Origin of the sequence: Bradyrhizobium viridifuturi (assembly GCF_001238275.1) — a bacterium.
Lineage (GTDB): Bacteria > Pseudomonadota > Alphaproteobacteria > Rhizobiales > Xanthobacteraceae > Bradyrhizobium > Bradyrhizobium viridifuturi.
Genome location: NZ_LGTB01000002.1, coordinates 280,863 through 337,283, shown reverse-complemented (window position 1 = coordinate 337,283; position 56,421 = coordinate 280,863). Strand labels below are relative to the sequence as shown.

The window sequence follows — 56,421 nt, the reverse complement described above, 5'->3', positions numbered from 1 at the left end:
AATACGCATTCTGGGACACCGGCGGCAACGGCCATTGGGTGGTCAATGGCGTCGCCCAGGCCGCCAATGTCGAGATCGATGTCTCGGCGGCAAACCTGTCGCAGGTCAGCTACGTGTTCGGTCCCGGCGGCTCGCCGTCGGACACGCTCTACGTGCGGGCCAACGACGGATCGAAGTGGAGCAGCTGGGCTGCATTCACGGCAACACCGGGGCCCGACCATGCTCCGGTCGTGACGGCGGCGAATGTCAGCGGAATTCACGACCATTCGATCGCAGCGACCGGCCTGTTCTCGGTCACCGACGCCGACAGCGATACGATGACCCAGTACGCGTTCTGGGACACCGGCGGCAACGGCCACTTCGTGGTCAACGGCGTCGCCCAGGCCGCCAGCACCGAGATCGATGTCGCGGCGGCGAACCTGTCACAGGTCAGCTACGTGTTCGGTCCCGGCGGCTCGCCGTCGGATACGCTCTACGTGCGGGCCAACGATGGCAGCGAGTGGAGCAGCTGGACGGCCTTCACGGCCACCGCGACGAACCAGGCGCCGACGGTCGCGGTCGCCAACGTCGTGACGGTCTCGGGGCAGACCTTTGCTGCCGCGAACCTCGTCACGGCGACGGACGCCGACGGCGATCCCATCACGAAGTATGCGCTGTGGGATACCAACACGAACGGACGTTGGAACGTCGGCGGCATCAACGAGCCGGCGAATACCGAGATCGACGTCACCGCGGCGCAGCTTTCCCAGGCGACCTATCAGGCCGGCTCGGGCACCGACCAGCTCTGGATCCGGGCCTATGACGGCACGGCGTGGGGGGCCTGGCAGTCCTTCAACGTAACGGGGGAGAGCCCGAGCAGCGCCAGCATCGCAACGGGCGCTACCCTGGAATTGCCGGGGGCTTCGAACGCCGCCGTGTCGTTCCTGGGTTCGACGGGAACGCTGAAGCTCGATAATTCGGCGAGCTTCAACGGCACCGTCGCCGGGATGACGGGTTCGGACGCGATCGATTTCGCGAATATCAGTTTCGCGAACGTTCAAACGCCGAGCTTCAGCGGAACCAGCACGAACGGAACGCTCACGGTGACGGACGGCACCGTCACGGCGAGCATTGCGCTGCTGGGCAACTATATGGCCTCGACCTTCACGACCTCGAGCGACGGCCATGGCGGTACCCTGGTTGTCGATCCGCCGGCGACGCAGGTCAGCCAGCTGGCGCAACCGCAGCACGCGTGAGGCCTGTAGATGAGGCGTGCGGAGCCGCCGAGACAAGGTGGCTTCGCCCATCCAGAGAAACGAAACGGCCCGCCTCTCGGCGGGCCTTTTTGTAACTGCGGCATCTCGGGGTCCTGCCCGTGTCCGGCGCTTCGCCGCTCACCCTCCGATCACGGAGCCGAGCTGTTGCAGGCTGCTTCCGCCGGTACCTCGTCGACATTCGGGTCGGCCGCGGCCGTGGCCCAGGCGAGCTCGACGAGTGTCACGATCCGCCGTCCGGCACCATCAAGCTGGCAGACGATCAGGCCCTGCTCCTCGATGTAGGTCAGAAGATGCCGGGCGCGGCGCAGCGAATGCGTGCCATAGGCGCGGGCGATCGCGGCATCGCTCGGGCAGGGCCAGCCTTCCTTCGCGGCACGGGCGATCATCATGAAGACGCCCTGCATGTCCTCGGGCAGGATCGCGGCGCGCAGCTGCACATCCTGCCAGGCGTCGTCTTCCGCGATCTCGGTGCCGAGCCCGGCGCGGGCGCGCGTCAGCATGCGGCGGAAGTCGGTCAGCTCCGGCACCACGGCGCCGAGCCCCTCGATCCGGCAGCGCACCACGAACTCCTGATAGAGCACGCCGATGGCACGGAAGCCGGCGTCGGGCTCGGCGAGAATGGCGCGCAGGATGCGATCCAGCCGCTCACGCCGCTCGGCCAGTTGCTCGGCGCTCGGCGGCGGTTCCGCAGTCTCGGGATCGATCTCCGGTGTGGTCGACTTGGCAGCCATCAATTGGCTGAGCAGGTCGGGCGCCGGCGCCCGGCGCGGCGGCCTGGCCGCCGTCTCGGGCGGTGGGGCCGCGAGGATGATGGCGCGCGCGTCTTCGAGTGCCGCTTCCGGTAGCGGCATCAGTCGCGGCGCCGCGTTGCGCGGCTGCGTGTCGGTTGGACCGATGCGCAGGCCAAGCGGACGGCGCGAAAGCGCCGGGCCAAGCGCCATAAATTGTCCGCGCTCGAGGTCGCGGAAAGCCTCCGCCTGCCGCCGCTCCATGCCGAGCAGGTCGGCGGCGCGCGCCATGTCGATATCGAGGAAGGTGCGACCCATCAGGAAGTTCGACGCCTCGGCCGCGACATTCTTGGCGAGCTTCGCCAGCCGCTGGGTCGCGATGATCCCCGCAAGGCCGCGCTTGCGGCCGCGGCACATCAAATTGGTCATCGCGCCGAGCGACAGCTTGCGCGCCTCGTCGGAGACTTCGCCTGCGACTGCCGGCGCGAACAGTTGCGCCTCGTCGACCACCACCAGCATCGGATACCAGTGATCGCGGGGAACCTCGAACATTCCGCCCAGGAAGGCGGCAGCGCGCCGCATCTGGTTCTCGGCGTCGAGCCCTTCGAGATTGAGCACGGTGGAGACGCGATGAATGCGCACGCGTTCGCCGGCGACCTGCAAACTGCGCTCGGTGTGGTCTTCGGCGTCGATGACGAGGTGACCGAACCGCTCGGCCAGGGTAACGAAGTCGCCCTCGGGATCGATGATGGTCTGCTGCACCCACGGCGCGCTCTGTTCCAGCAGCCGGCGCAGCAGATGGGATTTGCCGGAACCCGAATTGCCCTGCACCAGGAGACGTGTCGCCAACAGCTCCTCGAGGTCGATGGCCGCCGATGCGCCGGCCGTCGTTTGTCCCATCTCGATCGCTACGGTCATGTCCCCGACTCAAATCGTCCTTGCGGAGACGCGGCTTAACAAGCCGATCGCGCCCCGTCGAGCGAGCCGCACAACATCATCCCCAGGCACGGCCGGGACGTGGATGGCTTGAGGATTGCCCGGTGCAAGACTTGCCGGAGCCGTTCAAACCGCGACTTTGATCCTGCGGTTCTGGCGGCCCTTGTTGTCGATCTTGACGATACGCGCTGGGCGCGATTGCCCGGTCGAGGCCAGATGGGTGCCGCCGCAGGCCTGCCGGTCGAGACCGAGGATCTCGACGATCCGGACCAGCCCGTCCGCCCCGACCGGCGGCGCGACAGCCTTGCTGCGGAACAATCCGGGGATGGCTTGCGCCTCGGTATGCGCCATGAAGACGGCGCTGACGGGGAGGTCCTGCCGGATGATGTCGTTCAGCGGCGCCTCGAGCGCCCGCAGCGCCTCGTTGTCGGCGCCGGGCAGATCGAAATCGACGCGGAAGGTGCCGTCGGCATTGAGCTGCGCGCCGGTCAGAAGCGCGCCGCCGAGTCGCGTATAGACCAGCGCGTTGACGACGTGGGCGAGCGTGTGCAGCTCGCACATCAATGCGCGAAACGCCGGCTCGACTTCGAGCATGACCTTGCCGGAGATCACGCTGTCGCCGGGGATCGTGTGCCAGAGGCCGCGCTCGTCGCGCGCGAGCCCGGTCACCGGCAGCTCGCCGCCGGCCCATCGCAGAAGCCCGCGGTCGGCGAGCTGTCCGCCGCCGCCGGGAAAGAACGGCGAGCGTTCGAGCAGAACTGCTCCGGGCCGCGCGTCGAGCACGTCGGCTTCGAGTTGCAGGATGTCGGGATGGTCATGGGTGAAGGCATGGGACATGCCTTCAATCTAGCGCATGCACATCGCCGCTGACCACCCGCGTCGGCCTCGACGGTCCGCCTGCTATTCCGCCGGCTCCGCAGCAGGCGCCTGCGCAGCCACCGGCTTCTTCGCGGGCGCCTTGTCGACCTTCTTCGACCAGGAGCGGTAATAGGCGAGCACGGTCATCAGCACGATGCCGACAAAGCTCACCACGATCTGCATCCAGAGGCTGCCGGAGACCTCGACCAGCACCACATGCGCGACCACGGCGAGGAAGACGCCCGTGCAGAACACCTCGAGCGACTGCTGACCGCATTTGATGATCGGCTCGAAGATCGGCCATTCGTAGCCAGGCCATTCGCGCGGCAGGAAGCGCGTCACGAAGAAGGCGAGCACCACGAAATGCAGCACGCGATACGGGGCGAGGTTGGTCTTGTCGTTCGGATTGAAGGCGTCATAGAGCCAGGCCGGCATCGCCTGTCCGAGCTCGGGGAAGCGACCCGCCAGCGTCATGACCAGCGCGAACAACAGATAGGCGCCGCCGAGCCACAGGAAGGCGCGTGAGCGGATGAAATTGATCGATTCGCTGGCGCCGCCGAGCGCGAACCAGCCGCCGAACACGAACAGGAACTGCCAGCAGAACGGATTGAAGTACCACGAGCCGGACGGATAAGCCGGCAGGTTCCAGCCGAAATGGCGCGCGGCGAGATAGAGCAGGAACGAGGCCGCCAGCGTCAGATTGAGTTTTCGCAGCATCGCCCACAGCACCACCGGATACACTAACATCAGCGCGATGTAGAGCGGCAGCACGTCCATGTTGACCGGCTTGAATGCCAGGATCAGGCCCTGATAGAGCGTCTCGGCCGGGTTCTGCATGAAGCCCGCGACGTTGAATTCGTTCTGCAGGTTGGGATCGTGGTAGCGCTGCGCGAGATAGCCGATCTCGGCGATATAGATCACGAACAGCAGGACGTGCGCGACATAGATCTGCCAGGCCCGCTTGATCAGCCGGGTGGCGCCGATCACGGTGCCGCGCTCCAGCATCATGCGCGCATAGACGAAGGATGCGGTGTAGCCGGAGATGAAGACGAACAGATCGGCGGCGTCGCTGAAGCCGAAATTCTTCTGCGTGATCCAGTTCACCGCGTTGTTCGGGATGTGATCGAGATAGATCGCCCAGTTGGCGAAGCCGCGCAGCAGATCGAGCCGATAGTCGCGGCCACGCGGCGGCAGAACAGCCTTGACGTCCATCGGTTCGCTCCCATCCCAACTGCCCGCGCGTCCGGTCGCGGGTCGCCCACCGCGTGATACTAGAACATGATTTCGACGGCTGTGTATTGGTTTTCCGGAATGGAGTGCCTCGACAGCCGGCCAACGCGATGTATTTGGATCAAATCGTTCCGTCCGTCGAAGTTAAAACCGGGCATGACGATTCAAGATTCGCAGGATGGGTAGCGCGCAGCGAAACCCATCAAGCTGCGGCCGTGCGGAGAAAGGATGGGTTCCGCTGCGCGCTACCCATCCTACGAGGGCTCTCCGGTTAGCGCTGAACGAACCCGTTGTGCAGCGTCGTGAACAGCGTCCTGCCCTTCTTCACCAGATCGTATTTGCGGCCGTAGAGCAGCCAGACCGCGGTGAGGTGGCACATTCCGCCCATCATCAGCGACATCGCGGTGTAGGGATCGAGATTGCGGCGATAGGTGCCGGCGCGGATCGCCTGCTTGATCAGCTGCACGTAGCGCAGCGCGTATTTGTCGACCGCCTTCTTGACCCGCGGTTCGGCGGCAAGCACGCTCGGCCATATCTCCAGGAAGAACACGCGGCCCCAGCTCGGGTTGTCCTTGATGTACTGGAAGTTGGTCAGGAAGATGATGCGAAGCTGCTCGACAGGGTCGCCGCCCTTCACCAGCAGCGGTTCGGTCTTCTGATAGAGCGCCTCGAAATTGCCCTCGGGCACGTCGAGCACCAGCGCGCGCTTGTCCTCGAAATAGTCGTAGATGCTGGACAGCGGTACTTTTGCTACCGCGGCGACGTCGGTGAGCGAGGTGCCGTCGATGCCGCGCTGGCCAAACAGCTTGGTCGCTGCCGAGAGGATCTGCTCGCGCCGATCGCGGCTTCGTTGTTGCTTGAGCTTGAGCGTCGTCCCCGAAGCCACAGTTGTCTCCTCGCGTCCCGCAAAAACAGTAAGGCAGCGCGATCGGAACACAAGCGCTGTTGCGACGGGATACAGCGTAAGATTGCGGATCAGATCGGCGTGTTCCGCCGTTCATGGCTACGGAACGCGTTGCGTGCGATGATCTGGCGCATGATCTCGGATGTGCCATCCAGAATCCGGACTACCCGGGTTTCCCGCCAGATACGCTCGATTGGCAGGTCCCTGGAATACCCGGCACCACCGAACAGCTGCATGGTCATGTCGGCCACGCGCTGCACCATGTCGGCGCCGGTATATTTGGACAGCGCGGCCGCGGCGGTGCGGGCGGCGGGATCACCCTGGTCGTAACGCCAGGCCGCCTCATAGGCGACAAGGCGCGCGGCATGCAGCGCGCTCGCCATGTCGGCGATCTGCCATTCGATACCTTGATGGTCGCGCAGCCTGCGTCCGAACGTCTCGCGCGTCGAGACGTGATCGAGCGCGTAATCCAGCAGCTGGCTCGCGGCACCGACGCAATAGGCGCCCCAATGCGTGCGTCCGGCATCAAGGCACCGCATCGCGATCGCGAAGCCTTCGCCTTCCTCGCCGAGCAGGTTCTCGCAGGGAATGCGGCAGTCATCGAAGAATACTTCGGCATGCGCTGAACCGCGGCCGGCGGCCATCTCGACCACGCGGCCGACGGTGAGGCCCGGCGTCTTCGCGTCGACGACAAACGCCGCGATGCCCTTGGCGCCCTTGGATGGGTCGAGCGTGGCGAACACGGTGAAGACGCCGGCGACCGGCGCATTGGTGATGTAGGTCTTGCGGCCGTCGAGCACGTAGTGATCGCCGTCCCGCCGCGCCCGGGTCTGGATGCGGGCAGCATCCGATCCCGCGTCCGGCTCGGTCAGCGCGAAGGCGCCGATCACTCGCCCGCTGGCGAGCTCCGGCAGCCATCGGTCGCGTACCGCCGGCTGCGCGAAGAACTCGATCGCCTTCGATCCGATATGAACGTTCACCCCGCAGAGATAATAGAAGGCGGTGTGAGCCTTTGCGAGCTCCTCGATCGCGATGCAGCTGCCGAGCATCGAGAGGCCGAGCCCGCCGAACTGTGTCGGCGTGTTGGTGCCGAATAATCCCATCCTGCGCAGGCCGGCCATCGCGCTCTCCGGAACGATGCCGCCCGCCTCGATCGCGGCATCGTGCGGCTTGAGTTCGCTGCACACGAATTCGCGCATCCGGCTTTGGAGAACATGGAGATCGGCGGGAAGCTCGAAGTGCATGGGGTGCACCAAAATTCGAATAATCTTCGAAAAAGGTGCGCCGTCGTTGCGGAAATGTCAAAGGTTCAAAACCGGCAAATCGATGCGATCGTGCAGGCGACGGGCCGGGAAGAGCCGGGCGATCAGCCGCGTCATCGCCGCGTTACATCTTCAACTTGGCGTGTTGCGGTGCAAATCCATCGGCTGCAAGACGGATGACATATCGTCGCGGCGGTAACGGCGTGCTGCGGAACTCGCCGCTTCGTATGCCGGTGTCGGTCCTTGCTTCCAAATGAAATCAAAATGAAATAGTCGCGCACTAGTCGCGATCTGAATAATATGCAATCAATGAGATAGGGGCTGCGAGAAGCGCCCGAGCCGTGTCATCAACGGATCGGGGCGTTCGAGACATGTGCAAGGCATTCGGTTGATGTCGCTGTATCGCGTTCCAAGAAGCCCCGTCCGCTGCTGCTCCCGTGACGTTTGTGCCGGCCGGCCACCTCACCGATCTCTCGAAACTGCACGCGATGCCTTATCGGCATCGCCGTCGTGCGTTCGATCTCGTCGCACGCGACGGGGCTGATGGTCGCGGCGAGCGATCCCCTCCGCAAACATGACCGACACCTTTGATCATGTCCGAATTTGAGTACCCCGGGAGGCGACGATGGAGTGGATACAAGAGAACCTGAAGCAGGCGCCGGAGATCCTGCTGTTCCTGTCGCTGGCGATCGGCTACTGGATCGGGCAAATCCACTACGGCAAGTTCCAGCTCGGCGGCGTCGCGGGATCGCTGCTGGCGGCGGTCGCGCTCAGCCTGTTCGGCGTCTCTGTCGACAATGGCGAGAAGGCGCTGCTGTTCGCGCTGTTCATCTATGCGGTCGGTTTTGAGAGCGGTCCGCAGTTCTTCAAATCGCTCGGCCGGCAATCGCTGCGCGAGATTTTCCTTGCGGTGTTCACGGCCGTCGCCGGGCTGCTCACCGTGATCGTGATGGCAAAGCTGTTCTCGCTCGACAAGGGTACGGCGGCGGGACTTGCCGCCGGCGGTCTCACCCAGTCGGCAATCATCGGCACCGCGGGCGATGCACTGTCCCGGCTCGGGCTCGATGCGGCTGAGGTGCAGAAACTGCAAGCCAATGTCGCGATCGGCTACGCGGTATCCTACATCTTCGGCTCGCTCGGCGCGATCATCATCTGCGTCAACCTGTTGCCGCGCTTCATGGGCCGCGACATCCGCGACGATGCGCTGAAGGCCGAGGCTGAGCGGCTGAAGGGCGCCGTTGTGTTCGGGCCGGGTCAAGCGGCCGCGCTGCCGGAAGTCGTCGGGCGTCTGTACGAGGTCGGCAGCGGCGCTGGCAAGACGGTGGCCGCCATTGAAAGTGCGGCCGGCGATGCGACCATCACGGTCGAGCGCATCAAGCGCAATGATCAACTGATCCCGGTCACACCCGATGTCGCCTTGAAAGCGGGCGATATCGTGCTGGTGGTCGGCCGGAGGGCCGGCGTCGTTGCGGTCTCCGGCGGGCTCGGCGCCGAGCTCGAAAGCGTGCCGGGCATGGAGCTGGTGATGGATACGCAGGACGTGATCCTGCGCAATCCGGCCTATGACGGCAAATCGCTGGCCGAGATCAAGCGCTCCGCGACCGCGGCGCTCCGCCATGGCGTCTATCTGATCGGCATCGCCCGCGCCGGCGAGCCGCTTGCACTGAGTGACTCGACCGTTGTGAAGACAGGGGATGTGATCACCGCCTACGGCACCGACCAGGATCTCAAGCGCATGGTCGCCGAGGCCGGATCCCAGCTCTCGGTCGACATCAAGACCGACTTCGTGTTCCACGGCGCCGGCCTGGTGTTCGGCCTCCTGATCGGCTTGATCGTGATCCGCGCCGGATCGATTCCGCTGACGCTCGGCGCCGGCGGCGGCGCGCTGCTGTCCGGCCTGCTGTTCGGCTGGCTGCGCAGCCGGCACCAGACCATGGGCAACATGCCGGCGCCGGCCTCGCAGATCCTCAAGGATCTCGGCCTTGCCGGATTTGTCGCCGCGGTCGGCCTGCAATCCGGCCTCCAGGCGATCCACACCATCGCCAGCAGCGGTCTCACGCTGTTCCTGATCGGGGCCGTGGTGACGCTGGTGCCGCTGATCCTGGCCATGCTGTTTGGCCGCTACGTGCTGCGTTACGACAACGCCGCGGTGTTTGCCGGCGCATTGTCAGGGTCGCGCAGCGCCAATCCGGCGTTCGGCGGCGTGCTCGACAAAGCCGGCAATTCGATTCCGACAGCACCCTTCGCCATCACCTATGCGCTGGCGAATGTGTTCCTGACCTTGCTCGGCCCGTTGATCGTCGCGTTCGCGTGACGGCGCGCGCCGCGTTGCATCTGGAGAGGAGAACCGAAGATGGCCAAGATGGACTATTCGCAATACTCCAAGCTGAGCCCGTTCGAGCTCAAGGACAATCTGATCGCACTCGCATCGAGCCATGCCGATCGTCTGATGCTCAATGCCGGCCGCGGCAATCCCAACTTCCTGGCGACGGTGCCGCGCCGGGCCTTCTTCCAGCTCGGCCTGTTCGCGGTGTCGGAGGCGGAATTGTCCTTCTCCTACACGTCGGAAGGCATCGGCGGTCTGGCGCGGGCGGAGGGACTGGGCGCGCGCTTCCACACCTTCGTCGCCGCCAACACCGACAGACCGGGCGTGGTGTTTCTCGGCAAGGCGCTGTCCTATGTCCGCGACCAGCTCGGCCTGAACCCGGACGAGTTCCTGTTCGAAATGGTGGCCGGGGTGCTGGGCGCCAATTATCCGGAACCCGACCGGATGCTGAGGGTGAGCGAACGCATCGTCCGCGAATATGTCATTCGCGAGATGGGCGCCCGCAGCATGACCAATGATGAGGTCGATCTGTTCGCCGTCGAGGGCGGCACCGCGGCGATGGCCTACATCTTCAACTCAATGCGCGAGAACCGGCTGATCGCGCCGGGCGACAAGATCGCGATCGGGTCGCCGATCTTCACGCCCTATCTCGAAATCCCGGAGCTCAACGACTACCAGCTCAAGCAGGTGCTGATCGAGGCCGACCCGAAGGCCGGCTGGCAATATCCCGCCGCCGAACTCAGGAAGCTCGAGGATCCGGCGATCAAGGCGTTCTTCCTGGTCAATCCGAGCAACCCGCCGTCGGTCAAGCTCGACGATTCCGGCCTGAAAACGATCGCCGACATCGTCAGGAAGCGCCCTGACCTGATCATCCTGACCGACGACGTCTACGGCACCTTCGCCGACGATTTCAAATCGCTGTTTGCGATCTGCCCCCAGAACACCATCCTGGTCTACTCGTTCTCGAAATATTTCGGTGCAACCGGCTGGCGGCTCGGCGTCATCGCCATGACCCGCGACAATGTCATCGACCGGACCATCGCAGCCCTGCCGGAGGCGGCCAAGAAGGAGCTCGACACGCGCTATGCGTCGCTGACGACGGAGCCGCGCAAGGTCAAGTTCATCGACCGCCTGGTCGCCGACAGCCGCGCCGTCGCGCTCAATCACACCGCTGGGCTCTCGACCCCGCAGCAGGTGCAGATGGTGCTGTTCTCGCTGTTCAATCTGATGGATGCGCGCCAGGACTACAAGCAGGCGGTCAAGGCCCTGATCCGCCGCCGCGATGCCGCGCTGTACGACAAGCTCGGCGTTGCACAGAAGGACGACGCCGACAGCGTCGACTACTACACGCTGGTCAGCCTCGAGGACGTCGCGCGGGATCTGCATGGCGAGGAGTTCGCCGCCTGGGTGCTGAAGACCCAGAATCCGACCGAGATCCTGTTCCGCGTTGCCGACGAGACCGGCATCGTGCTGCTCCCGGGCAGCGGTTTCGGTGTCCAGCATCCGTCCAGCCGCGCCTCGCTCGCCAATCTGAACGAATATCAATACGCCGCGATCGGAACCGCGCTGCGCAAGCTTGCCGCCGAATATTACGACGACTACAAAAAGGCAGGCAAAGCGTAAGACGGCCGGCGGCACAGCTCACGTGACATCGTGACCGCCGGCGTTTCGCTTCGCGTCGGTGGTTTCGCTTCGACCTCAATGGAAGGACAAGAGATGATGCCGCGTTTGCTTCAATCGGGCCATTCCGTGCGCACGATCGTCGGCCTTGCCGCAGCCCTCATGATCGGGCTGCTTGCGTCGCCGACATCAGCACAACAGGCGTCCAGCACCACGCTGGCCCGGGTGCTGGTGCTCGGCACCGGCGGCACGATCGCAGGGCAGGCCAATGCGCGCGCCGGCAATGCCTATGATTCGGGCAAGGTCAGTGCCGCGAATCTGATCGCGGCCATTCCGGGCATCGACAAGCTCGCCCAGATCTCGGCCGAGCAGATCTCCTCGATCGGCTCGCAGGACATGAACGACAAGGTCTGGTTCGACCTCGTCAAGCGCATCCGCACGGCTGTCGACAACAAGGAGGTCGACGGCGTCGTCATCACCCACGGCACCGACACGATGGAGGAGACCGCGTTCTTCCTGCAAAATGTGCTCGACACCGACATGCCGGTCGTGCTGGTCGGTTCGATGCGGCCCTCGACCGCGATCGGCGCCGACGGCCCGGCCAATCTTTATGACGCGATGCGGGTCGCGTCGGCGCCGGAATCCCGTGGCCGCGGTGTGCTGGTGGTGCTCAACGACACCATCCACGGTGCGCGCTGGGTGCAGAAGACCAATACCACCAGCGTCCAGACCTTCCGTTCGCCCGATGCCGGACCGGTCGGCTATGTCGACACCGGTTCGCTCCGCTTCCTGCAACCGGCCGTTGCAACGAAGACTACGAAGCTGAAGCTGCCGGACGCGCCGCCGCTGCCGCGGGTCGACATCATCTATTCGCACGCCAACATGGATGCCGCGGAGGTCGAGGATGCGGTCAAGCGCGGCGCCAAGGGCATCGTGCTGGCCGGCGTCGGCGACGGCAACTCATCGAAGGGCGCGATCGATGCGCTGGCGGCCGCGGCCAAGCAGGGCGTCGTGGTGGTGCGCTCGACCCGGGTCGGCTCGGGTTATGTCAACCGCAATGTCGAGGTAGAAGACGACAAGCTCGGCTTCGCGGTCTCGCTCGACCTCAACCCGCAGAAGGCGCGCGTCCTGCTCGAGCTCCTGATCGCCAACGGCATCACCGACCCCGGCGCGGTGCAGCAGGCGTTTGCGCGGCCTTGATCGAGCGGCGTCCGGTGAGCACACTCGTCGGACTCCCTCCTGGACACGAGGCACCATGTATCTCGGGATCGATCTCGGCACCTCGGCGGTCAAGACCGTTCTCGTCGACGAAGCGCAGCGCGTGGTGGCGAGCCGCAGCCGGTCGCTGACGGTGGTCGCGCCACGTCCGGGCCACAGCGAGCAGGATCCGGCGCAGTGGATCGATGCCACCTTCGCGACGCTGGACGCGCTGAAGGCGGATCATCCAGCCGAACTGGCTGCTGTCGAGGGCATCGGCCTGTCCGGCCAGATGCACGGCGCGACGCTACTCGATGCCGACAGGAAGCCGTTGCGGCCGTGCATTCTCTGGAACGACGGACGCTCGGCTGCGGAATGCGGCGAGCTGGAGCAGCGCTGGCCGGCCTTGCGCGCGACGACCGGCAACAAGGCGATGCCCGGCTTCACGGCGCCGAAGCTGTTGTGGGTCGCCAGGCACGAGCCGGAGATCTTCGCGGCCACCAAACTGGTGTTGCTGCCGAAAGCCTATCTGCGCCTTGTGCTGACCGGCGAAGCGATCGAGGACATCTCGGACGCCTCGGGAACGCTGTGGCTTGATGCTGCGCGACGGGACTGGTCCGACGCGGCGCTCGACGCGACCGGCCTGTCGCGCCGCCAGATGCCGCGTTTGGTCGAGGGCTGCGCGCCGGCCGCGCGGCTCTCGCGCGAACTGGCGCAGCGCTGGGGCATGCGCAAGCCGCCGATGATCGCGGGCGGCGCCGGCGACAATCCGGCGGGCGCCATCGGCATCGGCGCCATCGGCCACGGCTCGGCCTTCGTCTCGCTCGGAACCTCCGGTGCACTGCTGGCGCCGACTGGTACGATCGCCACCAACCCCGAACGCGCCGTGCACACCTTCTGTCATGCGATTCCCGGGATGTGGATCCAGGCCGGCGCGATCCTCTCGGCGGCGTCTTGCCTCGCCTGGATCGCGCGGCTGCTGCGGACTCCCGAGGCCGAATTGCTGGCGCCGCTCGGAGAACATCCGAAGGCGCCGTCGCCTGTCAGCTTCCTGCCCTATCTGTCCGGCGAGCGAACGCCGCATGACGATCCCGATGTGCGCGGCATGCTCGACGGCCTCGGTCACGGCACCGATCGCGACGCCATCGTGCAGGCGGTGCTCGAAGGCGTCGCCTTCGCGCTGGCGGATTGCCGCGACGTACTCGCCGATAGCGGCATCGCGATCTCCGCGGTGGATGCCATCGGCGGCGGTTCGCGGTCGCGGTTCTGGCTTGCGGTGCTGGCGAGCGTCCTCGACATTCCCGTGCATCGCTTTGCCGATGGCGAAACCGGGGCCGCGTTCGGTGCCGCACGGCTCGGGCGTCTCGCGGTCAGCGGCGAATCCGTCGAGGCCGTCTGCACGGCGCCTCAGCGCGTCGAGACGTTCGAACCCGACCGTGGGCTTGCGGAGGCCTATTCCGAGCGGCTGCCGAAATGGCGCAGCCTGTACCGGCCACGGCGCTGACGAAAGTCAGCGCGTCCTTGAAATCACCGCCGGTCATGCCGGAACAGGTCCTTCGATCCTGTGAACTTCACGCACGGCGTCACGATTGGCAATCCGGGCGTGATGCGCAGCCAGGTTCGGGTAGGCGCCGATGTCGAAGCCGACGCGAGGCGTCCAGCCCGTCATCGCATAGAGGCCGACGTCGGCAATCGAGTAGCTCTCGCCCAACAGATAGGCACGCGTAGAGAGGTGCTGGTCAAGGAAGGCGAAGCGCGCCCTCAGCCGCTGGCGGAAAACGTCTTTCGCCCGTTCGTCCAGCGCGGTGTAGAACAGCGGGCCGAGACCTCCCTTGTGCAGCTCACTGGAGAGGAAGTTCAGCCAGGCCTGCAACCTGGCCCGCTCGACGGTTCCGTGCGATGGCGCGAGCTGTCCGGTCGGGTCGCGGTCCGCGATGTATTGGACGATCGCGGCTGCCTCGAGCAGGACGCTGCCATCATCGAGCACCAAAGCCGGTATGTATCCCAGCGGGTTTATGGTTCGATAGTCTCCGCCATCCGCCATCGTCTTGCTTGCTTCATCGACTCTGACGCCGACAAAGGAAAGACCGCTCTCGAGCAGGGCGACATGGGGCATCAGCGATATCGTCCCCGGCGCGTAGTATAGCTTCATGCCACCATCTTTCCTGCCTCCGGCGCCGCCGCATCAGGGGAGCGGCGCGCCGTGCAAGGAGAATGGTCGAACGTTCGGCCGCGACGCAATCGCAAAAGATTCGCTTTGCCTTGCCGATCCGGTTCCCGGCTCGTGCCTCGCCTGAACCTATTGCCCTGCGCCGCGGCCTTTTGTTTAATGCGCGCACGGGCGCGCGAAACCGAAAGCAACTTGCGGGTGCGACGCAACGCCGTCGGCGCGGTGGGGAGGCAAGATGATCGACCCGATCCTCGAGATGCGCCGGGTCTCGAAGTCCTTCTTCAGCATCAAGGCATTGCGCGGCGTCGACCTCACGGTCTATCCCGGCGAAATCCATGCGCTGATGGGCGAGAACGGCGCCGGCAAATCGACGCTGATGAAGATCCTGTCGGGTGCCTACCGGCCGGATCCAGGCGGCGAAATCCGCATTGAGGGCAAGCCCGTGCATTTCAACGGCCCGCATGCCGGCCGCGCGGCGGGCATCTCGATCATTTATCAGGAATTGTCGCTCGCGCCCAATCTCAGCGTCTCGCAGAACATCTATCTCGGTCGCGAGGTTTCGCGCTTCGGGATGCTGGCGCGCGAAGCGATGGAGGCAGGCGTCGGTCCGATCCTCGAACGGCTCGGCGCGGATTTCGCGCCGTCGACGCTGGTCGCAAGCCTGTCGATGGGCCAGCGCCAACTGGTCGAGATCGCCCGTGCGCTGCACGCCCGCTCCAAGATCCTGATCATGGACGAACCGACCACCGCGTTGTCGGCCGGTGAAAGCGAGCGGTTGTTCGGCTTGATCCGCCGGCTCCGCGCCGAGGGCCTTGCCATCATTTACATCTCGCATCGCATGGATGAGGTCTACGCGCTCGGCGACCGCGTCACGGTGCTGCGTGACGGCACGCTGGTCGGCTCGCTCGACAAGCCCGAGATCCGCGCCGACACCATCGTCCGCCTGATGGTGGGGCGCGATGTCTCGTCCTTCTACAAGAAGGAGCACGATCCCAACGCGGTGCCTGGTGCTCCGGTGCTCGCGGCCGTCGACCTCGCCGACGGACGGCGCGTCAAGGGTTGCTCGCTGGCCGTGCATGCCGGCGAGGTCGTTGGCCTCGCCGGGCTGGTCGGCGCCGGCCGTACCGAGCTGGCGCATCTGATCATCGGCGCCGCGGCAAAGATCGCCGGCCATGTCGAGATCGAAGGACGCCCCGTCGATATCCGCAACCCCGGCGAAGCACTCGATGCGGGCATTGCTTACCTCACCGAGGACAGGAAGGCGCTCGGCCTGTTCCTCGACATGTCCTGCCTCGACAACATCAATCTCGCAGTGCTGGGCCGCGACGCGCGGCTTGGCGGAATCCTCGACCGCGACGCGGGACGCGACCGGGCACGGAAGGCATTCGCAGCATTGGGCATCCGTGCCGCAGATGTCCGCGTTGCAGCCGGTAGCCTCTCCGGCGGCAACCAGCAGAAGGTGCTGCTGTCGCGCCTGCTTGCGACCACGCCAAAAATATTGATCCTCGACGAGCCGACGCGCGGCGTCGATGTGGGCGCCAAGTCCGAGATCTATTCGATCATCGACAACCTCGCGAAGTCGGGCACGGCCGTGCTGGTGATCTCGTCCGACCTGCCCGAGATCATCGGCATCTGCGACCGCGTCCTCGTGATGCGCGCCGGATCGATCGCCGGCGAGATCAGGCGGGCGGCGACGACGCCGCTCGACCAGGAGCAGATCATGGCGCTCGCAACCGGGATGGAGCAGCTCGATGCCTGACGATGGCGCTTCCGCCAAGGCCGCCGCCGCGCCCGGCCTCGCGGCCGCGCAGGAGACGAGGCGCCAGCGCACCCGGCTGTTGATCCGCTCGGCCGGCATGCTGCCGGTGCTGGTGTTGTTGTGCGTCGGCTTTCATCTGCTTTCGGACGGCCGGTTCTTCACCGCGCAGAATCTCGGCATCGTGGTGCAGCAGGCCGCGGTCAACACCGTGCTGGCAGCCGGCATGACCTTCGTGATCCTGACCGGCGGCATCGATCTCTCGGTCGGCTCCATATTGGCGGCTTCGGCCATGGCCGGGCTGATCATCTCCAAACTTCCCGATCTCGGCGCGTTGTGGCTGCCGGCCGCAGTGCTCACGGGCGCCGCCTTCGGCATCCTCAATGGCGGCTTCATTGCGCTGCTGCGCCTGCCGCCCTTCATCGTGACGCTGGGCTCGCTCACCGCGGTTCGCGGCGTCGCGCGCCTGCTGGGCGCCGACACCACGGTTTTCAATTCGGAGATTCCCTACGCCTTCATCGGCAACGGATCGCTGACGCTCATTCCCGGCGTGCTGTCGATTCCCTGGCTGTGGGTGATCGCGCTGCTGGTGATCTTTGCTTCGTGGCTGGTGCTGCGGCGGACGGTGCTGGGCGTGCATATCTACGCGGTCGGCGGCAATGAAAGCGCCGCGCGGCTCGCCGGCATCAAGGTCTGGGCCGTGCTGTTGTTCGTCTATGGCGTGTCGGGCCTGCTCGCGGGCCTCGGCGGCGCCATGCAGGCGGCGCGGCTTTATGCTGCCAACGGCCTGCAACTCGGCCAGTCCTACGAGCTCGACGCGATCACGGCCGTGATCCTCGGCGGCACCTCCTTTGTCGGCGGCATCGGCTCGATCTGGGGCACGTTGGTCGGCGCGCTGATCATCGCCGTGCTGTCGAACGGCCTCATCCTCACCGGCGTATCCGACGTTTGGCAGTACGTGATCAAGGGCCTCGTGATCATCGGCGCGGTGGCGCTCGACCGCTACCGGCTACAAGGCTCGGCGCGCACCTGAGCCACAGCAACAGTCCGTCGCGATCACTGGTCGACGTGGCGGAGCTTCAGATAGACCAGGGAGGAAGCCAATGTTGAAGTCGATCTCGCTTGCCGGTGCCGCTATCGCGCTCGTTCTGAGTTCCGCCCCGTCCTCGGCCAAGGAGTTAAAGTCGATCGGCATCTCGCTGGGCTCGCTCGGCAACCCGTTTTTCGTCGCCCTGTCGAAGGGCGCCGAGTTCGAGGCGAAGAAAACCAACCCCAATGTCAAGATCACGACGGTCGGCTTCGAATATGATCTCGGCAAGCAGGTAACCCAGATCGATAATTTCATCGCCGCCGGCGTCGATCTGATCCTGCTCAATCCCGGCGATCCCAAGGCGGTCGGGCCGGCGATCAAGAAGGCGCAGGCCGCCGGCATCATCGTGGTCGCGGTCGACACCGCGGCCGAAGGCGCCGATGCCACGGTCACCACCAACAACGTCCAGGCCGGTGAGATCTCCTGCCAGTACATCGTCGACAAATTGGGCGGCAAGGGTGATGTGATCATCGAGAACGGGCCGCAGGTTTCCGCAGTGATCGACCGCGTGGTCGGCTGCAAGAACGTGCTCGGCAAGAGCCCCGGCATCAAGGTGCTGTCCAGCGACCAGGACGGCAAGGGCTCGCGCGAAGGCGGCCTCACCGTGGCGCAGGGCTATTTGACCCGCTTCGCCAAGATCGACGCGATATTCGCCATCAACGACCCGCAGGCGATCGGCACCGATCTCGCTGCGCGCCAGCAGAACCGCAGCGGCATCGTCATCACCGCGGTCGATGGCGCGCCGGACATCGAGGCCGCGCTGAAGGATCCAGGCTCGCCGCAGATCCAGGCCTCCTCCTCGCAGGATCCGTTCTTCATGGCGCGCCGCGCCGTGCAGATCGGCGTCGGCCTGCTCAACGGCCAGAAACCTGCCTCGACCGTCGAGCTGTTGCCGTCAAAGCTGGTGACGCGCGACAACATCGCCGAGTACAAGGGCTGGACCTCGAACCGTTCGCAATAGCCTGCGATTCAACAGGCGTTCGCGCGGGGGGCGGACAGTTTTGACGCGCTGCCAGTGGGTGGAACCTGGGGCGCTTGTGCTGCTCGCCGCGCCGCGAGCAGCAGGCGGCGGGCCTCCGCGATCCGTGTCATCACCGTGGTGACGGGAACGCCGGTGACCTCGGCGATCTCCTTGTAGGAGAGATCGATCACTTCGCGCAGTACGATGACCTCGCCGAGCGGCGCGGGCAGGTCATCGACGAGTTGCCGGATTGTCGGGATGGCGCGTCGGCCGGACTGTTCCGTGCAGCCGACATCGTCCGTCGGGCGGCCGAGCGCTTCGCCAACCCTTTCCTGGCAGACAGTTTTGAGGATCGCGAGCAGCCACGGCCTGACGGCAGGACCGCGAAGGCCGTCGAACAGGCGCAGTGCGCGCTGGTAGCACTCCTGCACGGCCTGTTCGGCATCCGCCTCGGTCCGCATCAGGACCTGGGCGAACGCATAGGCATCGTCGAGCCAGGGCAGGGCCGCGTCACGAAACTGCTGCGCCGTTTTATTCCCGGCTTTCGCGCTTCGCATCATAGGGTTGCATCTCGTGAATAGCTTTACCGTCAAGCGGCGGAGTGGTATCAGGCTCCCCGCCGGAGTCGTGGACCGTCGCGCCAAGCGTAGGGACAGGAACGACATGCCAACGCCGGGCAGCAAGCGATCGATCGCGTCTGCGTCGTGATCAATCGGGCGTTCGGAGCACGGATCATGTCCGGGACACAGGTGCCCAACCGCTTCTCGATCTTCCATCACGGGCTGGCGAAAGGGCCGGCCTATGAGGCATGGCGCGAGGGCATTTGCCGCGGCTTCTGCCGGCTCGACGTCGGTCCGACCGACGACAACCGCATCGATTGCCACAACGAGTTCACGCTGCTGCACACGGTCGCCATTGCGACGCCGCGCGGCGGCTCGGCCCGCTTCGCACGGACCCGCGCGCTTCTGGACGATGGTTGTGACGACCTGGTGCTGATCTTCGCAACCCGCGGCACGGTGCAGGTCACACAAGCAAGCAAGTCGATCGAGATTGCGCGCGGCCAGATGTGCCTCACCGAGATGAACATCGTCGGCACCGCCGATCTCACCCAATCCGGCAGCTTTACGACGACGCGGTTTCCGCGGCGGCTGCTGCTCCAGGTCGCGCCGTCGGCCGAGACGCAGCTGGCGCGCGCGCTCGGGCGCGATCCTGCCATGAGCGCGATGATCGAGCGTTATTCCGCGCTCTGCACCGAGCTCGCCGGCGATCTCGACGTGCCGGCCCAACAGGCGGCGGCGCAGCATCTGGCCGATCTGGTCGGTCTCGTGCTCGGCAGCGGTGCCGAGACGAAGGAATTGGCCGCAGGCGATGGCGTCGCGAAGGCGCGGCTCGATCTGATGAAGGCCGACGTCCTGAAGAATCTCGACAATGGCAAGCTCACGATCGAGACCGTGGCAAAGGCAAACGCGCTGAGCACGCGGCAGGCGCAACGCCTGTTCGCGTCGGAAGGGACCACCTTCTCGGAATTCGTGCTCGAGCAGCGCCTGCTACTGGCGCGCCGGCTGTTGCTCCATGGGCAGGGCGCCGGCCGCAAGGTCAGCGACATCGCCTATACGGTTGGCTTCAACGACCTGTCCTATTTCCACCGTTCGTTCCGCAGAAAGTTCGGTATCGCGCCCGCGGAGATGCAGGTGGAACTGGGGCGCCGGCATTGAACGGCTCCCGCTGCCGACGTAGAGCAGGAGTCCGGCTTCACTCCAACGCGTGTGCTCTCGATGCCCCTCTGGTCCTGCGAACAATGCGGCGCCCAATTTCCCGACACCGCGGCGCCGCCGCCGTCCTGCCCGATCTGCGAGGATGAACGGCAATATGTGAACTGGAACGGGCAGGCGTGGCTGACCCGCGAGCAACTCGCAGGGCGGCATAAGCTCGTCTGCCGCGACGATTTCGGCCTCGTCGGATTGGCGCTCGAGCCGTCGTTCGCGATCGGGCAGCGTGCGCTGCTGGTGCCGGATCGCGGCGGCTGCGTGATGTGGGACTGCGTGCCGCTGGCGACCGCGGAGGCGATTGCGCATGTCAGATCGCTTGGCGGGCTGAAGGCGATCGCGATCTCGCATCCGCATTACTATGGGGCGGTCGTCGACTGGAGCGCCGCGTTCGGCAACGCGCCGGTCTATCTGCATGGCGACGACGCGCAATGGGTGACGCGGCCCTGGCCTGCGATCGTGCCGTGGCAGGGCGACAGCCACCGCATCTCCGACGACATCCTGTTGCTGCGGGGCGGGGGGCATTTTGCCGGCGCCACCATGCTGCATTGGCGCAGGGGCGCGGACGGGCATGGTGCGCTGCTCACCGGCGACATCGCGATGGTCGCGATGGACCGCCGCTCGGTCAGCTTCATGTACTCGTATCCGAACTACATCCCGCTCAATGCATCAGCGGTTCGCCGCATCGCGCAAGTGGTCGCGCCGCTGGCGTTTGAGCGCATTTATGGCGCCTGGTGGGGCAAGAACATTGCCTCGGACGCCAAGGCGGCGTTCGACCGTTCGGTCGAGCGCTATATCGCGGCGATCTCGGGCTGACGGTTCCCCGGTTCGGCTTGCCAGCCGGCGCGATCGCGCTATATCAGGCTTTCCCGCCACCTCAGGTTTGTCCGAGTTTCCGCATGACCACAACTGCCGCCGCCGAATCCCAGCCGTTCCAGGCCGAGGTTGCCGAATTGCTGCACCTGATGGTGCATTCGGTCTATTCCGAGACCGATATCTTCCTGCGCGAATTGATCTCGAACGCGTCGGATGCCTGCGACAAGCTGCGCTACGAGGCGATTGCCAATCCCGGCCTGATCACCGACGGCACGCCGCCTGAGATCAGGATCATCCCGAACAAGGCGGCCAACACGCTGTCCGTGGTCGACACCGGCATCGGCATGGAGCGTGCCGAACTGATCGATAATCTCGGCACCATCGCGCGCTCCGGCACCAAATCGTTCCTGTCGAAGCTGACCGAGGCCAAGGACGGCGCCAATTTGATCGGCCAGTTCGGCGTCGGCTTCTACGCCGCCTTCATGGTCGCCGAGAAGATCGTCGTCACCAGCCGCCGCGCCGGCTCCGACGAGGTGTGGGTGTGGACGTCGGAAGGCGGCAGCGGCTTCGAGATCGCCCCCGCAAGCGAGGAGGCCGCTAGCCGCGTTGCGCGCGGCACCGAGATCGTGCTGCATCTGAAGAAGGACGCCGCCAAATATCTCGAGGCTTACGAGATCGAGCGCATCGTCCGCGAATATTCCGACAACATCCAGTTCCCGATCCTGCTGGTGCCGGAGGAGGGCGAGCCGCGCCAGATCAATTCGGCGAGCGCGCTGTGGCAGCGCTCGAAATCCGAGCTGAAACCGGAAGACTATGCGCAGGCCTACAAGCAGATCGCGGGCGCCTTCGACGAGCCGGCGATGACGTTGCACTACCGCGCCGAGGGCCGACAATCCTACGCCGTGCTGCTGTTCGCGCCGTCGCAAAAGCCGTTCGACCTGTTCCAGGTCGAGCGCAAGGGCAAGGTCAAGCTCTATGTCCGCCGCGTTTTCATCGCGGACGATGCCGAGCTGTTGCCCGCCTACCTGCGCTTCATCCGCGGCGTGATCGACAGCGAGGACCTGCCGCTCAACATCTCGCGCGAGATGCTGCAGAACAATCCGCAGCTCGCTCAGATCCGCAAGGCCGTCACCAGCCGCGTCGTCGGCGAGCTGGAGACGCTCGGCGAGAAGGAGCCCGAGACCTTCGCCAAGATCTGGGATGCGTTCGGCCCTGTCATCAAGGAAGGCCTGTGGGAGGATTTCGAGCGCCGCGAGAAACTCCTGGCGCTTTCGCGCTTCACCACGACGTCGGGCGAGAGCCGCTCGCTGAAGCAGATTGTCGACGACTTCAAGCCGAACCAGACCGAGATCTATTATCTGGTCGGCGACAGCGTCGAGCGGTTGAAGTCGAACCCGAAGCTGGAATCGGCGCGCGCCCGCGGCATCGAGGTGCTGCTGCTCACCGATCCCGTTGATGCGTTCTGGACCTCGGCGCCGATCGATTTCGGCGGCAAGCCGCTGAAGTCGCTGAGCCAGGGCGATGTCGATTTCGGCCTGATCCCGCTGGTCGACGACAAGGCCGACGACAAGAAGGACGAGCCTGCGGCCGACGCCGCGACCACGATCGCCCTGATCAAGGATGCACTCGGCGAGCGCGTCTCCGACGTGCGCGCCTCGCAGCGGCTGACCTCGAGCGCATCGTGTCTGGTCGCCGGCGGCGATGCCCGCGACCGCGCGCTGGAGCGGCTGCTCGCGCAACAGAACCGCGGCGAGATCACCAAGCCGATCCTCGAGATCAATCTGCGCCATCCGCTGGTCGCGGCGCTCGCGACCGACGAGGCGCAGGCGAAAGATCTCTCGCTGCTGCTGTTCGAACAGGCGCAGATCCTCGACGGCGAGATGCCCGCTGATCCCGCCGCCTTCGCAAGCCGCATGAACCAGCTCGTGCTGCGCGGGTTGGGGAAGTAGCCGCACCGGTAGCGCGGATGGAGCCAACGGGCCGCGCGAACGCGGGCCCGGCAGCTCAGCCGATCGTGGTCGCGTCCGGCTGCGCATTGCCGAGATCGTCGGTCGGCACCAGCTGCTGGGTGAAGGCCGAGACATAGGCTGCCCATTCCGGCTCGCCGAGATCGACCATGACCGCGCCGTCCTGCCAGATGTCGTTGTGGTCGTTGGAATCATCGCCGGCGATGGATGAAGCCTTTGCTCGAGCCCTGGTTGAGATGGACGTCGTGCAGGCCGTCGCCCTGCGCATAGAAGCGGCCGAAGATGTAGACGTCGCGGTTCTCCTGATGCGCGCGCGACAACAGCCGCTTCAGCGTCGCCGCCGGCTCGGTGTCGTCGGAGCCGTCCATCACGTCGCTGTCACGCCATCTGCCGGTATTGTCGAGCAGATTGCTGCGCAGAAAATCGAGCGCCGGCAATTTCCTTTGTCCGGTCAGATCCTGCGAACCACCCGCCGCGGCCGCAAGCGTCTGGATGATCGGATGGCGGAAGTCGAACACCAGCTTGTATTTCAGCAAATCGTCCGCGTCATTGGTGCCGACATTGATGGCCACGTCCCATTGCTCGCCGTCGACGTCGAGGTTGCAGTGCAGGTGATATTGCGTCTCGTGCCCGTGGTGCGACGGCTTCAGCTTGGGCTCGGAGGTCACCTTGGCCTTGACGAATCCGTAGGCGAGGGTCACGGCGCGTTCCTTTCCGGTTCAGGCGGGCATTATCCGAAACCTACAACCTGAGATGAGACGCGCGCGTGAAGCGGCCCACATTGTGTGGCGCCTTTTCGTAACCGCGCCGGCGCGCGTGTGGAGGCCACCATCCCGGCTCGAGTCAGCCTCCATCTTGACAAGGCATTCGATTGTTGATGTTATGTTATAACATTACATATAAGCGAATGCCGATGTCCCGCCGCCGCCCGTCCCTCCAGCAACTGTTTGATCTCGATGCAAAAACTCCCCGTCACCATCTTGTCCGGCTTCCTCGGGGCTGGAAAGACCACTTTGCTGAACCACGTTCTGAACAACCGCCACGGCCGGAAGGTTGCGGTGATTGTGAACGACATGAGCGAGGTGAACATCGACGCCGACCTCGTTCGCGATGGCGGTGCGAACCTGTCCAGGACTGACGAAAAACTGGTCGAGATGAGCAATGGCTGCATCTGCTGCACTCTGCGCGACGATCTCCTGAAGGAGGTGCGCGCGCTCGCCGAGAGCGGCCGGTTCGATTATCTGTTGATCGAGTCCACCGGGATTTCCGAGCCGCTGCCGGTCGCCGCGACCTTCGAGTTTCGCGACGAGGAAGGGCAAAGCCTGTCCGACGTCGCACGGCTCGACACCATGGTCACCGTGGTCGACGCCGCCAATCTGTTGAAGGATTACGCTTCGACGGATTTCCTCAGTGCGCGTGGCGAGGCGCTCGACGGCGATGAGCGTACGCTGGTCGATCTCCTGGTCGAGCAGATCGAGTTTGCCGACGTCATCGTGCTGAACAAGATCGATGCGGCGACGCCGGCGCAGCGCGAGGCCGCGGCCACCATCGTGCGCGCGCTCAACCCGGATGCCGACATCGTCGAGGCGAGTTTCGCGAACATTCCGTTCGACCGCGTGCTCGACACCGGCCGCTTCGACCATGAGCGCGCGCATCAGCATCGTCTCTGGCACAAGGAGCTCTACGGCTTTGCCGAACACGTACCGGAGACCGAGGAGTATGGCGTCACGAGTTTCGTCTACCGCGCGCGGCGTCCGTTCGACCCGGTGCGCTTCCACGGCTTCCTGCGCGAGAGCTGGCAGGGCGTGATCCGCGCCAAGGGCCATTTCTGGATCGCGACGCGCCCCGATTGGTGCGGCGAGATGAGCCAGGCCGGTGCGATCGTGCGCACCGAAGGACTCGGCTCCTGGTGGGCGGCGATCCCGCGCGAGCGCTGGCCGGACCATCCGGACTGGCGCTTGATGATGCAGCGGAGCTGGAACGACCTCTACGGCGATCGCCGCCAAGAACTGGTCTTCATCGGCTCCGGGATGAGCGAAGACGACATTCGCCGCCGCCTTGATGCCTGCCTCGTCACCGGCAAGCCCGGCATGGACCCGCAGGCCTGGCAGAAGCTGCGCGATCCGTTTCCGCCGTGGCGGCGGGCGGGCGAGGCGGCGTGAGGCGGCGGCCGTAGCCTTCCATCTCCGTCATCCTGCCAGGATGACGGGACTTCGTCCGGCCTACGCTTCTAAAACCCGTCCCAATCGGCCGCGTATCTGCTAGAGAATCCTGCAGCAGGGGCGGAAACGGCGGCGTTGCGATGGCTGGCGGCAGCGAGATCTTCTACAGCGGCATTCCGGTGTTTCGCAGCTTCGCGCGCTTGATGGATCCGGCGCTGTATGCGCCGCTGCCCGATGACTGGACGGTCGGGGTCGCCGACATCGTCGAGTCGACCAAGGCGATCGCAGCGCAGCGCTACAAGGCGGTCAACATGGCTGGTGCCGCGGTGGTCGCTTCCGTCACCAATGCGCTGGATGGCCGCGAGTTTCCGTTCGTGTTCGGTGGCGACGGCGCAAGCTTCGCGGTCTCCCCCGCCGATCTTGATAAAGCGCGCGAGGCGCTCGCTGCGACCGCGCGTTGGGTGCGTGACGACCTCGATCTGGTGCTGCGGGTGGCGCTGGTGCCGATCACAGCGATCCGCGCCGCGGGCTTCGATGTACGCGTCGCGCGTTTCGGGCCGTCGGCTAATCTCTCCTACGCGATGTTCGCCGGCGGCGGTCTGGCTTACGCCGATGCCGCGATGAAGCGCGGCGAGTTCGCGGTCGATCCGGCGCCGCCCGGTACGCAGCCCGATCTGTCGGGCCTGTCCTGCCGTTTCGAGGTGATGCCCTCAGCGCGCGGCGTAATCCTCTCGGTGCTGGTGCTGCCGGCGAAGGATGCCGATCCGGCTTCCTTCCGCAGGGTGATCGAGGACATCGTCGGACGCGTCGAGAAGAGTCCCGATGCCGGGCGGCCGGTGCCCGCCAATGGCCCGCCGCTGCGCTGGCCGCCGCAGGGGCTGGAATACGAAGCGCGCGCGCGGCGCGGCGGCTCGCTCGCGCTGCGACGAGCGGTCGTGCTCACTTTTACGCTGTGGGCCTACACGTTGATGCGGTTCAATATCCCGATCGGCAAATTCGTGCCGAAGGCCTATGTGCGGCAGCTGGTCGAGAATTCCGACTTCCGCAAGTTTGACGACGGCCTGCGCATGATCCTGGACTGCACGGCGGAGCTTGCTGCGGACATCGAGCAGCGCCTCGTCGCCGCAGCTGCGCAGGGCGTCGTGCGCTACGGCCTGCACGAACAGGATGCGGCGATGATGACCTGCTTTACCCCGTCGGTGATGCGCGCCGACCATGTTCACTTCATCGACGCGCCCGCGGCGGTTACGCCTCGGCCGCTACCGTGCTGAAGGCACGCGCGGTTTAGCGTTGGTCTTGACCTCGCCCCGCAAGAACGGGGCGAGGAAGCGCAGTTCCTTGCGGCTACTTACTTCCCCACCCGCGTCCAGGTCTCGCCGCCGCACAGGGCGCCGACGCAGCCTTCGACGCGCAGTGTGCTCTCGCTGGTCACCGAGACGCTGCTCGCATAGGTGCCGCCGTCGTCGGCATTGTAGATCTGGCCGGACCATTTGCCTGCGGCAACCGGCTGCATGGCGGAGAACAGCGGCAGCCCGATGATCGGCCGGTTGGCCAGCGAGGGATTGGGATTCTTGTTGTCGACCTGCGGCTTGCCGGTCATCGGATCGATCGGATCGCGCAGGCTCACCACCACGCCGCAGATGCCGCCGCCGCATTTGCTGATCTTGACGCGAGCATCGCCCGCCTGGGTCTGCCAGACGCCGAAAGGCTCAGGCGCGCTCTGCGTATGCGCAGCCGGCGCGGCGAGTGCCGTCGCGATGATTGCGATCACGAGTCCGAGTTTGCAGGTCATTGGCAGTTCCCCAAAAGGTCGGCCTGCATAACAAGTCGAAAAATTTCTGCAACGTCATATTCGCGCGATCAGGCGCGTATGATTCAAAAAATCCTGTAGATTATTTCCAGGGTCGCCATGCTCACGCAAGGCGACGCTATCCCCAGCGGGTCAGCCGGATCGAGATGACGGTGGCGAGGCCGAAGGCCACCATCGCAGCTCCGACCAACGCAAACAGCGTCCATGCGGGGGCGCTCGCGGTCGCGAGCCACCAGCCGCCGATGCCGACCATGAGCAGACGGATGGTGCCGGCCAGCACGGGCCCGCCGACCTTGGCCGCGCCTTGCGAGGAGAAATAAAGACAAACGCCGACGCCGAAGAAGCCGAAACCCGGTCCGGCGAGCGCGAAATAGGAGGATGCGGCCGCGGTGACGCCGGGATCGCGGGTGAACAGCGCGATCCACAGCGTCGGCTTGATCGCGACCACCAGTCCGACCAATCCGACAACAAGTCCGGCGACCGTGCCGGCGGTCCACGCCACCTTGCGGGCCCGCGTGACAAGTCCCGCGCCGATCGCCATGCCGACCATCGGCACCGAGGCGACGCCGACCGCGAATGCGATCGGGATCAGCAAGAATTCCAGCCGCGAGCCCATGCCGTATCCGGCCAGCGTCTCGGTACCGAAGCCGGCCAGGATTTTGGTGAAGATCAGGATGGTCAGCACGCTCTGCAACGGCGACAGGCAGGAGATCGCGCCCACTCTCAGGATGTCCAGGAACATCGCGCGCTGGAAGTTGAAGGCTTTGAAGTCGAGCTTCAACCGGCTGCGGCCGGAGGCGAGATACCAGGCGAGGAAGATCGCGCCGCACGTGAAGGCCGTGAGCTGGCCCGCGGCGACGCCGCGCATGCCGAGGCTCGGCACCCCGAACAGGCCAAGACCCAGCACACCGCCGACCGCGATCTGGATCAACGACACCGTGATCAGCGTCATCGAGGGAAGCCGCATGTCGCCGGTGCCGCGTACGACGGACGCCAGCGTGTTGACCAGCCAGATCGAGATCGCTCCGGAGAACAACACCTGCGAGTAGTGCAAGGACTGTTCGAGCACGCCGCCGTGGCCGCCGAGCAGCGCATAAAAATTGCGGCCGAAGCCCAGCATCATGACGGTGAAGAACAGGCCGAGGCCGACCCCGATGATCGCCGCATGCAGTGCCAGGTCGGCCGCGCGGTCACGGTCGCCGGCGCCGAGCGCGCGGCTGATCGCCGAGGAGACGCCGCCACCCATCGCGCCCGCCGACATCATCTGGTTCAGCATCGCGAACGGAAACACCAGCGCGATGCCCGCCAGCGGCTCGGTGCCGAGCCGGCCGATATAGGAGGTCTCGGCGACCGCCACCAGCGTCGAGCCGAACATCGCGATGGTGTTGGGGACCGCGAGTTTTAGCAGCGTCGGCAGGATCGGTGCGGTGAGCAGGTGATCGACCGGTACCGCGGGCGCGGCTGCAGCGGAGCGCTCGTCGTCGATCGAGGCTTCGATGGTCATGCGACGGCAGCCCGCCGGAGAGGGGGCCTACTGCCGATACGGGCGCTGTTCGACGTCAATCGATCATCTCGGAATCAATAAATGATGATCGACATGTTACGGTGTGCGGCCTCCACCAGCCAGCCGCGCCCGTGCAGGGGTCACCATGGCAGGCCGCATAGGTCGATCTTGCCCTGGCGCGGGGCGCGGACGATGTCGTTGACGAACGGCGCCATCGCCTCGAAGCGGATCTGCCCGGAGGGCTGTTCGCACATGACTTCGCCGGTGAAGGGATGCCAGCCGCGCGCCTGGTAGAACGCGAAATTGTGCGGCTCGCAGAATAAGATTGCAAATTTCACCGCATCGTTGGCACGCATCGTGTGCACGGCGGCGTCGAGCGCGAGTGACGCATAGCCGCGCCCCCGGCAGTCCTCGCGGGTCGAGACCCCGCCGATGCCGCCGACATGCACCTTGTGGCCATTCCAGGTGATGGTCCGGAAATAGATACCGACATGGCAGGCCAGCCCGCTGTCATCGGGCGCGTCGAGCAGCACGCGCAAATCCGCGTGAGCCCATTTGATATCGGCCCAGCTCTTGTTCTGCATGACTTCGGGGCTCCAGACCGCCCGAAGCAGCGGCTCGGCGCGCTGCCATGACGCATCTCCGTTGAGAATGTCGATTTCGATGCTCATCGTCGCCGTCCTGGGTCTGCTTTCGGCTGTGCCGATCTGTCATACACGATCTGAAAATGCGGTGTTTCTCCGCCGTGGAACCTTCTATAAGGGGGACCCGTTAAGTGTAGTCTCCCACCCTCTGTTGGACATTACCCCATGACCTTCACGCTACCCGATCTGCCCTACGCCCACGACGCCCTTGCGCCCTACATGTCCAAGGAAACGCTGGAGTTTCACCACGACAAGCATCACCAGGCCTACGTCACCAACGGCAATAACGCGATCAAGGGGACCGAATTCGAAGGCAAGTCCCTCGAGGAGATCGTGAAGGGCTCGTTCGGGAAGAACGCGGCCGTCTTCAACAATGCCGGCCAGCATTACAACCACATCCATTTCTGGAAGTGGATGAAGCCGAATGGCGGCGGCAGCAAGCTGCCCGGCCGGCTCGAGAAGAAGATCAACGAAGACCTCGGGGGCTTTGAGAAGTTCAAGACCGACTTCGCCGCGGCTGGCGTCGGCCAGTTCGGCTCCGGCTGGGCCTGGCTGCAGGTCAAGGGCGGCAAGCTCGAGATCGCCAAGACCCCGAACGGCGAGAACCCGCTGGTCCACGGCGCGGTGCCGATCCTCGGCGTCGACGTCTGGGAGCACTCCTACTACATCGACTACCGCAACCGTCGTCCGGACTATCTGAAGGCGTTCGTCGACAGCCTCGTCAACTGGGACTACGTCGACGAGCTGTTCGGCAAGGCCGGCTAAGCGCGCACAATGTCATTCCGGGCCCGGTCCTGCGGACCGCCCTCAGGTGCGCAATTGCGCACCGGGGAATGATGACGAGAGTGCTTTGGAAGAGGGCGGCAGGATCAACTGCTGCCCTTTTTGTTTCCTTGCAGCGGTTGCGGCCATGCGGCACAAAGCGCGCATGGGGCAACTGGCAAGCTATCTCCTCGTCTTCTTCGGCGGCGGTCTTGGCGCCACGCTGCGGCATCTGATCAACATCACCTGCGCGCGCTGCATCGGCACCGCGTTTCCCTGGGGCACTTTCATCATCAACATCACGGGATCGACCGTGATGGGGCTGATCGCAGGCTATCTCGCCTTCAAGGGCGAGGCCTCGCAGCCCTGGCGGCTGTTCCTGATGACCGGCGTCCTCGGTGGCTACACCACCTTCTCCGCCTTCTCGCTCGACGCCGCGCTGCTCTATGAGCGTGGCGAGCTCGGGCTGGCTGCGCTGTACGTCGCGGGATCGGTGGCGCTCTCGATCGCGGGATTGTTTGCCGGGCTCGCGCTCATCAGGCATTTGACGTGAGGCGACGTTAGCGAGGCGATCACTCTCCATCGTCATTCCAGGGCTCGCGAAGCGAGAGCCCGGGTCAAGCACCGCTGCCTCTGGAATACTGGGCGCGGGTGATGACGCCGGCGGTGTGTCAGTGGGATCGCGAACCATCCATCGCCGTCGTCCTGGCGAAAGCCAGGACCCATTACCCCTAAGTTCATTTGTTGCGCGACGCTGGGGCCACGATCCCGTTCGTCACCGGATTCGGTGGTTATGGGTCCTGGCTTTCGCCAGGACGACGCGGGGAGGGGGCCCCGCGCTCTCTCCACCCGGCCGCAAACCGTTCATCCCGGGAACCCGCCAACCGGCTCGTCCGGCGGCATTTCCCGCCTCCAAATTTCCCTTTGGTAACCTCGCCTTAACCATGATTAGCGTCTGGTTAGGGTCTGAATGACGCGTGAAAAGCCCTCGTTTTGACATGTTGGCAGGGGAAGCAGGGCCCGGCTTTGGACGGGCCCCCCATGCGACAGATGTAAGAGGCTCTCGCGCAGTTTTGCCGCGCCGGGCGCGCGGCCGTGGAAGGGGTGCCGATTGGCGGCCCGCCGAATTGGGACACTTGCGTTGAGAGGATATTGCCGATGAATCCCGCCGATGTGGCTCAGTCGACGCTGCCACTGGCATCGAGCGATGTATCGCTGATCGCATTGTTTTGGCAGGCCCATTGGGTCGTCAAATGCGTGATGCTGGGACTTCTGTCCTGCTCGGTGTGGGTCTGGGCGATCGCAATCGACAAAATCCTGCTCTACGCCCGCACCAAGCGGGCAATGGACAAGTTCGAGCAGGCGTTCTGGTCCGGCCAGTCGATCGAGGAACTCTACCGGGCGCTCTCGGCCAAGCCGACCCAGTCGATGGCGGCCTGTTTCGTGGCCGCAATGCGGGAGTGGAAGCGCTCCTTCGAGAGCCAGTCGCGGTCGTTTGCCGGGCTGCAGGCCCGGATCGAAAAGGTCATGAACGTCTCGATCGCCCGGGAAGTGGAGCGGCTGGAACGGCGCCTCCTGGTGCTCGCCACGGTGGGCTCGGCCGGCCCGTTTGTCGGCCTGTTCGGGACCGTCTGGGGCATCATGTCGAGCTTCCAGTCGATCGCGGCCTCGAAAAACACCTCATTGGCGGTGGTGGCCCCCGGTATCGCGGAAGCGCTGTTTGCGACCGCAATCGGCCTGATTGCCGCAATTCCGGCGACTATTTTCTACAATAAGTTCACCTCGGAGGTGAACCGGCAGGCCGCGCGCCTCGAGGGGTTCGCCGACGAGTTCTCGGCCATCCTGTCGCGTCAGATCGACGAGCGGGGCTGAGGCTGATGATGGTCACGATGGTCACTCTTGTGAGCGCACGATCATGGCGATGAGCATGGCAGGGTCCGGCGGGGGCAGACGCCGCCGCGGCGGGCGCAAGCCGGTCATGGCCGAGATCAACGTCACGCCGATGGTGGACGTGATGCTGGTGCTCTTGATCATCTTCATGGTCGCGGCGCCGCTGATGACGTCGAACATCGACATCGATCTGCCGGTCGCGAGCGGCGGCAAGTCGATCTCGTCGAACCAGCCGCCGCTGACATTGTCGGTCAAGCGTACCGGCGGCGGCTGCAACTCCAATGTCGAACTCTATCTCGGCGACGCGCCGGTCACGGCCGCGGATTTTCCAGCCAAGATCAAGGCGATCGGCGATGCCCGGTCGGATGCCGAAAAAGTGGTCTATCTGCGTGGCGACAAGGACGTCTGTTACACGGATATGATGAAATTGCTCGGGGAAGTCCGGGCTGCGGGATTCAAGGCTAATATCGTCATCATCCCGGAGGGCGGTTAGAGCATGAGGCACGGGGAAGCCTGATTTGAAGGTCAAGGTCGACAAGACTCTGGCGGCATCGATTGTCCTGCACGTCCTCGTGATCGGGTGGGGCCTCTTGTCGTTTTCGACCAGGGCATACGTGATGCCTGAAGAGGATACTGTTGCCGTCGACGTGATCTCGCCCGACCAACTCTCTCATGTCATGGCGGGCCTGAAGGACGGCAAGAAGGAAAATCCCAAGCCGCTGGTCGAGAAGGTCGCCGAGGCCAAGCCGATGGATGATGCCGTCGGCAAGATCGATGACAAGAAGCCGCCTGTCGTGACCGATACCGCGCCGGCGCCGACGCCGAAGGTGGAGAAGCCGGAAGACAAGAAGCCGGATCCGCCGAAGAAGGTCGAGAACAAGCCAGAGAATAAGCCAAAGGAAGAGCCGAAGCCGGTTGAGAAGAAGCCGGATCCGGTGAAGCCCGACCCGATCGCGGAAGCGATCAAGAAGGAAGAGAAGAAGCCGCCCCCGAAGCCTGTCGCACAGGCCGCCAAGCCGCCGCCGGAGCAGAAGCCCAAGGATCGCGTGTTCGACCAAAGCAAGATTGCGGCACTGCTCGACAAGCGCGACCCGACGCGCGCCTCGGCAACTGGCGATACGCTCAACGCCAATGCATCGCTCGGTACTGCCAAGGGCAAGGCCGCTGACAACTCCGCGACCTGGGGCGCAATGTTCAAGCAGCAGGTCGAGCGTTGTTGGAAGAAGCCCTATGGCGGCATCGAAGCGCAGCAGACCGAGGCCGTTTTCGAGATCAAGCTGAACCGTGAGGGCAAGCTCGAAGCGCCGCCGGTGCCGGAAGGCACGCCGGGAACGCCCTATTTGCGTGTCTATCAAGAGAGCGCGCTGCGGGCGATCATCGAATGCCAGCCGTATAGACTGCCGGCCGCCTTCTTCGAGGAATGGAAGTATTTCGCGCCGGTGTTCACGGAACGGAAGACCTGAGGACAATCGCGTCGCCTGGCCAACGGCAAGCAAAGTTACTGACAATGACCAACACGAATGATTTGCGGACCATGAAATTTCGCCTCGACCGTCGACAGATGATCTCCGGAATTGCGGCCCTCGGCGCGCTTGCTGGAACCCGGAGCGCTTTCGGGCAGGCCGGCCCGAAACGAATTCCGATTCCGGAAGGCGAGTTTGCCCCGGTGCCGATCGCAATCCCGAACTTCGCCGCCGGAACGCCCGGCGACGCCGAGGTCGGTGTCGGTGTCACGCAGGTGATTACCAACAATCTGAAGCGCAGCGGGTTGTTCGCGCCGATCGATCAGGCCGCCTATCTCGAGAAGCAGATCAACATCGACGCGGCGCCGAACTTCAACAACTGGAAGAGCATCAACGCGCAGGCGCTGGTGACCGGCCGGATGACGCGCCAGGGCAACGGCCGCGTGAAGGCGGAATTCCGGCTCTGGGACGTCAACACCGGCCAGCAGCTCGCCGGCCAGCAGTATGACACCTCGGCCGAATACTGGCGCCGTATCGCCCACATCATCTCCGACCAGATCTATGAGCGGATGACCGGCGAGAAAGGCTATTTCGATACCCGCGTCGTGTTCGTCGACGAGAGCGGCTCGGCTGATCGCCGCGTCAAGCGGCTCGCGCTGATGGACCAGGACGGTGCCAATGTGCGCTATCTGACCCGCGGCTCGGACCTCGTGCTGACGCCGCGGTTCTCGCCATCGACCCAGGAAATCACCTACATGGAGTTCGGGCAGGGCGACCCGCGCGTCTACCTGCTCAACATCGAGACCGGCCAGCGCGAGATCGTCGGCAACTTCCCGGGCATGTCGTTCTCGCCGCGCTTCTCGCCGGATGGCCAGCGCGTCATCATGAGCCTGCAGCAGGGCGGCAACTCCAACCTGTTCGTGATGGATCTGCGCTCGAAGTCGATGACGCGGCTGACCGACACGCCGGCGATCGACACCTCGCCATCTTATGCGCCCGACGGCACGCGGCTGTGCTTCGAGTCCGATCGCGGCGGCAAGCCGCAGATCTATGTGATGCCGGCAACCGGCGGCCAGGCGCAGCGCATCTCGTTCGGCGACGGCACCTATTCGACGCCGGTGTGGTCGCCGCGCGGCGACTACATCGCCTTCACCAAGCAGGGCGGCGGGCAGTTCGCGATCGGCATCATGAAGCCGGACGGCTCCGGCGAGCGCATCCTGACCTCGGGCTTCCACAATGAAGGTCCGACCTTTGCGCCGAACGGACGCGTCGTGATGTTCTTCCGCGATCCCGGCGGCAACAGCGGCCCGTCGCTGTTCACGATCGACGTGTCCGGCCGCAACGAGCTGCGGGTTCCGACCCCCGGTTTTGCGTCCGATCCCGCCTGGTCGCCGCTGTTGTCCTGAGCTCGCGCGGGGCTGCTCCGGGGAACCCCGGAGCAGGTCGGCACTTCTTACCTAGCGCACTGAATTTGATGCCGAATTTCGGCCATCAATCATCCGTGGCAAGGACTCGCTAAGGATGTTCGCTCAGAAAGGCTTCACCTGCGGCCGCTAAAACTACGCTGCCGGAAAAGGACGCGTACGTCTGCAGATGCAGTTGGTGGATCAGAAACGACGAGGCAGCCAGGACGAGCTGGAGCCAGTGCTCTACGCTGCACTTGTGGATTCGATGCGCCAGAACTTCTGGGCGATGTTCCTCGGCAGCGTCGCCACCGCCTCCGCCGCGGTGATGACCGCGCTCAAGACCGGTAATGTGCTGCTGTGGCCGTTCGCCTTCCTGATCATCGCCATCGGCACCGCGCGCGCGGTCTGGATGCGCAAATACGACGAGGGGCAGGGCGGCGGGCTGACCTATGAGGAAGCCAAGGTCTGGGCGCCGCGCTACTCGATCGGTGCGATCGTCTACGCCATGGTGCTGGGCGCCTGGTGCTTCGTCACCATCCTCGGCAGCGATGATGCGATCGCCCACATGCTCTGCGTCGCGGTAACGGTCGGCTATACCGCGGGCGGCGCGGCGCGCAACTACGGGCGGCCGCGGCTGCTTCAGCTCCATGTGCTGGTCGCCTGCGGCCCGATGTCGCTCGCCTTGGCGCTGCACGGCGACTTCTACTATGTCGGCCTCGCGACCCTGCTGGTGCTGTTCTTCCTCGGCCTCAAGGGCATCAACCTCAGCCTGCATGCGATCTTCGTCAAGGCGCTGACCGCGAGCTTCCGCGAGGCGGCGCTGGCGCATCAGTTCGATACTGCGCTCAACAACATGCCGCATGGCCTGTGCATGTTCCGCGCCGACGGGCGCCTCGCGGTGATGAACCACCGCTTCATCGAGATGATGCAGCTGTCGGACGATTTCGTGCAGCGCGGCGCCAGCGCGGCCGATATCTGCAACGCCTGCGTCCTGTCCGGCGCGATCTCGGTCGCGGCCGCGCAGCAGATCCTGTTCGAGATCGAGAGCTCGCAGCGCGGCGACATCGTCACCAGCGACCCCGATCCGGCGCAGAACCGTTCGCTGGACTGGACGTTCCAGCCGATGGCCGGCGGCGGCACGGTCTTGCTGGTCGAGGACATCACCGAACGCAAGGACGCCGAGGCAAGGATCAGCCACCTCGCGCGCTACGACGAGCTGACCGCGCTGCCCAACCGGGTCAATTTCCGCGACGAGATCGGCCGCCTGCTCGCCATGCAGCACGGTGACCACCGTTCCGCATTGCTGTTCGTCGACCTCGACCAGTTCAAGCAGGTCAACGATACGCTCGGCCATCCCTGCGGCGACCAACTGCTTTGCGCGGTCGCCGAGCGGCTGCGCGAGATGCTGCGTCCGGAAGATTTCGTCGCGCGGTTCGGTGGCGACGAATTCGTCGTGTTCCAGCAGAATATTAACTCGCATGAAGATGCCGCCGCGCTGGCGCGGCGCATCGTCGACCGGCTCAGCGAGCGCTACAAGATCGACAACCATCTGGTCGAGATCGGCGCCAGTGTCGGCATCGCGATGACCGCGCCCGGCGTCGGCGCCGACACGCTGCTGAAGAACGCCGACATGGCGCTCTACCGCGCCAAGGCCGATGGCCGCGGCACCTTCTGCTTCTTCCGCGACGAGATGGCGCAAACGGTCGAGGCCCGACGCATCCTCGAGCTCGATCTGCGCAAGGCGCTGGCCAACGAGGAGTTCGAGCTGTTCTACCAGCCGCTGATCAATCTGAAGTCCGGCAAGGTTTCGACCTGCGAGGCGCTGCTGCGCTGGAACCACCCCGCGCGCGGCACGGTGTCTCCGGTCGACATCATTCCGGTCGCCGAGGACATGGGCCTGATCGTCGATCTCGGCCGCTGGATCCTGCGCAAGGCCTGCATGGAGTGCATGAAGTGGCCCGAAGCGGTCAGCGTCGCGGTCAATTTCTCGCCGCAGCAGTTCCATCAGCGCGACGTGTTGAGCGAGGTCCGCTACGCGCTCGAGGTCTCCGGTCTGCCCGCGCACCGGCTCGAGATCGAGATCACCGAATCCTCGCTGCTGCACAACACCGAGCTGACCCACGACGTGCTGTCGCAGCTGCGCTCGCTCGGCGTGCGGATCTCGCTCGATGATTTCGGCACCGGCTACTCGTCGCTCAGCTACCTGCACAATTTCCCGCTGCAGAAGGTCAAGATCGATCGTTCCTTCCTCGAGGGCATCGACAGCGATCGTCCGTTGACCCTGCTGCGCGGCGTGGCGCGGCTGTCGGCGGATCTCGGCATGTCGGTCGTGGTCGAGGGCATCGAGACCAATGAGCAGCTCGAACTGATCAGCGCCGATGGCGCGGTGACCGAAGCACAGGGATACCTGTTCAGCCGGCCAGTTCCCGCGGTGCGCATCCGCCAGCTGCTCAATGCTTCGCACGGCCGGCGGGCCGACGAGCAATTGCATGTGGTTCCCTCGCGCTCGATCGCGTGAGCCCGCCGAACGCCTTCAATCGATAGTTGTGATGATCCCCGGGTGCACTACCGGGAATGCACCCTTGCGGTCACAGGTTAACTGTATTGTCTCGATTGCTTTGACGAAAATTAAGAAGCTGTTAAGATTTTAGGCAGCTCGCAAAAGTTGTCGTGACAGTCCGGAGTAGTTCATGAGGTCCCCCGTCGTTGCGCCCCGCGCTTTTTCGCGAGGCCCGGAGCTGCTCGACCAAGTTGATTACCGCCTCGCCCAAACGCCCGCCGAAAAAGAAGAGATCTACAATCTGCGTTATCGCGCCTATCTGCGCGAAGGCGCGGTGAAGGAATCCGCGGAGCAGCGGGTCACGGATCAATACGATGATCTGGAGAACTCCTGGACGTTCGGCGTCTATCTCGACGGCCAGCTCAGCAGCTCGGTTCGCATCAGCGTGCTGACGAACGAGTGGCGCGAGTCGTGCTCTGCGGAGGCCTTCGGCGAAATCCTGCATCCGAGGCTCGATCGCCATCAAGTCATCATCGATCCCGCGCGGTTCGTTGCGGATCCCGATCGGGCCCGGCGCACGCCCGAACTGCCCTATGTCACCGTTCGTCTCGCCTATATGGCCTGCGAATATTTCAGCGCCGATCTGGGACTGGCCATCGTCCGTCCGGAGCACCAGGCATTCTACCGCCGCGTCTTCTTCCACGAGACCATTGCCGAGCCTCGCCTGTTCCCGGGCCTGCTCAAGCCGGTCGGGCTGATGGCGGCGGATTTCCCCACCATGCGGGACAAGGTGTTCACGCGCTACCCGATGATGCGTTCGTCGGCGTTCGAGCGCCGCATGCTGTTCGAGCGTGAACACCATGTGCTCCAGCAGCCGACGATCGAGCGATTCGATCGTCCGTCGATCGTGCCGCATTCCTGAGCGCGAACTACCCGGCTGCCGTTCCGTCGCTGCCGCCGTTCCAGCGTTCCAAATCTGCAACTTTCTGTCGCCGGTTGGCCACGGACGGCGCCAAAATTGCCGTCGAGCGATTTGGTTCCCGCGAAGCTTGCCTTCCCTTCACCATCGCGCCACATTTGCCACCCATTAACCATCGGGGGCGCTTTCCGGCATTGTCTGGCATTTGATGGGGTCCAGCAAGGTCTCGTCAAGGTTGACGGAACGTTCGCTTAACCATCGCCCTGTAGACCGATTGGGTAGTACGAAGAGCGTGAGCGTGGAGGCTCCGGGAATGAATTATCTCCAGGGTATGAAGCTGGTTGCTGTTCTGGCGGTGGCGCTGTCGATGGGCGCCTGCGCCAACAAGAACCCGTTGGACGCCAATGGCGCGATTGGGGGCGCCGCGACCCCGGGTAGCCAGCAGGACTTCGTGGTCAATGTCGGCGACCGCGTGTTCTTTGAGAGCGATCAGACCGATCTCAGCCCACAGGCGACTGCGACCCTCGACAAGCAGGCGCAGTGGCTGCAGACCTACAACCGCTATTCCTTCACCATCGAAGGTCATGCGGACGAGCGCGGCACGCGCGAATACAACATCGCGCTCGGTGCCCGCCGTGCCCAGTCGGTGCGCGCCTACCTGGCCTCGCGCGGCATCGATCCGAGCCGCATGCGCACCATCTCCTACGGCAAGGAGCGCCCGGTCGCGGTCTGTAACGACATCTCCTGCTGGTCGCAGAACCGGCGCGCCGTCACCGTGCTGAACGCCAGCTCCTGACGCGATCCTGAATACGTTTCCAAGCCGGCGCCCTTCGGGCGCCGGTTTTGGTTTGACCGCATGGCGCGGCCGGGCGCTCTTCATCAAGATGAACGAAGCTGCGTGCAATTGGCCGCTTGCTTGTTCCAGCGCCCGTACTAAACCGGTATCCGTGGCGCTGTCCCGGATTTGAAGTGCCAGTCACAATTCCGGCGTACTCCGTCCCTCAATGTCGCTCGCTTTTCACGTCGATCTCGTCGTCAGGGCAAAATGTCATCCAGCTTCATTTTCTTTCCTCCGCCGCGGCGATCGCGGCGCTATTCGCCGTTTCCGCACCAGTGTTTGCCCAGTCCGACGATTCCGATGCCGAGATGCGGATCGAGCGGCTCGAAAACCAGCTGCGGCAGCTGACCGGTCAGAACGAGGAGCTGCAGTACCGCAACCGCCAGCTCGAGGAGCGTCTGCGCCAGCTTGGCGGCCAGCCGCCCGGCGCGCCTGGACAGGCTCCGGCGGGCCAATCCAATGTCGCTGCGGTGCCGCCCGCCCAGCAGCCGCAGGCTTACCCGCAGGCCCAGCCGGGGTATGGCCAGCCGCAGCAGGGATACGGCCAGCCCCAGCAAGGCTATGGCCGGCAGCCGCAGGGCGGCTATGACCAGCAGCAGGTCGCAGCGCCCGCACCGATCGTGCAGGAGCCGGCGGCGCCTGCCGCACCGGGCCGTCGCGGCCGCGGCGATGCCTTCGATCCGAACCAGAATCCGAATGCTCCGGGCGCGCCGCGTGCGCTCGGTGGCGGCCAGATGCCGATGCCCGGCGAGGCAGCAGTCGGTGCGCCCGGCGGCCGCGGGGCGGGCGAGCCGCTCGAGCTCGGCAACACCAGCCCGCAACGCGCGCCCGGCGCGAGCGCGGCCCTGACCACCTTGCCGCCGTCGGCCACGCCGAAGGACGAGTTCGACCTCGGCATCGGCTACATGCAGCGCAAGGACTATGCGCTCGCCGAGGAGACGATGAAGAACTTCGCCACGAAATATCCAACCGATCCGTTGGTGGCGGATTCGCAATACTGGCTCGGCGAAAGCTATTTCCAGCGCCAGCAATATCGCGACGCCGCGGAGACCTTCCTCGGCGTGACCACCAAGTTCGACAAATCAGCGAAGGCACCCGACGCGCTGCTGCGGCTCGGCCAGTCGCTGGCGGCGCTGAAGGAAAAGGAAGCGGCCTGCGCCGCGTTCGGCGAGATCGCGCGGAAGTACCCGCGCGCTCCGGCGGGGTCAAGGCGGCGGTTGAGCGCGAGCAGAAGCGCGTGAAGTGCTAAACCGGCAAGGGGAGGCCGCTTCCGGCCTTTCCACGGCCTGCTGGTTCTGCGATGCCCGACGACCAATCTGCCATCCCGGCAAGGGACGCCAAGCGCCTGTTCGCAGATCTGGCGCGCGCGCCGGCGATCGTGCTTGCGGTGTCCGGTGGTCCGGATTCAGTCGCGCTGATGTGGCTGGCCGCGCGCTGGCGCCGCGCGCTTGCGCAAGGGCCGATGCTGGTGGCGGTCACCGTCGACCACGGTCTGCGTCCTGAGGCGGCTCGCGAGGCGCGCGACGTCAAGCGGCTGGCGCGAAGCCTCGACCTGCCGCATCAAACGCTGCGATGGAATGGGCCGAAACCCGGGACCGGCGTGCCGGCCGCCGCGCGCGAGGCGCGCTACCGTCTGCTTACGCAGGCCGCGCGCAAGCACGGCGCCACGCATATCCTGACCGCGCATACCCGTGACGACCAGGCCGAGACGCTGCTGATGCGGATGCTGCGCGGCAGCGGCGTTGCGGGCCTTTCGGCGATGGCGCGCGAGACCGAGCGCGACGGCGTTCTGCTGATGCGGCCGCTGCTCGATGTGTCGAAGGCGCAGCTGATCGCAACGCTGCGGAAGGCGCGCATCGGCTTTGCCGACGATCCGACCAACCGCGACCTGTCCTTCACGCGGCCACGGCTGCGCGCGCTGATGCCGCTATTGGCGGAGGAGGGCGGTGATGCGCGGATCCTGGCGCGGCTTGCCGCGCGGATCGCGCGGGCCAATTCCGCGCTGGAACTGCTGGTCGATGGTGCCGAGCGCTATCTTGCGTTGAAAAGCGAGGATAAGCTCGGCGCGGGCTTCGACGCCGCGCTGTTCGCGGTGATGCCGGACGAGATCCGCCTCCGTCTGCTCAAGCGCGCCATCGACCGTACCGGACATGAGGGGCCGGCCGAGCTCGGCAAGGTCGAAACCCTTCTCGCCGCGGTCGACCAGGCCCTGGATGGGGTCGCCGGGCAACGCGAATCCAAGCTGAAACAGACCCTCGCCGGAGCGGTCATCAGCGTCGCCTCCGGCCGTATCAGGATCAGCCCGGCACCGCCCCGCCGGGCACGTTCCGGCTAGGCCGGGTTCGATTGGTTCAATCGCTGTCATAATCCGGCAAGGTGGCTTAACCACCCCGGAAAAACACCGGATTCTGCGTCATTTTTTGACCGGGAATCGGGCTAGGATGCGGTAAATAGTCGTGCGCAGTTCCCTTGGCATCGACCCCTGCGGCACCTAGATTGTATGCCATCACGGGATGGATTCCCTGGGGATTCCCACAGAGCCTGCCCAAGGATAGAGAGAGGCCGCGATCCGCGCGACCACCGAAGGAAGACCATGAACGCCAATCTGCGGAATTTCGCCCTCTGGGTCATCATTGTCCTGCTGTTGCTGGCGTTGTTCACGCTTTTCCAGAATCCTGGCCAGCGCTCGTCGTCCTCGGACATCTCGTTCTCGCAGCTTCTCACCGAAGTCGATCAGGGCCATGTCCGCGATGTCGTGATCCAGGGGCCCGAGATTCACGGCACCTTCAACAACGGCACGAGCTTCCAGACCTACGCGCCGAGCGATCCGACGCTCGTGAAGCGGCTCTATGACGCCAAGGTGCAGATCACCGCGAAGGCGCCCGGCGACAACGTGCCGTGGTTCGTCTCGCTGCTCGTCTCCTGGTTGCCGTTCATCGCGCTGATCGGCGTCTGGATCTTCCTGTCGCGGCAGATGCAGGGCGGCGCCGGCAAGGCGATGGGCTTCGGCAAGTCGCGCGCCAAGATGCTGACCGAGGCGCATGGCCGCGTCACCTTCGAGGACGTCGCAGGTGTCGACGAGGCCAAGCAGGATCTGCAGGAGATCGTCGAATTCCTCCGCGACCCCGGCAAATTCCAGCGGCTCGGCGGACGCATTCCGCGCGGCGTGCTGCTGGTCGGCCCTCCCGGCACCGGCAAGACGCTGATCGCGCGCGCGGTCGCCGGCGAAGCCAACGTGCCGTTCTTCACCATCTCCGGTTCTGACTTCGTCGAGATGTTCGTCGGCGTCGGCGCGAGCCGTGTCCGCGACATGTTCGAGCAGGCCAAGAAGAACGCGCCTTGCATCATCTTCATCGACGAAATCGACGCGGTCGGCCGTCATCGCGGCGCCGGCCTCGGCGGCGGCAATGACGAGCGCGAGCAGACGCTGAACCAGTTGCTGGTCGAGATGGACGGCTTCGAGGCCAATGAAGGCGTGATCCTGATCGCGGCGACCAACCGTCCCGACGTGCTCGATCCCGCGCTGCTGCGTCCGGGCCGCTTCGACCGTCAGGTCGTGGTGCCGAACCCGGACGTTGTCGGCCGCGAGCAGATCCTCAAGGTCCACGTCCGCAAGGTGCCGCTGGCGCCGGATATCAACCTCAAGACCATCGCGCGCGGTACCCCGGGCTTCTCCGGCGCCGACTTGATGAACCTCGTCAACGAGGCTGCGCTGACCGCCGCCCGCCGCAACAAGCGGATGGTGACGCAGGCCGAGTTCGAAGAGGCCAAGGACAAGGTGATGATGGGCGCCGAGCGCAAGTCGCTCGTCATGACCGAGGAAGAGAAATTGCTGACCGCCTATCACGAGGGCGGCCACGCCATCGTCGGCCTCAACGTCGTCGCGACCGATCCGATCCACAAGGCGACCATCATCCCGCGCGGCCGTGCGCTGGGCATGGTGATGCAGCTGCCGGAGCGCGACAAGCTGTCGATGTCGCTGGAGCAGATGACCTCGCGTCTCGCCATCATGATGGGTGGCCGTGTCGCCGAAGAGCTGATCTTCGGCCGCGAGAAGGTGACCTCGGGCGCCGCCTCCGACATCGAGCAGGCGACCCGCCTGGCCCGCATGATGGTGACGCGCTGGGGTCTCTCGGAAGAGCTCGGCACCGTCTCCTATGGCGAGAACCAGGACGAGGTGTTCCTCGGCATGTCGGTCTCGCGCACGCAGAACGCGTCCGAGGCGACGGTCCAGAAGATCGACTCCGAGATCAAGCGCCTGGTCGAGGAAGGCTACAAGGAAGCGACCCGCATCCTGACCGAGAAGCACGACGATCTCGAAACCCTCGCCAAGGGCCTGCTCGAGTTCGAGACGCTGACCGGCGACGAGATCACCGACCTGCTGAAGGGCAAGAAGCCCAACCGCGAGTCGGTGCTGGAGCCGTCGACGCCGCGCGCCTCCGCCGTGCCGCCGGCCGGCAAGCCGCGCCCGCGTCCCGATCCGGACACCGGCCTGGAGCCGCAGCCGCAGGCGTAAGCCATGGCCGGCCATACCGGCAAACCGATTGTGCAAAAGCTCGGCCTCAAGCCGGGCTTTTGTATTTTTGTCGACGGGTTGTCCGTTCCCTATGCCGACCTCGTCGGAGAGTTGCCCGCCGGTGTGCAGCTCGCGAAAATCGCGCGAGCACCACTCGATGCCGTGCATCTGTTCGCCGCCGAGGCCAAGGGCCTCTCGGCCAAGCTGCGCCGCTACCGGGATGTGATCGCGCCTGACGGCATGATCTGGGTGTCGTGGCCGAAGAAGAGCTCGGGCGTCGCGACCGATCTCACGGATGTCGTGGTTCGCAACACCGGGCTCGTGTCCGGCTTGGTCGACGTCAAGGTGTGCGCCATCGATGCGATATGGTCGGGGCTGAAATTCGTGATCCCGATCAAGCAGCGCGGCGAGCGCTGAGACCGCTGCGGCGAATAGGCTTGGCCTCAATCGGGCCGCCGTGGCATCCTCGCGCCAAGCCGCTGGACGGCACGGTCGCGCCGACTGAGAGCGCGGCAAGAATAATCGGGAGGGGAGGCCGATGCGCAAGGCAGTCGGCGCGCTTGGCGCCATTTCATTCCTGCTGCTGCCCGCCGTTTCATTTGCAGCCGAGATGCGCGGCGTCACATCAACTGAAATCAGGATCGGTCAGACCATGCCCTATAGCGGGCCGGTGTCGGCGTTCGGCGCGCTCGGCAAGGGCGAGGCCGGCTATTTCAGGATGCTGAACGAGCGCGGCGGCATCAACGGCCGCAAGATCAACTTCATCTCGCTGGACGATTCCTATGCACCGCCGAAGACGGTGGAGCAGACGCGCCGTCTCGTCGAAAGCGACGAGGTTGCGCTGATTTTCTCCTCGATCGGCACCGCGCACAACACGGCGATCGCAAAGTACCTGCAGGGCAAGAACATCCCGCAGCTGTTCCTCGCCTCCGGCGCCTCGAAGTTCGGCGACGTCACGCAATTCCCGCAGGCCACGATGGGCGTGCAGGCGCCGTTCCGCTACGAGGCGCGGCTGTATGCGCGTTACGCACTGGCGAAGATTCCGAATGCGCGGTTCGCCGTGATCTCGCAGAACGACGATTACGGCCGCGACTATCTCGCCGGCCTCAAGGATGTGCTCGGCGAGAAATACGATTCCCTCGTCACCGTTGCGACCTACGAGATATCTGACCCCACGATCGACTCGCAGATCGTCAAGCTGAAGGCCACCAATGCCGACGTCTTCGTGATCGCGGCGACGCCGAAATTCGCGGCGCAGTCGATCCGCAAGGCCTTCGAGATCGGCTGGCGGCCGATGACGTTCCTCTCCAACACCGCGGTGTGGATTTCGACCGTGATGCAGCCGGCCGCGTCGAGGCCGGTACCGGCATCATCTCGACGGCCTATGTGAAGGATCCGGACGATCCGGCCTGGAAGGACGATCCGGGCATGAAGGGTTGGCGCGACTTCATGACCAGATTCGTGCCCGAAGGCGATCAGCACGACACCAACTACGTCAACGCCTACAACAGCGCGATGGCGCTGGAGGCTGTGCTGAAGGCCTGCGGCGACGATCTCTCGACCGAGAACATCCTGCGGCAGGCGTTCGCGATCAAGGACCTGGAATTGCCGATGCTGCTGCCGGGCATCAAGGTCAACACCTCGCCGGCCGACCATGTGCCGGTCGACCAGATGCAGCTGATGCGCTTCAACGGCAAGAGCTGGGATCGCTTCGGCGAGTTGCAGACGGGGAATTAAAGGCGGCCGGTGGCGCCTCGCCGTCATTGCGAGCGAAGCGAAGCGACGAAGCAATCCATCACTCCGCGCACGCGGCCCAACGGATTGCTTCGCTTCGCTCGCAATGACGGAAGAAGTCTGAGCCGTTTAGCCTTTGACGCTTAGTTCGAACTCGCACCGGCCTTCGTCTCGTCCGACCGTACATGGATGACGGCGACGTCGTCCTTGTACAGCCGCTTCCAGCCCTTGAGGTGGTCCAGCACATTTCCGGCAGGAGAGTCCGAGCTCAGCAGCGTGGCGTCGATCCGGTATTTGTCGAGCAGGTCCAGCAGCTGTCCGGCATCGCGGGCGTCGAGCGCGGCGTAATAGTTGAGCACGAACTGCTCGCCATACAGCTCGGCGCGGCCGTCGATGAACACCTTGATGTCGCGGCTCACCAGATAGCCGCCGAACGGCGCGGTGTTGAACACGCGCTGCACCTTGTGCTGCTGGAGGACGTCGACCGCGGCGGCGGGCCAGAACACCGGCAGGAACTTGAACTGGTGCTGCGCGATGAAGGTCGTCGTGGTCACCCACGCGCCGATCACCATCGCGATCGAAGCCAGGATCGTGACGGCGGGGAACGAGCGGCGTTCCTCGAAGCGGGCGGCTTTGATGACCGCCATCCCCCATTGTTCCGATATCGGCTTGGCGAGCACCAGCGGCGCGATGAACGCGAATACCTCGATGTTGCGGATATGGCTCAGCGCCATCCAGACCAACCCGAGCAGCAGCAGGATTCGCGGCACCGACAGCGTCAGCCCACGATAGCAGATGAGGCCGATCAGGCCGAGCAGCGTGGCTTCGAAGAAGCTGGGCTTGCTGAAATCCGCGGGCATCCATTCGCCGATCAGCGTCAGCAGCTTGCCGAGGCTGAGGATCTTGGTCGCGCCGAGCAGGCTGTTCCAGCCGTAGGGCGTCACGCAGCTCGCGGCCAGCGCCGCGATACCGAACAGTCCCCATCGCACGACGAGTTGATGGCGGCGGCTGGGCTCTGCGCTCCAGACCGCCTCCAGTCCGATCGGCCCGATCAGCGCGAGGCCGAGCACGAAGCCGCCATGCAGATTGGCCCATAGCGCCATCAGCGGCAGCAGCCACCAAGATGGATACGTGCGGCGATCGGCGGCCGCCATCAGGCCGCCGATGAACGCCAGCAGGACCGGCAGCGCCAGCACATGTGGCCGCGCAAAGAAGTGGATCGTCGACAACAGCAGCGCCAGCGCGGCGATCAGGATCGCACGCGCCGGATCGAAATACGGGCTGAGCAGATGCAGGAAGATCCCAACCGTCGCGCCGATCGCGACCGACGTCAGGATTACCGGCCCGGCCCAATCGCCGCCATAGACGAGGGCGTACGCCACCTGCGACAGCCACGAGCTCGAGATCCATGGTTCGCCGAAACGGGTGAAGGAGAACACGTCCGATGTCGGCATCGCGCCGTGTTCGAGGATCCACTGTCCGACCTTGATCTGCCATTCGGTGTCGGAATCCCGCAGCAGGATCTCACCGGCGGAGAGATAAAACAGATAGGCGCCCACGGCGGCGCATAGCGGCACCAGCCCTCGCACAGAGCTGCGGCTGCTCACGCTGCTGGTGATGGAGAGTGACATGCGCTTTCTTGGTTCGGCCGAGGACATCGAGGCAACGCCACGCCTGACGTTGGGCGCACTCGACCACGGTCTCAGATAAATTCGGGTAAATGCGGCCGCGATGCGCGCGGGTCAGTGCGATACCAGATGCCTCTATTTCGGGCGATGATCTTAGCTCGCGGTTTACCATCGAAGGCCCGATCCGACCCTGAGTGGTGCTCGCAGCCGCCGATCCGTCGCTGGATCGGGGCGGCCCAAGCGCATTCGCGGGCCGGAGCGGCCGTCAGCTCAATCGGAGGTGGCGTGTGGCCGTCGCAAAATCCTTACAATTCCAGCTTGTCATCCCCTCTGAATAGTTGTTCACTTCTTCGGGCGGTTGCGGGATCAACCGCGCAAAACATTGAAGACGCGTGTGTTCTGCCGGTGGGCGCCGGCCAGGTCATACGGTTGGGGGACGGAACGCCATGGTCTATCGGCGAACACATCAGGTCGTGAAGCGGCTGGCTGCCCGGCGCAGCGCCATCCTGTCGGCTGCGCGCGATGCTGCGGCCGCGGGCGGCATGGCGGCGGTCCAGATCGCACCCGTCGCGGTGCGGGCCAATGTCGCCGCCGGCACCGTCTACCGCTACTTCCCGTCCAAAGCCGAGCTGATTTCGGAATTGATCACTGAAGTCTCGCGCGACGAGCTGTCCGCGATCCGGCGCGCGCGGACGCCGCGCCTGGCCCGTCATCGGCGCTGGCCGCCGCGGTGACGACGATCGCGGTCCATGTGCTGTCGCAGCGCAAGCTGGCCTGGGGCATCCTGGCCGAGCCGGTCGACGTCGACGTCACCGCCTCGCGCCTAGCCAGCCGCCGCGACATCTCCGGCGAGCTCGCCATGCGAATCGATGCCGCCGTGCGTGCCGGCCATCTGCCGGCGCAGGACACGGCGCTCGCCGCCACCGCCTTGCTCGGCGCGTTGCACGAGGCGCTGGTCGGCCCGCTGGCACCAAGCAATCTCGACGATCCGATCAAGCTGCGCGATGCGGTGCAGACCGTGACGCTGCTCGCGCTGCGCGCGGTCGGCGTGATGGATGCACGCGCCCGCGGTCTTGTGGTGCAGGCGACGACGCCGGCGAAGGCGCTGGTCGGCGCTTAGAGGTTTGCTTTTTGACGCGTTTTCTTCACGCGAACCGGCGTCCACTTCGCTTGAAAACGCTTTGACGCCGAGAGCGCGGCGAACACTTCCGTCGCATTGGCGTTGTAGGCTTGTGGCTGGGTTCAACCAAGCTCAGGGAGCAACGCATGACGACGACCCATGGTTCGGCCAAATGGCAGGGCGGCATCAAGGACGGCAAGGGCGCGATTTCGACCAAGAGCGGCGCGCTCGCCGATTACCCCTACGGCTTCGCCAGCCGCTTCGAGGGCAAGCCCGGTTCTAACCCTGAAGAGCTGATCGGCGCGGCGCATGCCGCCTGCTTCACGATGGCATTGTCGCTGATCCTCGGCGAAGCCAAGCTCACCGCCGAGCACATGGAGACCAAGGCTGACGTGACGCTTGAGAAGGTCGCCGACGGCTTTGCCATCACCGCCGTGCACCTGACGCTGTCGGCGAAGATCCCGGGCACCGATAACGCGACGTTCCAGGAATTGGCGGGCAAAGCCAAGGCCGGGTGCCCGGTGTCGAAGCTGCTCAACACCAAGATCACGCTCGAGGCGTCGCTGCAGGGCTGATGGTCTGGAGTGCAGTATCGGGCCACGCTGATGCGTGGCCCGGCGCGGCGCGTTACAGCTGCGCGTCGCCGTTCGGCCCGACCGAGGCGATGCGCAGCATGTTGGTGGTCCCGGGCGCACGCAGCGGCACGCCGGCGACGATGATGACGCGCTGGCCAGCCCTGGCAAAACCGTCGCGGAATGCGATCGAGCCGGCGCGGTCGACCATGTCGTCGAGATCGTGTGCGTCTTCGGCGACCACGCAATGCACGCCCCACACCACCGACAGCTTGCGGCCGGTGGCGAGATTCGGCGTGATCGCGACCACCGGCACCTTGGGCCGCTCGCGCGCCACGCGGATGCCGGTCGAGCCTGATGACGTCCAGCAGATGATCGCCGACAGATCGAGCGTCTCGGCGATCTGCCGCGCGGCGTCGGCAATGGCATCGCCCACCGTCGCCTCGGGATCGACGCGCTGCGCGTTGATCACGCTGCGATAGGTCGGGTCGCGCTCCACCTCCTCGCCGATCCGGTTCATGGTCGAGACCGCCTCGACCGGGAATTTGCCGGCGGCTGACTCCGCCGACAGCATGATGGCGTCGGCGCCTTCGTAGACCGCGGTGGCGACGTCGGAGACTTCGGCGCGGGTCGGCACCGGTGCCTGGATCATCGATTCCAGCATCTGGGTCGCGACCACCACCGGCCTGCCGGCGCGGCGCGCCATCCGGATCATCTGCTTCTGCAGGCTCGGCACCCGTTCCAATGGCAGCTCGACGCCGAGGTCGCCGCGCGCCACCATCAGCGCGTCCGCCGCATCGATGATGTCGGCAAGGCGGTCGATCGCCTGCGGCTTCTCGATCTTGGCCATCACGGCGGCGCGGCCGCGGATCATCTTCTTGGCCTCGATCACGTCCTCGGCCCGCTGCACGAAGGACAGCGCGACCCAGTCGATGCCTTCCGGCAGTGCGGCTTCCAGGTCGGCGCGATCCTTCGGCGTCATCGCGGAGACGGGCAGATCGGTGTCGGGCAGGCTGACGCCCTTGCGGTCCGACATCTTGCCGCCGATCACGACGCGCGTGACCGCACGCTCGGGCGAGGTTTCCTCGGCGATCAGCCGCACCTTGCCGTCGTCGAGCAGCAGTGCGTGGCCGGGCCGGAGCGCGGCGAGGATTTCCGGATGCGGCAGCTGGACGCGGCTGTTGTCGCCCGGCGTCTTGTCGGAATCCAGGATGAAGCTCTGGCCGTTCTTGAGCTGGGTCGATCCTTCGGCGAACGAGCCGAGCCGCAGCTTCGGCCCTTGCAGGTCGACCAGGATGCCGATCGGCCGGCCGTAGCTCGATTCGACATTGCGGATCGTCTTGACCAGCTCCCGCATCTTGTCATGCGGGGTATGGCTCATGTTGATGCGGAAGACGTCGGCGCCCGCCTCGAACAGCTTGCGGATCATCGCGCTGTCTGAGGAGGCCGGGCCGAGCGTTGCAAGGATCTTGATTCGACGCAGTCGTCTCATTGTTTGTTTCCGGGCGGCGTTGCGGCTGGCGGCAGACCCGGCGCGCCCGGCGGCGTTGCGCCCGGCGGCGGATTTGGCAGGCCCGGCATCGCCCCGGGGCTTCCCGGGGCCACGCCGCCCGGCATTCCCGGTACTTTCTGCGGCTGTTGTTCGTTGGCTTCGGTCAGCTGGACGGTCCATGCACGCTGCTCGCCGGTGTCGACCTCGAAGAAGCCGGTGCGGTCGAAGCCCCGCGCCAGGCAATTCTCGGTGCCCTTGATGGTGAATTCCTTGTCGCGCGAGCACATGAAGGCCTGGCCGGACCATTCGCCGCCGCGATCGTAGTCGAGAGCGTAGATGTAGTAGTAGCGCGCCACAAGATTGCCGCGGAGCAGGGTCTCGCAGGTCCGCGACGACACATTCCACCAGCCTTCGGTGGTCCAGCCCTCGGCGTCCTTGTAGCCGAGCGCGATCCCGACGCGGCTCGAGGTGTTGTTGCAGAGCCGGAAATCCGCCGCCGCCGGGCTCGTCCATAGGCAGGCCGCGACAACCGCCAGCACCGGCAGGAGGCCGGCCAGGATCAGGCGAATGGTGCGGGGAGGAGCTGAGGCGAGAGAATCTGTTGGGCTCATGCGGCGAAGCTATATCAAATCATTGACGATTTCGCGTGCCCGGCCGGCACTGTCAACGGGCGGGCGCCCGTTTCCCGCGCTGTGGGACCGTGGCAAGTGTGGCCGGACAGCTCCGTATTGCGCGTCGATATGGCAAAATCTGTGACAATTCCCACCTGATATCAATATGGTGAGCGCCTCACACCGGGATCACGATCATGAGCATTGACGACAAAACCAGAACGGAACTTGAAGCCGCGGTGTTTCGGCGCCTCGTCAGCCATCTCCGAAGCCGGACCGATGTGCAGAACATCGACCTGATGAACCTTGCCGGCTTCTGCCGCAACTGCCTGTCCAACTGGATGAAGGAAGAGGCCGACGCCAAGGGCCTTGCGGTGAGCAAGGACGAGAGCCGTGAGGCGGTCTACGGCATGCCCTATGAGGAGTGGAAGGCGAAGTACCAGGGCAGCGCCACGCCGGAGCAGCTCGCGGCGATGAAGAAGGCCCAAAGCGGCCACTAATTCCCGATCTGTGTGACGTCAGTTCCGCGGCCCTCAGCATCTCCTGTGGGCGCGCTGTGGATGAGCGCGATGTTTCCTTGACGGAACGTGCTCCAAAATCGAGGGTCGCCCGCAACAAGCGGTGCGCGTGGCGCGTATTCGCGCGACATTTCATTGCCATTTCAGGAGTACGCGATGGCCACCACGTCTGCCGCCGTTCAGGACGAGCCCGCAACGCGATTTGCCAAGGACCAGCTCAGGTCCATCATCGAGCGCATCGAGCGGCTGGAAGAAGAAAAGAAGACGATCTCGGACGACATCCGCGACGTCTACGCCGAGGCCAAGGGCAACGGCTTCGACGTCAAGGCGTTGCGCACCATCGTGCGCCTGCGCAAGCAAGATGCCAACGAGCGCCAGGAGCAGGAGACCATCCTGGAGACCTATATGCAGGCGCTCGGGATGCTCTGATAAATTGTGTTCTTGCGGGCGGCAGGGTGCTGAACGCACAGCCCGCGGACCGAAGCTGCATGGCGCGTGCTCCCCTCGCGCCATCGGTTATCATGGTACAAAATAAGAACAAAGCGGCTTGTCGGTCTTGTCCGTTCGGACGACGGTTGCCGTCGGGCTTCGCAGGCCCTCGCGGATCGCGTTCAATTGATGGACCTGTCGAGGGCGGGAAACCCAACCGCGTCGCAACGCGCTTAGTCGGCAGCGCAAGTCGGTATCGCTGATGACCCCTAGCAAGGGTTAGTCATCCTGACTTCGCCAGGTTCGTGAAGAGAGCCAGCCGCACCCTGATTGCTCGCCGATCGCTGCATGCTTCGAGGGGATAGACGGGGGTACCGGCCACTCGCGGATCGCGTAAAAGACGCCCCGAGCTAACAGGCCGGCGAACCGAACCCGGTGTCCGCTCACCACCACACACCATCGTCGATCGAGAGCGAACGCAGGCTAAAGGCACGTGCGAGCCGCCTCGGTCGCTACGTTGGCGGAGCGCCAACCTGCGATTTTCCGCGATGTCATGCGCTGTATGGCAGCGCTTGTGCGTTGACTGAAACCCTCTCCGGCAATTAGCCTCTATGCCGTCCGGGCACCAAGGCAATTGGCCGCATCTCCACGGGTGACAAGCTCGTGCCGAAAGGACTGTCGAGGCGTGACGGGCCGAAACATCCGAGATCGTGCTGCATGAAGCGCACTACGCAATGCTTAGGTCGATCTCTGCTCTGCCGAGGCGTCAGCCAGCCGGCTGCGCCGCAAGGTGATGATTGATGTACCTCAAACCGAAGCAGATTCATCACCGCTTAGACTGATTCATCTGGAAGCCCGGGGGCGCGATATGATGAGCCATTGCATTAAGCCGCTAATGATTGCCGGTCTGACCGCTGTTTTCGCCGCCGCCGCCCACGCTGAAGACGCCGATGTCGGGAAGGCGGAGTTTCTGGCTTCCTGCGCGAGCTGCCATGGTGCGGATGGAAAGGGCAAAGGGCCGGTCAGCGTGCAGCTGAAGGTACCGCCTTCCGATTTGACGAGCCTGGCGAAGAACAACAACGGGGTCTTTCCCATCAACGACGTTTACGAAGCCATAGATGGGCGGAGAGCAATTTCCGCACACGGGACCCACGAAATGCCGATTTGGGGAGACCGGTTCAACCCCGTCAAGAGCCTGCCTCACATTGTTGATCCGACCTACGACGCGCTCGATCCTTCGCGGGACTTGCGAGAAGTCGTCGTGCGAACGCGCATTCTCGCCATTGTCGATTATCTGAACCGCATTCAGCAGAAGTAAGCGGCCACGAAGGCGTTCGGGATCGCGTTGCCGCCGACGCGGTGACGCGATCTGCCGCGTGGAAGAGCGGCTGCTTTATTCGCTTCAGAGCCGCCGCGGCATCATTGATCCTCATCAAGGCCCGCCGCGAGTAAAGTCGCTAGTGGTCACATGGAAAGTGAGGATCAACGATGACCAGCATACTGCTTGATGCCCAGCAAATCCAGAATGCCCCGGCTCCGGTCCGTCTGTGGCTTGAGCAGCAGGTATCGGCGGTTCTTGGCCCGAGGTCGGCACCCGGAGCATCGTTACCTCGCCTGGTTGCGTGCACGGAAGCTCAGGCTGCGAACCTGCTCAATCGAATCAGACAGGCGCCGTCTGCGGTCGAAGTGTTCTTCGGGCTCGCTCATCCCGAGATCTCGTTCGGCGAGCCACCCGTCGTGACGTTCCGGCTTCTCGATCTTCAGCGTCGCGCCGGCTTGGAGAACATCACGAAACTCCTGGAATGTCTCGACCTCATCAACCGGGCGTTTGCGGAAATATGCGGCGATCCGGCAGCGCGGTTCTGTGATTTCGATGCCGCAGGGCATTGCTCGATCTTGCCGGCAACCCAGGGCAGTATCGCGGCAATGTGGAAGGCAATCATCGCGGCGGAGCGGCCCGGAGTAGTGCCAATCGCCGCAGCCGAATAGCGCGGGAGCGGGGCGAGATGAACGCGAAAAGACCCTGCAGCAGGTTGGCGCTGAAGTGGTCCGCCCCCTTGTCTTTACCCGTCATCGCGATCACGTGGATGCTCCTGCTCTGGTCCGGACAGGTTCAAGCAGGGGAAATCCGGGAGGTGCAAACACTTGCGCCATTGGTCGGAAAGGTCATCCAAAGTGTGGTCGGCATAACCGCCCGCACGGAGACTGCAGCAGTCACCCGGTCCGGTCCCGAGCCTTCGAATGGTCCGCCTCCCGCGACGAAGGATGTGTATGGCGCGGGCGTCATCATCAAGGCAGAAGCCGGATTGATCGTGACGAGCAGGCATGTGGTCAGCGGAGCCAAGGCACTCTCGGTCCGATTGTCGGATGGGCGCCAGCTTGACGCCAAGTTCGTGGTGGCCGACGAGCGGTATGACCTGGCGATGCTGAGGATCTCGGCCCCCGGCCTGACCGCAGCCCGCATCGGTCGATCAATCGATGCCGAGCCCGGAGATTTCGTCCTTGCGATCGGCGGCTCCTCGGGATCCGGTCCGAGCGTTAGCTTCGGCATTGTCAGCGCTCTGCATCGTTCGTGGCCCGGCATCTCCTGCCAGGATCTCATTCAGACCGACGCCTTGCTGGATCGCGGCAGTTCAGGCGGAGCGCTGTTCAATCTGCGGGGTGAAGTGATCGGCATTGTTGCCGCCGGCGCCGATGCGACTGAAGCCGGGCGCGCCTTTGGCCTCGCTATTCCCTCGGATGCGATTGATCGTCTCTACATCAGAATGAACTAGGGCGTTCCGGGATCGCGAAACATTTTGAGGTGCGACTCATCTGGTTTCGCCGGCTGATGGTGGCCGCCCAATGATCGTGCACCGAGATATCAGTAGACCATGACTGGCGTTTCCAGAAGATGATCGTTCACTGCAACGACACCGGGGATGCTCTCCGCGGCAACCCGGATTGCGGTGCGTTCGGCAGCGGATGGCGCATATCCCCACAGGTCGACGACGCCGTTCTGTACGGTCGCGGTCAGATTGAATGTGTGTGCCCATGGTTGCTCGCGAAGCTCGCCGAGCAATTTCTTCCTGATAACGGAATCGGCGGGTGATATCTCCAGCTTCGGCCGGGCGCTCGCGACAGCCTGGAGCAGGTTGGCCCGGCTGACGATGCCGACGAGGTGGCCGGTTGCATTCACGATGGGTATACGCTTGATGTCGTGCTTCTCGAGCAGCATCGCTATTTCGTACAGCGGCGTCTCCGGCGTCGCGGTCACGACCTTGCGGGTCATGATGTCTGCGATCTTGACAGCATGGGACTTCACGTAGTCGGACGCCATTTGCGCGTCTCCGGCCAGAAGCCGCAGCCACCACGAATACGGGCGCTCGGTGCCCGATTCACTCCGATGCATCAAGTCGCCTTCCGTGACGATCCCGACGAGTTCGCCGTCCTTGCCCACAACGGGGACGGCGCTGATGCGGTGCTCGAGCAGCAGGGAAGCAACCCGCCGGACCGTTGCGTTGGAGTCTACCGTGATGACGGGTGACACCATGACGTCGCGTGCTTGCATGATCGTGCTCTCTGTAGGTGGAAAGATGTTTCATTCTGCGGCATCACGCGCATGCCTGATTTGACCCCGATCAATCGATCTGGCGCTTCCGGCAGCTAGAGGAGGCGACGTGCGGCCAACGCTCCTGCCCGTGCTTGACGCGCTCTAGGCGCTGCGGCGCAGTTGATCCAGCGCAAGGCAATGTCAGTCCGCCGGCGTTTGATTAATCCCGATCAAACAATGGAGGTTGCCATGACTGCACTGCAGTTGCGTCAGGATGTGCTGGACGAGCTGGAGTTCGAGCCCAGTGTGGACGCTGCCCATATTGGCGTAATGGCGGAAAGCGGTGTCGTCACGCTGAGTGGCTACGTCAAGACCTATCTACAGAAGCTCTCGGCGATTTCGGCGGCACGGCGGGTCAGGGGCGTCAAGGCGATTGCGGACGAGATCGATGTTCGCGCGCCGGGCGACAAGAAGACCGCAGACGATGAAATTGCAAAGCGGGCGCTGGATATCCTCGCCTGGGACACGGTCGTACCGGCGAGCATCGCGGTCCTGGTTCGCGAGGGCTGGGTCACGCTGTCGGGAAACGTCGACTGGTATTTCCAGAAGCGAGCGGCGGAGCATGACGTGGGAATGCTGTCCGGCATTCGCGGTATCAGCAACAACATCCAGGTCGCGCCGCGCATCAAGGCCGAGAACGTCAAGGCCAAGATCGAGGGCGCATTGAAGCGGCGCGCCGAGACGCAGGCGAAGGCGGTCCGGGTCTCCATTCGCGACAACGACTGCGTTCTCCTCGAGGGCATGGTTGACAACTGGCAGGAACGTCGGGCGATCGAGAACGCCGCCTGGTCTGCACCTGGCGTTCAATCGGTTGAGGACAAGCTGACGGTCGGCTGAATCCCGCGGTGGCGGGTTGGCCGGAGACCGGCCTCCTGCGGCCGCAATCTCGCAAGGAGCGACACATGAGAGACAAGACATTGCGCCAGGACGTTATCGATGAGTTCGAGTTCGATCCGAGCTTCGATGGTGCGCACATAGGAATTGCGGCCGAGGACGGGGTCGTTACCCTGACTGGCCACGTGGGCAGCTACGGGCAGAAGCTCGCGGCTGTTGCCGCCACTCAGCGTGTCAAAGGTGTGCATGGCATCGCGGATGAGATCGAAGTTCGCTATCCCAACAACCCGAAGAAGGCCGACGACCAGATCGCAAGGCGTGCGCTGGATCTCCTGCACTGGGATTCCACAGTGTCGCAATACGAGATCAACGCGCTCGTGAGCGCCGGCTGGGTTACCCTCAGCGGTACCGTCAACTGGCAGTTCGAAAGGCGAGCGGCAGAATTGTGCGTTCGCAAGTTGGCCGGCGTCATCGGCGTTCTCAATCATATCAAGTTGAAGCAACGCGCGACGAGCGGCGACATCAAGGCAAAGATTGAGGCCGCGCTGATGCGGCACGCGACGGTCGAGGCCGGCGCCATTCGCGTCTCGGTGACGGGAGGGGATCACGTTGTGCTCGAGGGAGAGGTGGACAA

At 64.7% G+C, this 56,421-nt stretch carries 48 protein-coding genes and 4 pseudogenes (1 of these 52 cut by a window edge); 36 read left to right on the top strand and 16 right to left on the bottom strand.

Features of this window, described 5'->3' with window-relative positions; genetic code table 11:
* Positions 1-1,235: pseudogene (locus ALC15_RS44010) on the top strand (hypothetical protein); the annotation flags it as partial.
* 149 nt (positions 1,236-1,384) lie between these two features.
* Here ALC15_RS44010 and ALC15_RS03635 read toward each other — a convergent pair.
* From ALC15_RS03635 to ALC15_RS03615, 5 genes are all read right to left on the bottom strand, one after another.
* A complete protein-coding gene (locus ALC15_RS03635; protein ID WP_050626083.1) occupies positions 1,385-2,902 on the bottom strand; it encodes an ATP-binding protein in 1,518 nt (505 codons plus the stop codon).
* 144 nt (positions 2,903-3,046) lie between these two features.
* Positions 3,047-3,757 carry an alanyl-tRNA editing protein gene (locus ALC15_RS03630; protein ID WP_050626082.1) on the bottom strand — a complete coding sequence of 237 codons (711 nt, stop codon included), beginning with the start codon at positions 3,755-3,757 and terminating at the stop codon, positions 3,047-3,049.
* A 63-nt stretch (positions 3,758-3,820) separates the two neighbouring features.
* Positions 3,821-4,990, bottom strand: coding sequence for an OpgC domain-containing protein (locus ALC15_RS03625; protein ID WP_050626081.1), 1,170 nt, complete (start codon positions 4,988-4,990; stop codon positions 3,821-3,823).
* A gap of 289 nt (positions 4,991-5,279) precedes the next feature.
* On the bottom strand, positions 5,280-5,894 hold the full coding sequence (locus ALC15_RS03620; protein ID WP_050626080.1) for a TetR/AcrR family transcriptional regulator: 615 nt from the start codon (positions 5,892-5,894) through the stop codon (positions 5,280-5,282).
* Positions 5,895-5,983: 89 nt separating this feature from the next.
* Complete coding sequence (locus ALC15_RS03615) at positions 5,984-7,156, bottom strand: acyl-CoA dehydrogenase family protein (RefSeq protein WP_050626079.1); 1,173 nt, start codon at positions 7,154-7,156, stop codon at positions 5,984-5,986.
* 643 nt (positions 7,157-7,799) lie between these two features.
* On the opposite strand from ALC15_RS03615, the gene aspT reads away from it, so the two are divergent.
* From aspT to xylB, 4 genes are all read left to right on the top strand, one after another.
* Positions 7,800-9,488: an aspartate-alanine antiporter gene (gene aspT, locus ALC15_RS03610; RefSeq protein ID WP_050626078.1), complete on the top strand. Its 1,689-nt coding sequence runs from the start codon at positions 7,800-7,802 to the stop codon at positions 9,486-9,488.
* A gap of 39 nt (positions 9,489-9,527) precedes the next feature.
* Positions 9,528-11,123, top strand: coding sequence for a bifunctional aspartate transaminase/aspartate 4-decarboxylase (locus tag ALC15_RS03605; RefSeq protein WP_050626077.1), 1,596 nt, complete (start codon positions 9,528-9,530; stop codon positions 11,121-11,123).
* Positions 11,124-11,219: 96 nt separating this feature from the next.
* Entirely contained in the window at positions 11,220-12,320 is a 1,101-nt protein-coding gene (locus tag ALC15_RS03600; RefSeq protein WP_094193658.1) for an asparaginase, read from the top strand.
* Between the two features lie 55 nt (positions 12,321-12,375).
* Positions 12,376-13,821 (top strand): xylulokinase, encoded by a 1,446-nt coding sequence (xylB, locus tag ALC15_RS03595; RefSeq protein ID WP_050626076.1) that lies wholly within the window; start codon positions 12,376-12,378, stop codon positions 13,819-13,821.
* A 33-nt stretch (positions 13,822-13,854) separates the two neighbouring features.
* On the opposite strand, the gene ALC15_RS03590 is transcribed toward xylB, so the two are convergent.
* Positions 13,855-14,469, bottom strand: coding sequence for a glutathione binding-like protein (locus ALC15_RS03590; RefSeq protein WP_050626075.1), 615 nt, complete (start codon positions 14,467-14,469; stop codon positions 13,855-13,857).
* A 253-nt stretch (positions 14,470-14,722) separates the two neighbouring features.
* On the opposite strand from ALC15_RS03590, the gene ALC15_RS03585 reads away from it, so the two are divergent.
* The 3 genes from ALC15_RS03585 (at position 14,723) to ALC15_RS03575 (ending at position 18,294) form a co-directional block, all read left to right on the top strand.
* Positions 14,723-16,246, top strand: coding sequence for a sugar ABC transporter ATP-binding protein (locus tag ALC15_RS03585; RefSeq protein ID WP_050626074.1), 1,524 nt, complete (start codon positions 14,723-14,725; stop codon positions 16,244-16,246).
* Positions 16,239-17,276 (top strand): ABC transporter permease subunit, encoded by a 1,038-nt coding sequence (locus ALC15_RS03580; protein ID WP_050626073.1) that lies wholly within the window; start codon positions 16,239-16,241, stop codon positions 17,274-17,276. Before ALC15_RS03585 ends, ALC15_RS03580 begins: the two co-directional genes overlap by 8 nt.
* Positions 17,277-17,346: 70 nt before the next feature.
* Complete coding sequence (locus tag ALC15_RS03575) at positions 17,347-18,294, top strand: ABC transporter substrate-binding protein (RefSeq protein ID WP_050626072.1); 948 nt, start codon at positions 17,347-17,349, stop codon at positions 18,292-18,294.
* Positions 18,295-18,302: 8 nt separating this feature from the next.
* Here ALC15_RS03575 and ALC15_RS03570 read toward each other — a convergent pair whose 3' ends face one another.
* Entirely contained in the window at positions 18,303-18,854 is a 552-nt protein-coding gene (locus ALC15_RS03570; protein ID WP_050626071.1) for a sigma factor-like helix-turn-helix DNA-binding protein, read from the bottom strand.
* Positions 18,855-19,028: 174 nt separating this feature from the next.
* On the opposite strand from ALC15_RS03570, the gene ALC15_RS03565 reads away from it, so the two are divergent.
* The 3 genes from ALC15_RS03565 to htpG all read left to right on the top strand — a co-directional run bounded on the left by ALC15_RS03565 (position 19,029) and on the right by htpG (position 22,825).
* Entirely contained in the window at positions 19,029-20,009 is a 981-nt protein-coding gene (locus tag ALC15_RS03565; RefSeq protein WP_063781782.1) for an AraC family transcriptional regulator, read from the top strand.
* 60 nt (positions 20,010-20,069) lie between these two features.
* Entirely contained in the window at positions 20,070-20,876 is an 807-nt protein-coding gene (locus ALC15_RS03560; RefSeq protein ID WP_050626117.1) for a hypothetical protein, read from the top strand.
* An 83-nt stretch (positions 20,877-20,959) separates the two neighbouring features.
* Positions 20,960-22,825, top strand: coding sequence for a molecular chaperone HtpG (gene htpG, locus ALC15_RS03555; RefSeq protein WP_050626070.1), 1,866 nt, complete (start codon positions 20,960-20,962; stop codon positions 22,823-22,825).
* A gap of 55 nt (positions 22,826-22,880) precedes the next feature.
* Here the strand turns inward: htpG and ALC15_RS47105 are convergent, their stop codons facing one another.
* A complete protein-coding gene (locus tag ALC15_RS47105; protein ID WP_283806232.1) occupies positions 22,881-22,994 on the bottom strand; it encodes a hypothetical protein in 114 nt (37 codons plus the stop codon).
* A 40-nt stretch (positions 22,995-23,034) separates the two neighbouring features.
* Entirely contained in the window at positions 23,035-23,544 is a 510-nt protein-coding gene (locus ALC15_RS03550; protein ID WP_200914639.1) for a DUF2278 family protein, read from the bottom strand.
* 255 nt (positions 23,545-23,799) lie between these two features.
* On the opposite strand from ALC15_RS03550, the gene zigA reads away from it, so the two are divergent.
* Positions 23,800-25,005, top strand: a complete 1,206-nt coding sequence (gene zigA, locus ALC15_RS03545; RefSeq protein WP_050626069.1) for a zinc metallochaperone GTPase ZigA — start codon at positions 23,800-23,802, stop codon at positions 25,003-25,005.
* Positions 25,006-25,145: 140 nt separating this feature from the next.
* A pseudogene (locus ALC15_RS03540) lies at positions 25,146-26,293 on the top strand (DUF3095 domain-containing protein).
* 60 nt (positions 26,294-26,353) lie between these two features.
* Here ALC15_RS03540 and ALC15_RS03535 read toward each other — a convergent pair.
* From ALC15_RS03535 to ALC15_RS03525, 3 genes are all read right to left on the bottom strand, one after another.
* Entirely contained in the window at positions 26,354-26,797 is a 444-nt protein-coding gene (locus tag ALC15_RS03535) for a DUF2147 domain-containing protein (RefSeq protein ID WP_050626068.1), read from the bottom strand.
* 136 nt (positions 26,798-26,933) lie between these two features.
* On the bottom strand, positions 26,934-28,319 hold the full coding sequence (locus tag ALC15_RS03530) for an MATE family efflux transporter (protein WP_050626067.1): 1,386 nt from the start codon (positions 28,317-28,319) through the stop codon (positions 26,934-26,936).
* 140 nt (positions 28,320-28,459) lie between these two features.
* Entirely contained in the window at positions 28,460-28,990 is a 531-nt protein-coding gene (locus ALC15_RS03525) for a GNAT family N-acetyltransferase (protein WP_050626066.1), read from the bottom strand.
* Positions 28,991-29,128: 138 nt separating this feature from the next.
* Between ALC15_RS03525 and ALC15_RS03520 the strand changes: the two genes are divergently transcribed.
* The 14 genes and pseudogenes from ALC15_RS03520 (at position 29,129) to ALC15_RS03455 (ending at position 44,994) form a co-directional block, all read left to right on the top strand.
* Entirely contained in the window at positions 29,129-29,728 is a 600-nt protein-coding gene (locus tag ALC15_RS03520; RefSeq protein ID WP_021078629.1) for a superoxide dismutase, read from the top strand.
* A 163-nt stretch (positions 29,729-29,891) separates the two neighbouring features.
* Positions 29,892-30,278 carry a fluoride efflux transporter CrcB gene (gene crcB, locus ALC15_RS03515; RefSeq protein WP_050626116.1) on the top strand — a complete coding sequence of 129 codons (387 nt, stop codon included), beginning with the start codon at positions 29,892-29,894 and terminating at the stop codon, positions 30,276-30,278.
* A 605-nt stretch (positions 30,279-30,883) separates the two neighbouring features.
* Positions 30,884-31,597, top strand: a complete 714-nt coding sequence (tolQ, locus tag ALC15_RS03510) for a protein TolQ (RefSeq protein WP_016846954.1) — start codon at positions 30,884-30,886, stop codon at positions 31,595-31,597.
* Positions 31,598-31,640: 43 nt separating this feature from the next.
* Positions 31,641-32,108 (top strand): biopolymer transporter ExbD, encoded by a 468-nt coding sequence (locus tag ALC15_RS03505; RefSeq protein WP_016846953.1) that lies wholly within the window; start codon positions 31,641-31,643, stop codon positions 32,106-32,108.
* A gap of 25 nt (positions 32,109-32,133) precedes the next feature.
* Positions 32,134-33,078, top strand: a complete 945-nt coding sequence (locus ALC15_RS03500) for a cell envelope biogenesis protein TolA (RefSeq protein ID WP_050626065.1) — start codon at positions 32,134-32,136, stop codon at positions 33,076-33,078.
* A 71-nt stretch (positions 33,079-33,149) separates the two neighbouring features.
* Entirely contained in the window at positions 33,150-34,484 is a 1,335-nt protein-coding gene (tolB, locus tag ALC15_RS03495; protein WP_050626115.1) for a Tol-Pal system beta propeller repeat protein TolB, read from the top strand.
* Positions 34,485-34,671: 187 nt separating this feature from the next.
* Positions 34,672-37,002: a putative bifunctional diguanylate cyclase/phosphodiesterase gene (locus ALC15_RS03490; protein WP_050626064.1), complete on the top strand. Its 2,331-nt coding sequence runs from the start codon at positions 34,672-34,674 to the stop codon at positions 37,000-37,002.
* A gap of 172 nt (positions 37,003-37,174) precedes the next feature.
* Complete coding sequence (locus tag ALC15_RS03485) at positions 37,175-37,906, top strand: N-acyl amino acid synthase FeeM domain-containing protein (RefSeq protein ID WP_050626063.1); 732 nt, start codon at positions 37,175-37,177, stop codon at positions 37,904-37,906.
* A 310-nt stretch (positions 37,907-38,216) separates the two neighbouring features.
* Positions 38,217-38,699, top strand: a complete 483-nt coding sequence (pal, locus tag ALC15_RS03480) for a peptidoglycan-associated lipoprotein Pal (protein WP_016846948.1) — start codon at positions 38,217-38,219, stop codon at positions 38,697-38,699.
* A 317-nt stretch (positions 38,700-39,016) separates the two neighbouring features.
* Positions 39,017-39,982, top strand: a complete 966-nt coding sequence (gene ybgF / locus ALC15_RS03475) for a tol-pal system protein YbgF (RefSeq protein ID WP_430649130.1) — start codon at positions 39,017-39,019, stop codon at positions 39,980-39,982.
* Positions 39,983-40,041: 59 nt separating this feature from the next.
* Positions 40,042-41,076 (top strand): tRNA lysidine(34) synthetase TilS, encoded by a 1,035-nt coding sequence (gene tilS, locus ALC15_RS03470; protein ID WP_050626062.1) that lies wholly within the window; start codon positions 40,042-40,044, stop codon positions 41,074-41,076.
* 258 nt (positions 41,077-41,334) lie between these two features.
* The gene (ftsH, locus tag ALC15_RS03465; RefSeq protein ID WP_050626061.1) at positions 41,335-43,257 is read left to right on the top strand and encodes an ATP-dependent zinc metalloprotease FtsH; all 1,923 of its coding nucleotides are present in this window, start codon (positions 41,335-41,337) and stop codon (positions 43,255-43,257) included.
* Between the two features lie 3 nt (positions 43,258-43,260).
* A complete protein-coding gene (locus tag ALC15_RS03460; RefSeq protein ID WP_050626060.1) occupies positions 43,261-43,674 on the top strand; it encodes a hypothetical protein in 414 nt (137 codons plus the stop codon).
* Positions 43,675-43,795: 121 nt separating this feature from the next.
* Positions 43,796-44,994 (top strand): annotated as a pseudogene (locus ALC15_RS03455) (ABC transporter substrate-binding protein).
* 140 nt (positions 44,995-45,134) lie between these two features.
* Here the strand turns inward: ALC15_RS03455 and ALC15_RS03450 are convergent.
* Positions 45,135-46,622: a hypothetical protein gene (locus ALC15_RS03450; protein ID WP_050626059.1), complete on the bottom strand. Its 1,488-nt coding sequence runs from the start codon at positions 46,620-46,622 to the stop codon at positions 45,135-45,137.
* 443 nt (positions 46,623-47,065) lie between these two features.
* Here ALC15_RS03450 and ALC15_RS03445 point away from each other — a divergent pair.
* Both ALC15_RS03445 and ALC15_RS03440 read left to right on the top strand, forming a co-directional pair.
* Positions 47,066-47,739, top strand: a pseudogene (locus ALC15_RS03445) (TetR/AcrR family transcriptional regulator).
* Between the two features lie 146 nt (positions 47,740-47,885).
* The gene (locus tag ALC15_RS03440; protein WP_050626058.1) at positions 47,886-48,314 is read left to right on the top strand and encodes an OsmC family protein; all 429 of its coding nucleotides are present in this window, start codon (positions 47,886-47,888) and stop codon (positions 48,312-48,314) included.
* 52 nt (positions 48,315-48,366) lie between these two features.
* Here the strand turns inward: ALC15_RS03440 and pyk are convergent, their stop codons facing one another.
* Together pyk and ALC15_RS03430 are read right to left on the bottom strand one after the other, a co-directional pair.
* Positions 48,367-49,803, bottom strand: a complete 1,437-nt coding sequence (pyk, locus tag ALC15_RS03435; RefSeq protein ID WP_050626057.1) for a pyruvate kinase — start codon at positions 49,801-49,803, stop codon at positions 48,367-48,369.
* Positions 49,800-50,414, bottom strand: coding sequence for a DUF1036 domain-containing protein (locus tag ALC15_RS03430; RefSeq protein WP_050626056.1), 615 nt, complete (start codon positions 50,412-50,414; stop codon positions 49,800-49,802). Before ALC15_RS03430 ends, pyk begins: the two co-directional genes overlap by 4 nt.
* 197 nt (positions 50,415-50,611) lie before the next feature.
* Between ALC15_RS03430 and ALC15_RS03425 the strand changes: the two genes are divergently transcribed.
* The 5 genes from ALC15_RS03425 (at position 50,612) to ALC15_RS03405 (ending at position 54,135) form a co-directional block, all read left to right on the top strand.
* A complete protein-coding gene (locus ALC15_RS03425) occupies positions 50,612-50,914 on the top strand; it encodes a DUF1244 domain-containing protein (RefSeq protein ID WP_050626055.1) in 303 nt (100 codons plus the stop codon).
* A gap of 174 nt (positions 50,915-51,088) precedes the next feature.
* Positions 51,089-51,361, top strand: a complete 273-nt coding sequence (locus ALC15_RS03420) for a DUF2312 domain-containing protein (protein ID WP_050422683.1) — start codon at positions 51,089-51,091, stop codon at positions 51,359-51,361.
* 793 nt (positions 51,362-52,154) lie between these two features.
* Positions 52,155-52,679 carry a c-type cytochrome gene (locus ALC15_RS03415; RefSeq protein ID WP_244485904.1) on the top strand — a complete coding sequence of 175 codons (525 nt, stop codon included), beginning with the start codon at positions 52,155-52,157 and terminating at the stop codon, positions 52,677-52,679.
* A gap of 170 nt (positions 52,680-52,849) precedes the next feature.
* On the top strand, positions 52,850-53,350 hold the full coding sequence (locus ALC15_RS03410; RefSeq protein ID WP_050626053.1) for a hypothetical protein: 501 nt from the start codon (positions 52,850-52,852) through the stop codon (positions 53,348-53,350).
* A gap of 17 nt (positions 53,351-53,367) precedes the next feature.
* Entirely contained in the window at positions 53,368-54,135 is a 768-nt protein-coding gene (locus ALC15_RS03405) for a S1C family serine protease (protein ID WP_244485903.1), read from the top strand.
* 89 nt (positions 54,136-54,224) lie between these two features.
* On the opposite strand, the gene ALC15_RS03400 is transcribed toward ALC15_RS03405, so the two are convergent.
* Complete coding sequence (locus ALC15_RS03400) at positions 54,225-54,911, bottom strand: CBS domain-containing protein (protein ID WP_050626051.1); 687 nt, start codon at positions 54,909-54,911, stop codon at positions 54,225-54,227.
* Positions 54,912-55,130: 219 nt separating this feature from the next.
* Here ALC15_RS03400 and ALC15_RS03395 point away from each other — a divergent pair, with 219 nt between their 5' ends.
* Complete coding sequence (locus tag ALC15_RS03395; RefSeq protein ID WP_094193641.1) at positions 55,131-55,790, top strand: BON domain-containing protein; 660 nt, start codon at positions 55,131-55,133, stop codon at positions 55,788-55,790.
* Positions 55,791-55,855: 65 nt separating this feature from the next.
* Positions 55,856-56,421, top strand: partial view of a BON domain-containing protein gene (locus tag ALC15_RS03390; protein ID WP_050626050.1) — the 5' portion only. It continues 85 nt past the right edge of the window; only the first 566 of its 651 coding nucleotides appear in the window; the start codon lies at positions 55,856-55,858; its stop codon lies off the right edge, out of view.

Bases quoted from the DNA above. Each gene is read 5' to 3' on its own strand.
- ALC15_RS03615 (WP_050626079.1), bottom strand. From the start codon at position 7,156: ATGCACTTCGAGCTTCCCGCCGATCTCCATGTTCTCCAAAGCCGGATG.
- ALC15_RS03535 (WP_050626068.1), bottom strand. From the start codon at position 26,797: ATGACCTGCAAACTCGGACTCGTGATCGCAATCATCGCGACGGCACTC.
- ALC15_RS03460 (WP_050626060.1), top strand. From the start codon at position 43,261: ATGGCCGGCCATACCGGCAAACCGATTGTGCAAAAGCTCGGCCTCAAG.
- ALC15_RS03625 (WP_050626081.1), bottom strand. From the start codon at position 4,990: ATGGACGTCAAGGCTGTTCTGCCGCCGCGTGGCCGCGACTATCGGCTC.
- crcB (WP_050626116.1), top strand. From the start codon at position 29,892: ATGGGGCAACTGGCAAGCTATCTCCTCGTCTTCTTCGGCGGCGGTCTT.
- xylB (WP_050626076.1), top strand. From the start codon at position 12,376: ATGTATCTCGGGATCGATCTCGGCACCTCGGCGGTCAAGACCGTTCTC.
- ALC15_RS03530 (WP_050626067.1), bottom strand. From the start codon at position 28,319: ATGACCATCGAAGCCTCGATCGACGACGAGCGCTCCGCTGCAGCCGCG.
- ALC15_RS03405 (WP_244485903.1), top strand. From the start codon at position 53,368: ATGAACGCGAAAAGACCCTGCAGCAGGTTGGCGCTGAAGTGGTCCGCC.
- ALC15_RS03430 (WP_050626056.1), bottom strand. From the start codon at position 50,414: ATGAGCCCAACAGATTCTCTCGCCTCAGCTCCTCCCCGCACCATTCGC.
- tolB (WP_050626115.1), top strand. From the start codon at position 33,150: ATGAAATTTCGCCTCGACCGTCGACAGATGATCTCCGGAATTGCGGCC.
- ALC15_RS03490 (WP_050626064.1), top strand. From the start codon at position 34,672: ATGCAGTTGGTGGATCAGAAACGACGAGGCAGCCAGGACGAGCTGGAG.
- ALC15_RS03635 (WP_050626083.1), bottom strand. From the start codon at position 2,902: ATGACCGTAGCGATCGAGATGGGACAAACGACGGCCGGCGCATCGGCG.
- ALC15_RS03590 (WP_050626075.1), bottom strand. From the start codon at position 14,469: ATGAAGCTATACTACGCGCCGGGGACGATATCGCTGATGCCCCATGTC.
- ALC15_RS03560 (WP_050626117.1), top strand. From the start codon at position 20,070: ATGCCCCTCTGGTCCTGCGAACAATGCGGCGCCCAATTTCCCGACACC.
- zigA (WP_050626069.1), top strand. From the start codon at position 23,800: ATGCAAAAACTCCCCGTCACCATCTTGTCCGGCTTCCTCGGGGCTGGA.
- ALC15_RS03415 (WP_244485904.1), top strand. From the start codon at position 52,155: ATGATTGATGTACCTCAAACCGAAGCAGATTCATCACCGCTTAGACTG.
- ALC15_RS03575 (WP_050626072.1), top strand. From the start codon at position 17,347: ATGTTGAAGTCGATCTCGCTTGCCGGTGCCGCTATCGCGCTCGTTCTG.
- ALC15_RS03565 (WP_063781782.1), top strand. From the start codon at position 19,029: ATGTCCGGGACACAGGTGCCCAACCGCTTCTCGATCTTCCATCACGGG.
- ALC15_RS03580 (WP_050626073.1), top strand. From the start codon at position 16,239: ATGCCTGACGATGGCGCTTCCGCCAAGGCCGCCGCCGCGCCCGGCCTC.
- ALC15_RS03450 (WP_050626059.1), bottom strand. From the start codon at position 46,622: ATGTCACTCTCCATCACCAGCAGCGTGAGCAGCCGCAGCTCTGTGCGA.
- ALC15_RS03605 (WP_050626077.1), top strand. From the start codon at position 9,528: ATGGCCAAGATGGACTATTCGCAATACTCCAAGCTGAGCCCGTTCGAG.
- ALC15_RS03600 (WP_094193658.1), top strand. From the start codon at position 11,220: ATGCCGCGTTTGCTTCAATCGGGCCATTCCGTGCGCACGATCGTCGGC.
- ALC15_RS03630 (WP_050626082.1), bottom strand. From the start codon at position 3,757: ATGTCCCATGCCTTCACCCATGACCATCCCGACATCCTGCAACTCGAA.
- tilS (WP_050626062.1), top strand. From the start codon at position 40,042: ATGCCCGACGACCAATCTGCCATCCCGGCAAGGGACGCCAAGCGCCTG.
- pal (WP_016846948.1), top strand. From the start codon at position 38,217: ATGAATTATCTCCAGGGTATGAAGCTGGTTGCTGTTCTGGCGGTGGCG.
- ALC15_RS03425 (WP_050626055.1), top strand. From the start codon at position 50,612: ATGAGCATTGACGACAAAACCAGAACGGAACTTGAAGCCGCGGTGTTT.
- ALC15_RS03505 (WP_016846953.1), top strand. From the start codon at position 31,641: ATGGCGATGAGCATGGCAGGGTCCGGCGGGGGCAGACGCCGCCGCGGC.
- aspT (WP_050626078.1), top strand. From the start codon at position 7,800: ATGGAGTGGATACAAGAGAACCTGAAGCAGGCGCCGGAGATCCTGCTG.
- ALC15_RS03410 (WP_050626053.1), top strand. From the start codon at position 52,850: ATGACCAGCATACTGCTTGATGCCCAGCAAATCCAGAATGCCCCGGCT.
- ftsH (WP_050626061.1), top strand. From the start codon at position 41,335: ATGAACGCCAATCTGCGGAATTTCGCCCTCTGGGTCATCATTGTCCTG.
- ALC15_RS03585 (WP_050626074.1), top strand. From the start codon at position 14,723: ATGATCGACCCGATCCTCGAGATGCGCCGGGTCTCGAAGTCCTTCTTC.
- ALC15_RS47105 (WP_283806232.1), bottom strand. From the start codon at position 22,994: ATGGTCGATCTCGGCGAGCCGGAATGGGCAGCCTATGTCTCGGCCTTC.
- ALC15_RS03570 (WP_050626071.1), bottom strand. From the start codon at position 18,854: ATGATGCGAAGCGCGAAAGCCGGGAATAAAACGGCGCAGCAGTTTCGT.
- htpG (WP_050626070.1), top strand. From the start codon at position 20,960: ATGACCACAACTGCCGCCGCCGAATCCCAGCCGTTCCAGGCCGAGGTT.
- ALC15_RS03485 (WP_050626063.1), top strand. From the start codon at position 37,175: ATGAGGTCCCCCGTCGTTGCGCCCCGCGCTTTTTCGCGAGGCCCGGAG.
- tolQ (WP_016846954.1), top strand. From the start codon at position 30,884: ATGAATCCCGCCGATGTGGCTCAGTCGACGCTGCCACTGGCATCGAGC.
- pyk (WP_050626057.1), bottom strand. From the start codon at position 49,803: ATGAGACGACTGCGTCGAATCAAGATCCTTGCAACGCTCGGCCCGGCC.
- ALC15_RS03525 (WP_050626066.1), bottom strand. From the start codon at position 28,990: ATGAGCATCGAAATCGACATTCTCAACGGAGATGCGTCATGGCAGCGC.
- ALC15_RS03395 (WP_094193641.1), top strand. From the start codon at position 55,131: ATGGAGGTTGCCATGACTGCACTGCAGTTGCGTCAGGATGTGCTGGAC.
- ALC15_RS03520 (WP_021078629.1), top strand. From the start codon at position 29,129: ATGACCTTCACGCTACCCGATCTGCCCTACGCCCACGACGCCCTTGCG.
- ALC15_RS03420 (WP_050422683.1), top strand. From the start codon at position 51,089: ATGGCCACCACGTCTGCCGCCGTTCAGGACGAGCCCGCAACGCGATTT.
- ALC15_RS03440 (WP_050626058.1), top strand. From the start codon at position 47,886: ATGACGACGACCCATGGTTCGGCCAAATGGCAGGGCGGCATCAAGGAC.
- ALC15_RS03400 (WP_050626051.1), bottom strand. From the start codon at position 54,911: ATGCAAGCACGCGACGTCATGGTGTCACCCGTCATCACGGTAGACTCC.